Source organism: Paractinoplanes hotanensis (genome assembly GCF_023717965.1).
Lineage (GTDB): Bacteria > Actinomycetota > Actinomycetes > Mycobacteriales > Micromonosporaceae > Actinoplanes > Actinoplanes polyasparticus.
On record NZ_JAMQOL010000007.1, the window covers coordinates 1 to 57,133 of the forward strand.

Here is a 57,133-nt window from a genome sequence, read left to right on the forward strand (position 1 = left end):
GCTATGTCCTTCTTGCTGAGCATGTTCGCGGACAGCCCGTCACCAGTTACGTACCGAACTTCTGCCTACGCGCTTAGGCGTAACCAGCTACGAAACAGCCGCCTACGAGACGGCCGCCAGGGCCTTGTTGATGTTCAGCTCGGCGAGGTCGCGCATCCACTGCCCGCGGGGGAAATCGGTGTCGGCGATCCGCAGCGGGCCCTCGATCAGGCTGATCACCTGCGCGAACCGGCAGAGCTCCAGCCTCGCCGGGTCAAGATCTACAGGCGCCAGTTCCGCGTACGCCGCCTGGAAGCGCAACTGCAGGAAGGCGTGCTCCCACTCGGCGTCGAAGTAGGTCACACCCTCGATGTCGATCATCACCGGCTCGCCCGCGGCCGACATGAACACGTGGTCGGGCCCCAGCTCGCCGTGGATCAGCACGTACTCGCGCCGCTGCTCGACCCGCTCGCGCAGCCCTCGCAGATGGTCCTCGATCCTGGTGCGGGCGGTCGCCACCCGCTCGTCCCGGCGCACCACCGCCGCGAGGTGGGCCAGCGCACGGTCCAGGATCATCTCTTCGGGCGGCCTGTTCTGCGCCCTCAGCGCGGCGGGCCGCCCCCACTCGGGCCCGGCGGTGGTGTGCATCCGGCGCAGCGACCGCCCCAGCTCAGCCAGCGGCCTGCGGTCGTAGCCCATCCGCGTCTCGAGTGTCTCGCTGCCCACGTCCTCGACCAGCGCCCGGTCGCCGCCGGCGAACAACAGCTCGGGCACCCGCACACCGGCGCGCGCCAGCAGCGCCCGGTTCGTGACGAACAGCTCGGCCCCGGACGCATCGGTGAACGGATCGTCGGGCACGGTCTCGGAAGGCGGCCAGTAGTCCTCGGCCGCCGCCCACACATAGAGGACCACCGAGCGCCCGTCGTCGAGCCGGATCCGGTAGACGCCCTTCTTGGTTCCGCCGGTGAGCCGTTCCAGGCCCACCGCCCGCCGGTCGCCGCCCAGTTGCTCCGCCACCAGCTCGGTCACGTCATCGACCGTCAGAAAGGCACGCATGGCGAGCGATCCTGCCCACGCCGGCTGCCGTCCACAACCGATTAACAGCGCGAAGACACGGCGAAGCCCCGTTCCGGCCTAGCGGAACGGGGCTTCGACCGACTGTCAGGCGGGCGCCACCGCGCGTGTACGACGCATCGTCAGCACATACTCGACCAGCGAGATGAGGACGTTCTTCGTCGACTCACGGTTGCGCGCGTCGCAGCTCACCACGGGGACGTCACTCGAGATCGCCAGCGCGTCCCGAACGTCCTGGGCGTTGTGATACTGCATACCGTCGAAGCAGTTGATCGCGATCAGGTACGGAAGGCGACGGTGCTCGAAGAAGTCGATCGCGGCGAAGCAGTCGGCGAGACGCCGAGTGTCCACCATCACGACCGCACCGATCGCGCCCCGCACCAGCTCGTCCCACATGAACCAGAAACGCGTCTGGCCCGGTGTTCCGAACAGATAGAGAATCAGGTCGCGGTCGATGCTGATTCGGCCGAAGTCCATGGCGACAGTGGTCGTCATCTTCCCCGGGACCTGCCGGTTGTCGTCGACACCCACACCCGCCGAGGTCATGATGGCCTCGGTGGTGAGCGGGGTGATCTCCGAGACCGACCCGACCAGCGTCGTCTTACCGACGCCGAACCCGCCGGCGATAACAATCTTCGCCGACGTCACGCGCCCCGCAGAGGGACGGTGCGACATGTCAGAGCCTGCGAAGTCCACTCAGCACCCTTTCCAGCAGTTCCGTGCCTACCGCGTCGGTCTCGTCGTCCAGCGAGGTGGGCTCGTACACCGCGACAAGGCCATCGGTGGCCATGTCGGCGACGATCACTCGAGCCACACCGAGCGGCAGTTGCATGCGTGCGGCGATTTCGGCCAGCGACTGAACTCGGCCGCCGTCGCACATCTCCGCGATGTACTGATGCTCGCTTCCACCCTGTCCGCCGCGCATCATGCCAGATCGGCCACGAACGGTTGTCTCGACCAGCGCTTCCAGCGCTATCTCAAGCTTTGGTCGGGTCCGACCACGAGTCACGGCGTACGGCCTGACCAGCGCGCCGGTCGGCTCATCGCGTTCGGGCATCGTCACCGCTCACCCCTTCCTCGGACCCTAGAAGTGTCTCTTGTTGTCAACTCTTTGAACAGCGGCCGAAATAACCGGCAAGCTGCCCGTTCAGCCGAGGACTCACTCAGCCAAGAACCCCGGCCGCGGAACGCGGTGCGGGGGTGAGCGCCTCACCGACGCGGTCGACCAGAAGGGCCATCTCGTAGCCCACCTGCCCGACGTCGCAGCTGCGCGCCGCGAGCACCGCGAAGGACGAGCCGTCCGAGATGGACATCAGGAAGAGGAACCCGTTGTCCATTTCGACCACCGTCTGCAGCACGGCGCCACCCTCGAAGCACCGCGCGGCGCCCTGAGTGAGGCTCACCAGGCCGGAAGCGATGGCTGCCAGCTGATCAGCGCGGTCCCGGGGAAGGTCCCGTGAGGCCGCCAGGAGCAGACCGTCAGCGGAGACCGCGATCGCATGTGCGACGCCGGGAACGCGGTCGGCGAAGTTGGCCAGGAGCCAACCGAGATCCTGCGTAGATGTCATGCCTCATGCTCCTTGCCAGCCTGCGAGGACTGCTGCCCTCCCGGAGTCTCCTCCGGGTTGGTCGATTCTTTGGTGCGACCGCGCTGAACACCCCGGTGGTAGGCGGACAGCAGACCGCGGACACCTTCGGGGGTACGGCGCTGAACGGAAGTGTCGTTCCGGTCGACACCACCGGGGACGAGCTGCGCCATCGGAGTTCGCTTGGGCAGACCCGCTGTGGTCGTGGATTCGACCGCCACCTCGGACGCCGCCTGAGCGGCCTGCCAGCCCGTGTCGGCCGCGGTCTGCCACGGGCTCGTGGCGACACTGCCGTTCGGGCTGGAGCCGTTCGCGACGGCGCCGTTGGAGGCGCCGGCACCAACAGTAGCCGGGTCTCGGTCGCGTGACTCGGGTGAGACGGCCTGCTGCGGCACACCGACCGTCCGCGACGGCTCCCCGGTGGGGATCCGCTGCGAGCTGACCGGCTCGTCAAGTCCGTTGGTCGACGGTTTGGTGTCAGCCGGACGGGCAGTCGTGAACCAGGCCGACTCGAGCTCCCGGAAGATCGGGAGTTCCATCGTCTCGTCGGCGAACTGACCCTGGCCGTTGTCCCGCTGGCGGGCCGCGGCCTGCGCGGCCGCGATCTGGGCGGCGGCCGTGGCCTGAGCCTCGGCAGCCTGTGCGGTCGCGGCCTCGTGTGCCGCCTTGGCCGCCGCGGCCGCCCGCTGCGACTCCGACGGCAGGCCCGAGGTGTTCCCAGCGGAGACCGGCGTGGCCGGCGGAGCGGAGGACGGGATCGGCGCCGTCTGCGGGTTGGTCGGGCGCTCCACCTGCGGTCGCTGGTCGCCGCGCTGCTCCGGCCGGTAGCGCGGGAGCTCGGCGGTCATGTCGAGCGCGGCCGCCAGGCTCTCGGGCACGTGCGGAGCCGGGTTCTCGCGCTCGGGAGCGACCGGCGGCCAGGCCGGGGGCGCGGCCGCGGCCGGCGGCGCGGAGACCGGGGGTTCCGATCCGGGCGGCGACGACATCGGGCGGCCACCGTACGGCGGAGCCGAGGGCACCGGCGGAGCGGAGACCGGCGGGACGAACGGGGTGCGGCCCTGGTGTTCCGGGTTGGCCGGCAGCTGGCGCGGAATCGTCGCGCCGTAGCCCGTGGCGTCACCGTCGGGACGGCCCGGCTCACCGTTGCGGCGCTGCGGCAGTCCGTCGGGACCGGCGAAGCCCTGCGGCGACGGCTGTCCACCGGGACCGGACGGCAACGGCGGGATGGGCTCGTTGCTGCGCGGGCCGTAGAAGCCGTTGCTGCCGTTGCCGTTCCCGTTGCTGCCATTACTGCCGTTGAGCGAGCCGTTGGAACCGAAGCCGTTGCTCGGCGCGCCGGTCAGGTCGGACCACGCCGGCACCGAGTGCCCGTTGGTGCCCAGCATGCCGCCGGTGTTCATCGGCGGGTTGGGGTCGAACGGACGACCGGTGGGGTAGCTGCCGCTCGGGTAGCCACCGCGGCCGCTTTCGAGCGCGAGGGGCTCGGGCATGCCCGGGCGGCCCTGCTCGTCGTAGCCGGCGCCGACCTGGGGGCGGCCGCCGGTCGCGACGGCGTTCTGGTTGTGGCTGCCGGTGAGCACCGAGAGCGGCAGGCCGACCTCGGCCACCGTGCCCCGCTCGGTGTCGGCCGGGCGCAGCTCGACCTTGACGGCGTGGCGGTTGGCCAGCCGGGCGACCACGACCAGGCCCATCATGCGGGAGACGGCCACATCCACCATCGGCGGGCTGGCGAGCCGCTCGTTCAGCTCGCGCAGCTGCTCACGGCTGATGCCGATGCCGCGGTCTTCCACCGAGAGGAGAGCACCGTCGCCCAGCCGCCGGGCCTCGACGATGACCGTCGAGTTGGGCGGGGAGAAGGCGGTGGCGTTGTCGAACAGCTCGGCGACCAGGTGGACCATGTCGTTGACGGCGTGCGCTGCCACCTCGATGTCCCGGTCGATCATGCCGAACTCGATGCGCGTGTAGTGCTCGACCTCGGACTGAGCGGCGCGGAGCACGTCGATCAGGGCGGCCGGCTCGCGCTGCACACGGGTCGAGTCGGCACCGGCGAGAACCAGAAGGTTTTCGTCGTTACGGCGCATTCGGGTGGCCAGGTGGTCGAGCTGGAAGAGCTCGGCCAGACGGTCCGGGTCCTCCTCGCCGCGCTCCAGCCGGTCGAGGTGACCGATGAGCCGGTCGACCAGGATCTGGGAACGGCGGGCCAGGTTGACGAACATCGTCGCGACGGAGGCCCGCAGCGCGGCCTGCTCGGCCGCGGTGCGCACCGCCTCGAGGTGAACCGCGTTGAACGCCTCGGTCACCTGACCGAATTCATCGCGGCTGCGTACCGGAAGCGGCTCGGCGATCTGGTCGGCGAGCTGGGCCGGGGTGAGCGATGTGGACAGCTGCGGGTCGCGCAGCCGGCTCACCGCGTGGGGCAGACCGAACTGGGCGACCGAGAGCGCACCCTGTCGCAGCTCGCGCAGCGAACGGGCCATCGAGCGGGCGACCAGCCAGGCGAAGAGGATGGCGAGCAGCAGCATGCCGAGCAGGATGCTGGTCTCGAGGAAGACCCGCCGATTCACGTCGTTCCGCAGGTCGGTGGCCTCGGCGACGATGTCGGAGTCCATCTTGACCTCGACCTTGCGGAACTCCGCGCCGTACCCGGTCATCGCCTTTTCCCAGTTGGCGGTGTTGAACGGGATGTTGCGGGTATTCGCGCCCTGCAGGCTTCGCAGCGGCAGGGTGTAGTTGGTGGCGGCCTTACCGGCGGTGGAGTTGGTGATGGCCGAGAAGGCTGCGACATCCGAGTCCGAACCGACCGACTTGACGGTCGTGCCCGCCAGCTCGAAGCCGGTCTCGGCGAGAAGGAAATCACGCCGCAGCGGCTCGGTCAGCTGACGGGCGGCGATGATCTTGTGGCCGATGTCGCGCTGCTGGGCGATGAACTCCTTGGCCTGGGCGACGGCGGCGACCGAGCGCAGGTGGTCGCTCAGCTCGGTGTCGCTGGCCAGCTGGGCGGCCGCGTCACGCACGTCGAGCAGGTCGTCGATGAGCTTGGTGTAGCTGTCTTCGACGTCGGTGCCGGGGCGGTCGTTGGCGATCTGGCTGCGCTGCGCCGGCAGGTCTTCGAGGTTGCGATCGAGGCGCAGCAGGAGCGTGCTGACGTTCTCGGGGACCTCGTCGAGCGCGGCCTTCTGCTGGGCGTAGGGCACCTTGGCCGCGTCGACCTGGGCCGTCTCGGCGGTGTAGGCCTCTTTCGCCTTGACGAAGTCGGGACTCTTCTTGTCCTGGATCGTCGTGATCATCATGCCGTAGGCACGTTCGTTCTGCAGGTGGTCGACGAGACCGCCGGCCGCCTCCGACAGCACCGAAAGGGTGCGCGCACGCTCCGCGTTGTTGGCTTCCTCGATGTGGTCGACCAGGCCGCTGACGCCGACGATGATCGTCGCCAGGGTAGGCACCAACATGATCAGGCCAAGCTTCGACCAGATCGGCAGGTCTCGCAGCCGATCAGCCGGGCGACGGAGACGCGACATGACGCCGTTCGCCGTCTTGGGGCGCTTGCTCACGTCACCGTCCTCCTGTTTCGGGCCCCGGCACTCGGCTTGCCGGGCGCCGCACACGGCCGACTGCCGCGTCGGGCCCCCGAGATTCCATCACGACGAGTGTCAAAGAGAAAGGGCCGCCGGACACGGACCGGTTGTGTGACGCGATGTTGGTCCGCCGGAGCGGGGACGTCGCCGGTCAATATCACGGGATGTAGGGGGACCTTTTCTCAGCGTTACTCAGACCGATCGATCGGCGTGGGGGTTACACCGAACGAACGCGCCCGATCGTAGAGGATCGCGGCAGGAGAGACGATGGCGCGGTCGCGAACGATCGGCAAGGTGAGATGCCCGATTTTGCAATGTTTGTAGGGACCATTCTGGCCGAACGGACGATCAGTGCCGCCGAACCGCCAGTGTCGGTTGCCGCAGGGCGACCTGTAGCAGCTTCGTGGCGTCAGCCGAGCAGCTTCGCGTAGCCCGGCTTGATCACGTCATTGATGATCGCCAACCGCTCGTCGTACGGGATGAAGGCCGACTTCATCGCGTTGATGGTCAGCCACTGGAACTCGGGCCACCCCCAGCCGAAGGCCTCGGACAGCAGAGTCATCTCGCGGGACATCGATGTGCCGCTCATCAGGCGGTTGTCCGTATTGACGGTGACCCGGAAGCGCAGATCGCGCAGCAGGCCGATGGGGTGCTCGGCGATCGACGGCGCGGCGCCGGTCTGCACGTTGGACGACGGGCAGAGCTCGAGCGGGATGCGCTTGTCGCGGACGTACGCCGCCAGCCGGCCCAGCACGACGTCGCCGCCGGCCACCGTTCCGGTGATGTCGTCGACCAGTCGCACACCGTGCCCGAGCCGATCGGCGCCGCACCATTGGATGGCCTGCCAGATCGAGGGCAGCCCGAAGGCCTCGCCGGCGTGGATGGTGAAGTGGAAATTCTCACGCTGCAGGTATTCGAAGGCGTCCAGGTGGCGGGTGGGCGGGAACCCGGCCTCGGCCCCGGCGATGTCGAAGCCGACCACGCCCGCGTCGCGGTAACGCACCGACAGCTCGGCGATCTCCTGCGACCGGGCCGCGTGGCGCATCGCGGTCAGCAGCACGCCGATGCGGATCGGGGTGCCCTGGGCGGCCGCCTCGGCTGCGCCCTCGACGAAGCCGGCGTTCACCGCGTCGACCACCTCGTCGAGGGTCAGGCCGCGTTCGAGGTGCTGTTCGGGGGCGTAGCGGACCTCGGCGTAGACGACGCCGTCGGCGGCCAGGTCGAGCGCGCACTCCTTGGCGACCCGGTGCAGCCCTTCGACCGTCTGCATGACCGCGACCGTGTGGGCGAACGTCTCCAGGTAGCGTTCGAGCGAGCCGGAGTCGGCCGCCGCGACGAACCACTCGCCCAGCGCGGCCGGGTCGGTCGTGGGCAGCTGGTGACCCACGCGGTCGGCCAGTTCCACGATGGTGGCGGGCCGCAGCCCGCCGTCGAGGTGGTCGTGCAGCAGCGCCTTGGGCGCCGGAACGATGTCGGAGAAAGCGATGGCGGCCATCAGCCGAGCCTAGAGGCAGGGACCAATGATCGACGGAGCATTGCCGTACCTGCGATGCCCGGTTTGCCGGCAGCCGCTCGAGCGCGCCGGCCGGACGCTGCGATGCCCGCTGCGCCACAGCTTCGACATGGCGAAACAGGGCTACGCCGATCTGACCGCGGGCCGCATGCCGCACGTCGGCGACACCGCCGCGATGATCGCCGACCGCGACGCCTTCCTGACCGCCGGCCACTACGACTTCATCGCCGACGCGCTGGCCGCGGCGGCCACCCCAGGCTTCGTCGGCGACGCGCCTGCCGGGCCGGGTTTCGACGCCGACGCGGGGACCGAGCCGGGTTTCGTCGTCGATGCGGGCACCGGCACCGGCCACTACCTGTCCCGGGTGCTCGACGCGTTGCCCGACGCCACCGGCCTGGGTCTGGATGTCTCGAAACCGGCGCTGCGCCGGACCGCCCGGGCCCATCCGCGGGTGGCCGCCGTGCTGACTGATCTGTGGCGCCCGCTACCCATCGCGGACAGCGTGGCCGACGTCGTCCTCAACGTCTTCTCCCCCCGCAACGGCCCCGAGTTCCATCGCGTCCTGCGCCCGGACGGTCTGCTACTGGTCGTGACCCCGGAGCCGGATCACCTGCGGGAATTGATCGCCGCCCACCAGATGATCCAGGTCGACCCCGACAAGGCCGCCCGGGTCCAGGAGTCCCTGGGTGATCATTTCAAGTCCGGCACGCCGATCCCCCTGCGCCGCGAGATGACCTTGACCGCCGCCGAGACCCGCACGCTGATCGGCATGACCCCGAGTGCCCACCACGCCTCGGCCATCGAAGCCGCATCGGCCACCGTGACGGCCTCGGTGCTGATGACGCCGTATCGCCCGCTTTGAGCGCAACCGCTCACGCACGTCGCCGTGGCGCGGTGAGCGCTCCGGACGCGCCAGCGGCCGGCTCACCGCGTCGCGGCCCTCGGCGGGAGCAGCGATCCGCACCCACCACCCCGCCACGACATGGATCTTGATCTGAGTTCTTCATACCGAAAGATCGACCTCCTCCCATTCGGCGGGCTTGTCGTGATAGGGCCCGTGGAAGATCACTGCCCACTCCAGAGCCCACCGCCGCTGGCCGATGGCGTTGGCGTCGATCTCGCCCGGCAGGGTCAGCCCCACCCGCTCGGCCTCTTGAAAAGCCCAGTCCAGGCAGTAGTAGAGGTCCAGCAGAACCGCCGCCTCAACGGGGTCACGCGGTGACATCAGCGACCGCGAACGCCACTGCCCGAAAGTCTCTCCTGCCGGCAGATCCGGCATCTGCGACATCATCCGCCCCTCGGGCGGCGCGGTCGGGTCGAGATGCCGGCTCAGCCCGAGCAGCCAGGCCAGTGCGAACACCGCGTCGTGATGCAGCACGAACGACCGGTGGTCCCCCTTGGCGCCGATCACGAACTGCCATTCCGGCGGGGTGACCAGGTCGACCAGGCGCGATCCGAGCAGCCAGCTCATCGCCGCCTCGGTGGGCATGCCGAAGCAGCGGGCCACCACCACATGGAGCACCGCCGCGCGCGCCTCCAACTCGGCCGTGGGACGCAGCTCGACCGAGTCGCCCGGCTCCCACACCAGGGGGAAGCCGGGCGGCGGCAGCGGCAGCCCGAGCCGGGCCACCTCGTCGAAGCTGGCCTCCCGGACTGCGCGCGGGTCGGGTACTGCCTTCTGCATGGTGCGTCAGGCTATGCGGTCGAGCACCAGATTGGTAAGAGTAGGCCGTTCCGTACCGATGACGACCGCTTCGGCGGCAGTCGCGCGGGCCACCGGGATGCGGGCTGGATCGTCGGCACGCAGCTCGAGCAGCACGTCGCCGGCACGCACCGGGTCGCCCGGCTTGACCTTGAGGACCACCCCGGCGCCGGAACTGACCGGATCTTCCTTGCGGGCCCGTCCGGCGCCGAGCCGCCAGGCCGCCAGGCCGATGCCGTACGCGTCGACGCTGCTCACGACGCCGTCGGCGGCCGCCCGCAGCACCTCGGTCTCGCGCGCGACCGGCAACGGGGCCTCCGGGTCGCCGCCCTGGGCACGGATCATCGCGCGCCACGTGTCCATGGCCGCCCCCGACTCGAGCACCTTGGCCGGGTCGGCGTCGATGCCGGCCGCGGTGAGCATCTCGCGGGCCAGCGCCAGGGTCAGCTCGACCACGTCGGCCGGGCCCCCGCCGGCCAGCACCTCGACCGACTCGGTGACCTCGATCGCGTTGCCGACGGTCAGGCCGAGCGGGGTGCTCATGTCGGTCAGCAGCGCGATGGTGGTGACGCCGCTGTCCTGACCCAGGCGCACCATCGTGCCGGCCAGCTCACGGGCGCTGTCCAGGTCTTTCATGAAGGCGCCGGAGCCGACCTTGACGTCGAGCACCAGCGCGCCGGTGCCCTCGGCGATCTTCTTGCTCATGATCGAGCTGGCGATCAGCGGGATGGCCTCGACCGTCCCGGTGACGTCGCGCAGGGCGTACAGCTTGCGGTCGGCCGGGGCCAGCCCCTCGCCGGCCGCGCAGATGACCGCGCCCACGTCCTCCAGCTGCCGCTTGAAGTCGTCGTTGCTGATCGACGCCCGCCAGCCGGGGATCGACTCGAGCTTGTCCAGCGTGCCGCCGGTGTGGCCGAGCCCGCGGCCGGAGAGCTGGGGCACGGCCGCCCCGCAGGCTGCGACCAGCGGGGTCAGCGGCAACGTGATCTTGTCGCCGACACCGCCGGTGGAGTGCTTGTCGGCGGTGGGGCGGGTGATCGCGGAGAGGTCGAGCCGCTCCCCGCTGGCGATCATCGCGGCGGTCCAGCGGGCGATCTCGGCCGGCGTCATGCCGCGCAGCAGGATGGCCATGGCCAGGGCCGACATCTGCTCGTCGGCCACCGCCCCGCGGGTGTACGCGTCGACGACCCAGTCGATCTGGGCGTCACTCAGCGTGTGCCCGTCCCGCTTGGCCCGGATGACATCGACCGCGGCGAACTCACTCATCGCCGTCCTCCTTCCACGAAGCCGGGATGCCCTCGGGGGGCGCCCCGTCGCCGGCCCAGGCGAGCGATCCCTCGGCGTCCACGACCACGATCCGCGGGGTGCGGACCCGTCCCCACGCCACCGCCGCGCTCGCGCTCGGGAAGTTTGGTCCCTCCTCGAGCACGCCCTTCTCAGCGTCGCTCTCGGCCGGGCTGCCAGCGGACCGTTCCCAGTAGCCCGTCCAGACAGTCTCGCCGCCGGAGAGGTCGGGATGCACGAAAACGGTGCCCCGGCCGCGCCATTTGGCGAGCTCGGCCGGCACCTCGGGGGTCCTGGAGGCGCCGTTGACGCGCTCCAGGTCTTCGAAGCCGAACGCGTGCGGCAGCAGTTCGGCCAGCCGCAGCGGCCCGGTGTGCCACTCGACCAGCATCTCCGGGCCGCCGTTCTCCCACAGCAGCTGGCGGCAGCGGCCGCACGGCATCAGCGGGTTGCCGGTGGCGTCGACGCACGAGAACGCCACCAGCCGCCCGCCGCCGGTCATGTGCAGCTGGCTGACCAGTCCGCACTCCGCGCACAGCCCCACGCCGTAGGACGCGTTCTCCACGTTGCACCCGACGACCACCCGGCCGTCGTCCACCACCGCCGCCGCCCCGACCGGAAAGTCGGAGTACGGGGCGTACGCGTGCCGCATCGCTTCGATGGCGGCCGCGCGCAACCCAGCCCAGTCGATCTGCATGGTGCAGATTGTGCCTGACGTGCCCCGACGTCAGCTCTTGACGTAGGGCACACCGTCGGCCGCGGGCGCCCGCACCCGGCCCACCAGACCGGCCACCGCGATGATGGTCGCCAGGTAGGGCAGCATGTTGAGGAACTGGTTGGGCACCGGGCTGCCGACTGCGCTGAGGTAGTTGGCCAGCTTCTGGGCGAAGCCGAAGAACAGGGCCGCGCCCAGCGCTCCGAACGGAGTCCACCGTCCGAAGATCAGGGCCGCCAGCGCGATGAAGCCGGCGCCCGCCGTCATGTTCTTGTTGAAGGCCCCGGTCGAGACCAGCGTGAAGTACGCGCCACCGGCGCCCGCCACGACGCCGCCGAGCAGCACGTTCATGTAGCGCAGGCCGCGCACCCGGATGCCGACCGTGTCAGCCGCCGTGGGGTGCTCGCCGACCGCGCGGGTGCGCAGGCCCCAGCGGGTGCGGGTGAGGGCCAGGTGGATCACCACCACCAGCGCCAGCGCCAGCCAGACCAGCAGGTTGGTCTCGAACAGCACGGGGCCGATGACCGGGATGTCGGCCAGGCCGGGGATACGCCACTCGGGCAGCCGCGGCGGCGAGTTGTACTTGAGCGCGTCGGGCTGCATGAGCCGCTCGTACAGGAAACCGGTGACGCCCAGCGCGAGCAGGTTGAGCACGATGCCGACGACCACCTGGTCGACCAGGAAGCGGATGGCCAGCACGGCCAGCAGCGAGGCGATGATGACACCGCCCACGACCGCGCTGATCAGACCGGCCCAGACGCTGGTGGCCAGCGTGCCGACCAGGGCTGCACCGAACGCCCCCATCAGGAACTGGCCCTCGATGGCCACGTTGACCACGCCCGAGCGCTCGCAGAGCACGCCGGCCAGGGCGCCCAGGATCAGCGGCAGCGCGAGTTCCAGTGAGCCGCTGGCCGTGTCGACCAGCGGCAGGAACTTGCCGGCCACCTGCCAGCACAGGAACGAGAAGACGAAGGTCACGATGCCCAGGGTGAGCAGAGTGGTCTGCCAGCGCTTGGCCACCCCGGCCAGGAGGGCGGCGCCGGCGGCGATGGTGACGATGCCGAACAGGATGGCGCCGAACTGGCCGTTGATCGAGAGCGCGGCGCCCTCGGCGTCCTCGCTGAGGGTGAAGCGGGCGGTCGCCGAGTCGGCCACCGATCCGAAGATCACGGCCGCGATCAGGCCGATGACGACCAGGGCGGCGCCGAGCCGGCGCTGCCGGCTCCAGAACCTCTTGGGGGCGGTGGCCTCGGTCAGGTCTTCCACCGTTGCGGTCGACACGCCGCTCACCAACCCTTCGCCATGGACGTGCCGAGCCGCGCGGTGCGCGCATCGCGGAGCTGGAAGATCGACTTCACCAGGGCGGGGGCCGCGATGAAGATCACGATGAGGGCCTGCAGCACGGTGACCAGCTCGAGCGAGACACCCACGTCGACCTGCATCAGGTTGCCGCCCGCGCGCAGCCCGCCGTAGAGGATCGCGGCGAACAGCGTGCCCCACGGTTTGTTCCGGCCGAGCAGGGCCACCAGCAGGCCGTCGAAGCCGATGTTGCCGGCCACCTGGCCGGTCAGCCGGTCGGCCGTGCCGAGCACCTGCACCGCGCCGCCCAGGCCGGCCAGGCCACCGGCGACGACCATGAGCATGATGTACGTGCGGGCCACGCTCATGCCGGCGGTGCGGGCGGCCGGCGGGTTGACGCCCACGGCGCGCAGCTCGAAGCCGAACGACGAGCGGTTGATCAACCAGGCGACCCCGGCCGTGGCCAGCACCGCGAGCACGATGCCCAGGTGCACGCGCAGCGGCGCGGGCAGGCCGGGCAGCCCCGCGGTCGACTCGATCGTCTTGCTGACCGCATCGGTGCGGTCCGGGTCCTGGACGCCGTTCTGCAGGATCAGCCAGCCGAGGAAGAGCGTCGCCGTGTAGTTGAGCATGATCGTGGTGATCACCTCGTGGGCGCCGGTGCGGGCCTTGAGCAGGCCGGGCACGAAGCCCCAGAGCGCACCGCCGATCAACCCGGCGGCCAGCGCGACGATCAGGTGCAGGCCGGCCGGCAGTCCGATGGCGAACCCGGCCACCCCGGCGGTGACGCAGCCGATGACGGCCTGGCCCTGGGCGCCGATGTTGAACAGGCCGCCACGGAACGCGAGCGCCACCGACAGGCCGGTGAAGACCAGCGGGGCGGCGTAGGTGAGCGTCTCGGAGAGCGGGTTGAGCGCCGTCTTCCAGTCGCCGGTGCCGCTGAACCACGCCTGCACGGCGGCCGGGTCGAAGATCGCGCCCTTGAACAGGTCGGCGTACGCCCGGCTGACCAGATCCCAGCTGGCGTTGAGGGCGTCGCTCGGCCGGGCCGTGAAGTACGAGAACGTCGAGAGCACCGCGGAGTCGGACACGACGATCAGCACCGCGCCGATGACCAGCGCCAGGAAGATCGACAGCATCGTCACCGTGACGGTGTTGGCCGACCAGAGGTTGTGCAGGAAGAGACCGAAGAACGACTCCTCCTTCTCCTCCTTCTTCTTCTCCGGAGCCTTGGGCGCCTCGGGGGCTTCGGTGGTCACTCCGTGTCCTCTGCTTCTCGCGTCACGACGCCGGCCATGAGCAGGCCGATCTCCTCACGCGGCGTGTCCGGGGAGACGACGGCCAGGATCCGCCCGCGGTACATCACCGCGATGCGGTCGGCCAGGCCGACCACCTCGTCCAGCTCGCTCGAGACGACCAGCACGGCGGTGCCGGCGTCCCGCTCGTGGATGATCTGGTTGTGGATGAACTCGATCGAGCCGACGTCCACACCGCGGGTCGGCTGCGCGGCGACCAGCAGCTTGAGCGGGCGGGACATCTCGCGGGCGACCACGACCTTCTGCTGGTTGCCGCCGGAGAGCGTGCCGACCGTCGACTGGGGTGACGAGGTGCGGATGTCGAACTGGCTCACCCGTTCCCGGGCCGACTCGGCGATCGGCCCGGGGTTGAGCTTGAATCTGTTGCCGAACGGCGCCTGGTCGTAGATGTCGAGCACCAGGTTCTCGGCGACGGTGAAGTCCTTGACCACGCCGTCGAGGCTGCGGTCCTCGGGGACGTAGCCGACGCCCGCCCGCAGCACCTGCTTGGTGGTCCGGCCGGCGAGGTTCTTGTCCTCGAGCTCGATCGTGCCCGCGCGGGACTCCCGCAGGCCCATGATCGCCTCGACCAGCTCGGTCTGGCCGTTGCCCTGCACGCCCGCGATGCCCAGCACCTCGCCGGAGCGGACGACCAGGTCGACACGGTCGACGGCCCGCGTCCCGCGGTCGTCGTCGACGATCAGGCCGGAGACCTTGAGCACCTCGCGGCCGGGGTCGGACGGGGTCTTGGTGACCTCGAGGCTGACGTCGCGGCCCACCATGAGGGCGGCCAGCTCGTCGGCCGAGGTGTCGGGGGAGAACGAGCCTTTAGCCGGGTCAGGGGCGGTGGCGGGGTGGTTGGACGGGGCCACGGTGCGCCCGCGGCGGATCACCGTGATCCGGTCGGCGATGGCCTTGACCTCACGCAGCTTGTGCGTGATGAAGACGATCGACTTGCCGGTCTCGGCCAGCGACCGCATGACCGCCAGTAACTCGTCGGTCTCCTGCGGGGTGAGCACGGCCGTCGGCTCGTCGAGGATCAGCAGGTCGACCTCGCGGGTCAGGGCCTTGACGATCTCGACCCGCTGCTGCGAGCCGACCGGCAGGTTCTCGACCAGGGCGTCGGGATCGACCGGCAGGCCGTAGCGCTTCGAGGTCTCGAGCACGTCGCGCCGGCTGCGGCGGCGGTCGAGCCAGCCGAGCGGGCCGCCGCGCACCTCCTCGGCCCCGAGGGCGATGTTCTCGGCCACGGTGAAGACCGGTACCAGCATGAAGTGCTGGTGGACCATGCCGATGCCGGCCGCGATGGCGTCGCGGGGACTGCGGAAAACCTTGGGCTCCCCGTCCACCAGGATCTCGCCCTCGTCCGGCTGGAGCAGACCGTAGAGCTGGTTCATCAGCGTCGACTTGCCGGCGCCGTTCTCGCCCAGCAGGGCGTGCACCTCGCCGGGCTCGACCGTGATGTCGATGTGGTCGTTGGCCACCAGGTCGCCGAAGCGCTTAGTGATGCCGCGCAGTTCGAGTCTCAGCGGAATCTCCCGACTTCGGCTTCTTTGTGAGTTTTACCCGAGAACTGGAACCGCCGCTCGACCACGAGGAATTCTCGCGGTCGGGCGGCGGCCGGAATGCTACCCAGTGAATCGTCAGGCCGGAGCGCTGGGCGATTCAACCTTGATCGTGCCGGCGATGATGTCGTTCTTCAGCTTCTCGACCTCGTCCTTGAGACCCTGGTCGATCTTGCTGTCGAACTGGTTGTACGGCGCCAGCGAGACACCGTTGTTCTTGAGCGTGCCCAGGTAACCCGGGGTGGCGGTCAGCGGCTGACCGGTGGCGCCGGCGACGACCGCCGTCTCGACCGCGTCGGTGATGTTCTTGACCACGGTGGTCAGGAAGACCTCACAGTCCTGAGCCGCGCTCTTGCAGCCGTCCTGGTCGACCCAGACGATCGAGACCTTGCCGCTGGAGCCCTTGGCGACCTCGGCCGCACCGAGGCCGGTGCCACCGGCGACCGGCATGATCACGTCGGCCCCCTGGGCGACGAACGTGCTGGCCAGCGCCTTGCCCTTGGCCGGGCTGGCGAAGTCCTCGGCGAAGCTGCCGTTCTGCTTCGCCTTGTCCCAGCCGAGCACCTGGACATTCTTGCCCTTGGCCTTGTTGTACTCCGCGACGCCGTCGGCGAAACCGTCCATGAAGATGGTCACCGGCGGGATCTTGAGGCCGCCGAACGTGGCCACCTTGCCGCTCTTCGAGTAGCCCGCGGACAGGTAGCCGGCCAGGAAGGCCGCCTCCTGGGTGGCGAACTGCATCGGGTAGACGTTCGCGGCGCCCTGGATCGAGCTGTCGACGATGCCGAACTGCTGGCTCGTGTTCTGCGCCGCGACGGCCTTGGTGGAGTCACCCATGAGGCCACCGACCGACAGGATGAAGTTGCACTTCTGGGTCACGAAGCCGCGCAGGTTGGGCTCGTAGTCGGCCTCGGCGGTCGACGCGACGTACTTCGGGTCGACACCGGGCGCCTGAGCCTTGGCGGCCTGGAGTCCGGCCCACGCCGATGCGTTGAAGGACTTGTCGTCGATGCCCCCGGTGTCAGTCACCATGCAGGCCTTGTAGGCCGCGGCGGCGGCGCTCGAGCTGCCGCCGGCGGGGGTCTCGTCAGGCGCGTCGCTGCAGGCCGCGGCGGCGAGCGTCAGCCCACCTGCCGCGAGCAGCGCAACGAGCCGGTTCCCACGTACTGGGCGCAAGACGCCCTCCTTCCAACGCGCACCGACACTTGTCGGTGAGTCTTCACCGCGGGAGCGTAGCCGCAGGCCAGAGCGCGGGCGGCACTTTGGACCGGACTGTTGGCGCACCGTTATCTGCCCGCAACCGGGGAACACTTGAGGCGTCGCTTCTATCCGTTAGTGCGGCAAATCATCGGCCCGCGTGGTAATCAGACAGAAACCTTGCGGCCGGGTCACGACTTTCGCCAGGCTTTTACGCCGAGGACGCCCACCGTCGTGCCGATGAGCAGCGAGGCGCCGATCAGCACGGCATGGATCAGCAGGAACGACGTCGGCCGCCCCTCAGCGAAAGAGCGGTCGTCCTGCCAGATGGCCAGGCCGAACCGAGGCCAGATGACCCAGGTCCAGACCCCGACCGCCGTCAGAAAGACCGCCCACCGCCTAGAAATGACCATGCCGCAACTATTTCACCGGCTCGTCGAACCGCGCCGTGCTCCCGATCGGCTGGGAAATGACCATGCCGCGACTGTTGCTCAGGCCGTGGTCACCAGGCCGGGCCGGGCCGCGCTGGGCTGCGAGTCCGGCACCTTCTCCGACGCGAGCCCGCGGCGTCCGATCAGGGTCAGAAGCAGACCCCCGGCCGCGTACGCCGAGAGCAGGGCCACCGCGAAGCCGGCTCCCCCACCGTCGAAGTAGGCGACCGACCGCAGCAGCGACGCGCCCGCACCGATCGGCAGCCACTGGCCGATCTCGCCCCACGGCTGCGGCAGCAGTTCGGGTGCGGCCGGGATGCCGGCCAGCGCGTTGCCGACCAGGAACATGACCAGCGCGCCGAGAGCGAGCCCGCCCCGGTCGAGCACGGCCGCGAGCCCGGTCATCGCCGCCGCCACGGCCAGCGCGAACAGACCCAGCGCAGCCGCGACGGCGAGGTAACCGCCCGGCAGGATGCCCAGCCACTCCTGCTGCACCGCGGCAACCGAGAACCCGGCCAGGACGCCGTAGCTGAGGAGCGCGAGCAACCGGGCGGCGCGCTGCCGCACGAGCAGGAACACCAGGACGCCGGCGAGCAGGCTGGTGATGGCCAGCGGGAGGAACCCGCCCGCGAACCCGGCGCCGCGCGCGTCGTCGGGGTCGAGCGGCACGATGTCACGCACCGGCACCTGCGGGCCGAGCCGGGCCGCGGCCTCGGTGAGCAGCGCGGCCACGGTGGGCGAGGCGGCCGAGGCGATGTGCACCTCGGGGCCGGTCGGCGAGACGAGGATCGCCCCGTACACCGCACGGTCCTTGATGGCGGCGTCGGCGGCGGCCGCGTCGGCCACCGGGTGCACGTCGAAGGCGCCCGGACGCTCGGCCTCGAGCTGGGCGGCCAGTGCGGGTGGGCCGGCCACCGCGATGGGTAGGTCGCGGGGCGCGATGTTGGCCGCCGGAGCGGCGAAGAGCGGGACGAGGAGCGCCTGGACGGCCACCACGATCACCGCGATGAGCACGCCGAGGGCGAGAGCCTTGCGCTGCATGTTGCCTCCTAAAACGAATGATCGTTCTTTTAGAATCACAGCGTGCTCCGCACCTCCCGGCCGCGTCAAGAACGAGCGTTCGTTTTATGATGTGGGGCGTGCCACGTGTATCGGAAGACCATCTGACCGCCCGCCGCGAGCAGATCCTCGTCGCGGCCCGAGCCTGTTTCCTGCGCAAGGGGCTGCACAACACGTCGATGCAGGACCTCATCAAGGAGGCCGGGCTATCGGTCGGCGCCGTCTACCGCTACTTCAAGTCCAAGGACGAGATCATCGCCGCCATCGCCGGCGGTGTGGTGGGCGGCATCAGCCGGCGGATCGACGAGATCGCGACCCAGCAGTTGCCGCTGCTGGAATCGCTGTCGGTGCTCCTCGACGTGATCGACGAGCAGACCGGAGCCGACGGCGCGTTCCCGATCGCGCTGCAGGTGTGGGCCGAGTCGACAGTCGACCCGGCCATCCAGACGATCGTGTACGAGCGCTACACGGGGCTGCGGGCCAGTGTCCGGGTGCTCGTCGCGCAGGCCGCCGAGCGGGGCGAGCTGCCGCCCGGCGCCGACCTCGACGATGTCACCAGCGCCTTCTACGCGCTGATACCGGGTTACGGCTTGCAGCGGATGCTCATCGGAACACCGGACCGCGACGGCTTCCTGCGGGGCGTGCGGGCGCTCTACAACCGCTAGGCCGTGAGGCGGGCAGCTATCCGCGACCAGCCCTCGCGCACCTCGGCCTCGGTCGGTGGGCGGCCCGGACGTACGCGCCGGGTCTCGTACTCGTCGTCGGTCTCGACGTCGCCGGTGGGTTCTTCCAGGGCGGCACGGGCCAGGTCGATCTCGTCGCGGATGGATTCGGCGTCGGGGCGTGGCAGCAGCGGCTCGACGACGGCCATCAACTGCTCGTCGGCGACCACGGCCTGAGCCAGCGCCAAGGCATGCGCACGCTCGTAGGGGCCGCAGACCACCGGCTCCCAGTCCTCCTCGTCGCCGATCGATCCGATCGTGATGACCCAGGGGAGGTCGGCCACCGGCGAGCCGGTCGGCAGATCCAACGTCACGAGTGTGCCCACGGGCTCATCATTCCGGGCTGGTGTGCCGAATCCAGGTATTTTGCCCCACGGGGGCAGTTTTATCGTCTGCTGACAGGTCGATGACGCGCCCGTGCGGGCTGGTGGCCGCCCAGGCCGCTCCGAACAGCAGCAGCTGGTTGAAGACGTACAGGTAGACCAGCACGCCGACGGCCGAACCGACCAGGCCGTACGCGGGATTGCGTGTCACCAGGCCCACGAAGGACTTGCCCACCGTGTTCAGCAACGTGATGCCGATGCCGACCTGAAGCACCGGCGGGGCCATCCGCCGCACGGTCATGCGCAGCCGGGGCACCGCGGCCAGCAGCGCCGCCGCCAGAAGCATGTTGACGGCCACGGTGAGCAGCAGGCCGGCCGTCGAGCGGACGATGCCGTGGGCGATCCAGTCGAGCAACAGGTTCAGGCCGTACACGGCGAGCTGGGACATCGCCAGCAGCAGCAGGATGCCGAGCAGCACGAGCAGGTCGAGGGCCTGCCGGACGCCGATGTAGCCGGGCTGCTCGTTGAGCCGCCAGATCAGCCGCTGCGACGAGCGGATGGCCTCGACCCAGGCGATGCCGGTGAAGGTCAGGCCCAGGATGCCGACGATGCCGACCGTCCGGCCGCTGGCGAGGATCGCCCCGATGTCGAGGAAGGGCAGGTTGACCCGCAGGAAGTCGCGGACGATGTCGAACAGGTCCTGGTTGTTGGTGAGCAGGATGCCGAAGATCGAGTAGCCGATGAGCAGCAGCGCGAACACGGCGAAGAAGCCGTAGTAGGCGATCGCGGCGGCCAGGCGCCCGCCCTGCACGTCGATGTAGCGCACGACGGCCTGGCTCAGATGATCGAAGTACCGGGACCTGTGGCGTAGCCACATGACACGAGCCTCGGCCGCGTCGTAGGCCCGATCGATCGGATTCACGCGCCGACCGTAACCGAAGTCACGTCCTGCCGAGCGGATAGTCGCGCCGGCGTCGCCAGGGCCCCTCGCCACCGTGGGAGAACAGCGTGAACGCCGGCACTCCGAACTTGGCCGAGAAGCCGGCCAGGTCGTCGAACGCCGCGTCCAGCGCCTCGGCCGGCACGTCCTGGGCGATCGTCACGTGCGGATGGTAGGGGAAGCGCGAGCCGCGGTGGATGTCGCCGGAGCTCACGATCGCCTCGGCCAGCAGCTCGCACTCGCTGATGCCGGCCGCGAGCGTCACGAAGACCACCTCGGTGATCGGCCGGAAGGTGCCCGTGCCGCGCAGGTGGATGGTGAACGGCTGTTGCGCGGCGGCGACCGCGGCGAGGTGCTTCTCGATGCGCGGCAGCGCCTCGGTGGCGACCTCGGTCGGGCCGAGCAGCGTGACGTGGGCCGGGGTGTACGCCGCCTGCGGGTCGCCGGCGGCGGCCCGGCGCTGGGTGAGCTGCTCGCCCCAGGGCTCGGGGATGTCGATCGCGACGCCGATGCGCGTCAGTCCGTTTTCGAGCGGCGGCGGGGTGGTCGGATGGGGCGTCACCTCGGGGTCAGACGCCGCGGGCCGGGCTGAGGAAGCCGATGTTCCGGTACGCCTCGGCCAGCGTCACCGAAGCGACCGCGCGGGCCTTCTCGGCGCCGATCGCGAGCACCTTGTCGAGGTGGTCGGGGTCGTCCAGGTAGGCGCGGGTGCGCTCCTGGATCGGCTTGACGAAGTCGACCACGATCTCGGCCAGGTCTTTCTTGAGGTCGCCGTAGCCGCGGCCGTCGTACTGCTCGAGCAGCTCGTCTATGGTCCGCGTGGTCAGCGCGGCGTAGATGGTGAGCAGGTTGCTCACGCCGGGCTTGTTCTCCTCGTCGTAGAGGATCTCGCGGCCGGTGTCGGTGACCGCCGACTTGATCTTCTTGGCCGAACGGGCCGGGTCTTCCAGCAGCTCGATGATGCCGTTGGGCGAGGACGCCGACTTCGACATCTTGGCCGTCGGGTCCTGCAGGTCGGTGATCTTGGCCGTGTCCTTCAGGATGTAGGCCGAGGGGATCGTGAACGTGGGCCCGAAACGCGTGTTGTAGCGCTGGGCCAGGTCGCGGGTGAGCTCGAGGTGCTGCCGCTGGTCTTCGCCCACCGGCACCTGGTCGGCCTGGTAGAGCAGGATGTCGGCGGCCTGCAGGATCGGGTAGGTGAACAGGCCCACCGTCGTCGTGTCGGCCGCCTTGGCCGACTTGTCCTTGAACTGCACCATGCGGCCGGCCTCGCCGAAGCCGGTGATGCAGCTCAGCACCCAGCCCAGCTGGGCGTGCTCGGGCACGTGGGACTGGACGAACAGCGTGCACCGCTCGGGGTCGAGTCCGAGGGCCAGCAGCTGGGCGGCCGAGACGCGGGTGCGCTGGCGCAGGGCGGCCGGGTCGTGCCCCATGGTGATCGCGTGCAGGTCGACGACGCAGTAGTAGGCGTCGTGCGACTCCTGCATCGCCACCCAGTTGCGAACGGCGCCGAGATAGTTGCCGAGGTGGAACGAGTCGGCGGTCGGCTGAATGCCGGAAAGCACGCGGGGGCGGCGGGCGACATCGGACATGACGACCATTGTGTCAGCCGTCGGGAAGCCTTCGCGAACGACCCGTGGGGTCGGGCCGGATGTTTGAAGATGTTGACTTTTGAGCGAAGATGGTGGAACTATGAAGACCTAATCTGCGGAAGGGTAACGCCGTGAAACTGCTCGTCACGGGGGGCGCCGGCTATGTCGGCAGCGTCACCAGCCGGCTCCTGCTGGACGCCGGCCACCAGGTCACTGTCCTCGACAACCTGGTCACCGGCTTCCGCGAGGCGGTCGCGCCTGACGCCACCTTCGTCGAGGCCGACATCCGCGACGCCGCCCAGGTACTGACGCCCGGCTCCGGTTTCGACGCCGTGCTGCACTTCGCGGGCCTGATCGCGGCAGGCGAGTCGATGGTCAAGCCCGAGCTGTACTGGCACGACAACGTGGTGAAGTCGCTCGCCCTGCTCGACGCGGTGCGCGCCGCCGGGGTGCCGCGGTTCATCTTCTCCTCCACCGCCGCCGTCTACGGCAACCCGGTCGAGCTGCCGATCACCGAGTCCGCGGTCAAGGCCCCCACCAACACGTACGGGGCCACCAAGCTCACCTTCGACCACGCGCTCACCTCCGAGGCGTTCGCGCACAACCTGGCCGCGGTCTCGCTCCGCTACTTCAACGTCGCGGGAGCCTACATCTCGGGCGACCACGAGATCGGCGAGCGGCACGACCCCGAGACCCACCTGATCCCGATCGCCCTCCAGGTGGCCGCCGGCAAGCGCGAGAAGCTGCAGCTCTTCGGCGACGACTACCCCACGATCGACGGCACGTGTGTGCGCGACTACATCCACGTCGAAGACCTGGCCCGCGCCCACCTGCTCGCGCTCGACGCGGCCACGGCCGGCGAGCACCGCATCTACAACCTCGGCAACGGCAACGGCTTCTCCAACAAGCAGGTCGCCGAGGTGGCCCGCGAGGTCACCGGGACGGAGCTGCCGGTCGAGATCGCCCCGCGCCGCGACGGCGACCCGGCAACGCTGGTCGCCTCGTCCGAGCGGGCCCGCGAAGAGCTGGGCTGGGTGCCCGAGAAGAACACGCTCCAGGCCATGATCGGCGACGCCTGGACGTTCTACCGCAAGCACGTCGCATGATCGCCGACGACGCCGCCGAAGCGTTCCGCAAGGCCTACGGCGCCGAGCCCACGGGCCTGTGGGCCGCGCCCGGCCGGGTCAACCTGATCGGCGAGCACACCGACTACAACGAGGGTTTCGTGCTCCCGTTCGCCCTGCCGCAGCGCACGATCGCGGCGGTCGGCCCGGCCCCGGCCGGTGAGTGGACGGTGTGCTCGACCTTCGAGGACGAGCCGGTCAGCTTCGGGCACACCGAGCCCGGCGCGGTGACCGGCTGGGCGGCGTACGTGGCCGGGGTCGTCTGGTCGCTGGCCGACGCGGGCCACGAGGTGCCCGGCGCACGCATCGCCATCGCCTCCGAGGTGCCGCTCGGCTCGGGCCTGTCGTCGTCGGCCGCGCTCGAGTCCTCGGTGCTGACCGCGCTGATCGACCTCGGCGGCCTCGACGTGCCGCTCGAGCAGCGGCCGGCGATCGCCCAGCGGGCCGAGAACGTCTACGTCGGCGCCCCCACCGGCATCCTCGACCAGTCGGCGTCCATCCGCTGCGAACAGGGCCGGGCGCTGTTCCTCGACTGCCGGTCGTACGAGGTCGAGCAGATCCCGTTCGACCTGGCGGCCGCGGGCCTGGCCATCCTGGTCATCAACAGCAACGCCCCGCACCAGCACGTCGACGGGGAGTACGGCGCCCGCCGCGAGTCGTGCGAGGACGCGGCCCGCCTGCTGGGGGTACGCGCCCTGCGCGACGTCACCGGCGACCAGCTCGACGACGCGCTGACCCGTCTCGACGACGAGGTGATGCGCCGTCGCGTCCGGCACATCGTGACCGAGGACGACCGTGTGCTGGCCACGGTGAAGCTGCTGCACGCCGGCCAGGTGCGCGAGATCGGGCCGCTGCTGACCGCCTCGCACGTCTCGATGCGCGACGACTTCGAGATCACGGTGCGCCAGGTCGACCTCGCGGTCGAGACCGCCCTGCAGGCCGGCGCGTACGGCGCCCGGATGACCGGCGGCGGCTTCGGCGGGTGCGTGCTGGCTCTGATCGACTCGGACAAGGCGGCCGAGGTCACCGCGGCGGTCGAAGAGGCGTACGCCAAGGAAGGCTTCACACCCCCGACGGCCTGGACCGTCACGGCGGGACCGGGCGCGGGACGGCTTAACGTCATACTCACCGGGTAACCGGTGGGCATGACGACTTCACAGAACGAGGGCCGCGAGCAGGAACACGACGAGCCCACCACTCGCGACGACAAGTCCTAGCGCGGTACTGCTTGCGCCTCGACGGTCGGCCCCTTCACCACGGGCCGGCCGTCCACCCAGTCGACCCGGTCGAGCCAGAGCTGCCGGCCGGGTGCGACGCTGCCGATCGCACTGGGTGGCCAGGCGTGGTAGAGCAGCCACGACTCGCCGGCCGGGGTGGTGACCAGGAAGCCGTGTCCGGGGCCGGCCGCAGCCGGTGACGTGTGCAGGATCGGGTTCTCCGCGGCCTTGACGCACGGCCCGAGCGGGCCTTCGCAGGTGGCGTAGCCCAGGGCGTACTCCTGTTTGTCGAAGGCGTTGGCCGAATAGAACAGATAGAGCCTGCCGTCGTGGCGCACCATCTGCGGCGCCTCGATGACGTGTGCCTCCCAGCCGGCGTCGTTGACCAGCAGCCGCTTCGACTCACCGCTGATGGAGAGCCCGTCGTCGCTGAGGCGGGCGCCGTAGAGGTACGTCGGCTGCCCGATCGCGTTGCCGTCGTTCTTCCAGTAGAGCCAGCGCTGCCCCGACTCGTCGGTGAACGGGCTGGCGTCGATCGACCCGCCCTCGTCGGCCTGGCAGATCAGCGGCTGGTCGGAGTCGTCGACGAAGGGCCCCTCCGGCCCGGTCGCGACGGCGACGCCGATGCACTGGCGGCTGGTCGCCGTCGACCGGGCCGTGTAGTAGAGCAGATACCTGCCGCCCGGGGCGGCGATGACCTCGGGCGCCCAGGTGTTGCCGGGCTCGGCCCACTGGCCGACCTCGGGCAGCACGTCCCCGGCGGGCGTCCAGGTGACCAGGTCGGGCGAGGTCAGGAGCGGCACGTTGGCGGTGGGGCCGTTGGTTCCGTACGCGTACCAGGTCTCCCCCACGAGCAGCGCGCCCGGATCCGGGAAGTTGTCCGTGTGGACCGGATTGGTGAAAGTCACCGACTCCTCCTCGGGTTGCGGTTCGGCCGCTGCGGCACAGCCCCCAACGAGCAGTGCCGCAGCCAGCAGCGTCCGCCTCACCACTGGTAGAACCGCAGGTAATCAAACGTCGCTGTGACCGCCGGCTCGGCGCCGCCGTGCGCGACCAGACCGACCCGCGGGTTGCTGTCGGCGGGCAGCGTCCAGACCCCGCCCCACGTCCACCGCTTGCCGTCACGGCTGACGCCGGCCCGGTACTCGTGCTCGCCGTTGGCTGGGTCGACCCGGTGCGCGAGCCGCAGCCACGTCGTCGTGAGCCCCGGCGTGCCGGCGATGGTTCCACCGTACGAAAGCGCGTCCGCGTACGGCATCTCCTTGCCGAACTCGACCTGCCGGGTGTTCCAGATCGCCACCGCGCTGAGTCGCGCGAACAGGTCGTCGCCGGCGTAGGCGATGAGCCCGGCCTGCTGATAATTGCGCACGACGTCCTCGCCCAGCGGCAGCGTCAGCTTGGTCTCGGCGATCCACCGGCCGGAAGGGGGAGTCCGCAGCAGCACGCCCGCGCTGTTCGAGGCGCCGGTAAGGTCGGCGCCCTGCACCGGCCAGCTCAGCGCTCCCCCGTCGACGGTCGCCGCCGGATCCTGGCGAACCCAGCTCCAGCCCCGCAGCGCGCCGCTGAACTCATCGGAGGAGGAGGACAGCAGCCGCCCCGGCTTCGGCGTCGGGGCCGGACGCGCGTCGCGGGCGTCGGAGGCCCAGGCACCGCCGTTCACCGTCGGCCAGCCGCCGGGCCAGTCGAGCCGGTCGATCAGCATCGGGCGCTCGTTGATGCCGAACGGCTCGTCGAGGTAGGGGTCGTTGCGGTCGATGGCGTGGTAGACGAACCAATCCTGGCCGCGCTTGTCGGTGATCAGTCCGTTGTGGCCGGTGCCGACCCAGCGGTTGCCGTTGGGCGCGATCACCGGGGTGCCGCCGGCCCGGGACACGTCGAGCCGCAGCCCGTCGCGGTCGGTGAACGGCCCGAGCGGGCTCCGCGACCGGCCGACCGACACGGAATAGCCGGTGGTCGGGCCGGCGCAGCAGTTGGCGGACGACGCGAACAGGTAATAGAACCCGTTGCGCCGCACCACGTAAGCGCCCTCGAACTTGTTGTCGATGGCGACCTGCGTCGGCATGCCGGTGATCCGCAGTCCGTCCGCGGTGAGCTCGCTGACCCAGATGCCGCCGAAGTAGCTGCCGTAATACAGGTACTTCCTACCGTCCGGGGTCGTCAGCTGAGCCGGGTCGAAGGTCCACCACCAGCCGCCGCCGGGAGCCGCGCGCGGCGGAACCGCTGGTTCCGGCGCCCAGGTCCACGGGCCGGTCGGCTTCGGTGCGGTAGCCACGCCGATCGCCGAGGCGCCGGGGGCGGTGGTCGTCTCGGTCACGGTCGCGTAGAGCACCCACCGGTTGCCGATCTTGCGCACGTCGGGCGCCCACAGCGAGGCGTTCGCCGCCGCGTAGGGCGGCAGGTCGCCGAACGCGTCACCGACGTACTTCCAATTCTTGAGGTCGGTCGTGCGCGCGATGGGGATGCGGTGGGCGACCTTCTCGCCCTCACGCAGCGGGTCGGACGTGCCGAAGCCGTAGTGGAAGCCGTCGTCGCCCCGCACGATCACCGGGTCGGCGAACGTGTCGGCGAAGTCGGCCGAGATCGGGTTGCGCGGTCCGGGCGCGCTGCCGGCGTGTGCTGCCGACGCGGTCAGACCGACCAGAGTGATCGCCGCCGCGAGTGCGGCCGTCAGACGTCGCATGATCATCCTTTCAGGCCGGAACGGGAGACACCCTCGATCACGTAGCGCTGCGCCACCATGAACAGCAGCAGCACCGGGATGCTGGCCACGAGCGCACCCGCCATGATCACCGGGTAATTGATCGTGTACGCGCCCTGCAGGATGGCCAGGCCGGGCGGCAGGGTGAACTGCTCGGGGCTGAACAGCACGTAGACCGGCCAGATGAAGTCGTTCCAGTTGGTCAGGAAGCTGATCACCGCGAGCGTGGCCAGGGCCGGTTTGGACAGCGGCAGGACCACGCGGGTGAAGATCTGCCAGGAGTTGGCCCCCTCGAGCACGGCCGCCTCCTCCAGCTCCTTGGGCAGGCTCAGGAAGAACTGCCGCAGGAAGAAGACGCCGAACGCGCCGGCCGCCCCCGGAATGATCAGGGCCCACAACGTGTCGAGCATCCCGAACCGGTCGACGATCAGGAAGTTCGGGATGATCAGCACGAAGCTCGGGATGAACAGCGTCGCGATGATCATGCCGAAGATCAGCTTCTTGCCCCGGAACTCGAGCCGGGCCAGGGCGTAGGCCGCCATCGAAGCGACCGCCAGCACCAGCACGGCCTGGCCGGTAGCGGCCAGCACGCTGTTGAGGAACCAGCGCAGCACCGGCGTCTGGGAGTTGCCCAGCAGCGTGTCGAAGGCGCCCGTGGTGGGCTCCTCGGGCAGCACCGTGGGCGGCACCCGGGTGGCCTCGCCCGGCGTCTTGAACGCGGTGAGCAGCATCCACACGACGGGCGCGATGAAGACCAGGCTCAGTCCGATCAGGACGGTGTACCAGGCGATCGGGCGTACGCGTCTCATGATGCGTCCTTCTCCCGGAACATACGGAACACGATCAGGCTGACCACCAGCAGACACGCGGTCAGCAGGTAGCTCATCGCCGCGGCGCTGCCCATCTTGTAGTCGCTCAGGCCGACCTGGGCGATGTACATGATCGCCGTACGGGTCTCGGTGCCCGGCGCGCCCTGAGTGATCAGATAGGACTGCCCGAACATGTTGGCCGACACGAGGATCGTGTTCACCGTGACGAACAGCAGCACCGGGCGCAGACCGGGCAGCGTCACGTGCCGGAACTCGGCCCACTTGCCGCCGCCGTCGATCCGCGCTGCCTCGTACAGCTCCCGCGGGATGTCCTGCAGCCCGGCCAGGTAGATCACCGCGTTGAAGCCGAGCGTCCACCAGACCGTCACGCCGACGAGCGTGACCCAGGCCCAGGGCAGCGCCGTAGTCCACGGCGTGTCCCCCGGCAACCCGATCGCGCCCAGCACGGAGTTGACCACGCCCAGGTTGGGGTCGAGCACAAAACGCCAGAGCACACCGATCACGGCGACCCCGAGCACGTACGGCGCGAAGTAGACCGCCCGGAAGAAGGTGCGGCCCCGGAAGCTGCGGTTGAGCAGCAGCGCCAGCAGCAGCGGGATGATCAGCAGGAGCGGCACGCTGAACAACGTGAAGATGCCGGTGGCCGACAGGCTCTCCCACCAGAAGCTGTAGACCGCCGAGTCCGGGTCGAACAGCGCCTTGTAGTTGTCCAGCCCCACGAACGGCTTGCCCGGCAGCAGGTAGTCCCAGTCGTGCAGGCTGATCCACAGGCCGTAGACCGCCGGCGCCAGCACGAAGGTGGCGAACACGACGAAGTACGGCAACAGAAACAGGTACGCCGTGAGTGGTCCGGTCCGGCGCACCCGGCCGCCGGCGCCGGCCTCCCCAGCCTGCACCGGCGGCGTACGGGTGACTGCGGTCTCAGCTGCCATACTTCTTGGCGTTCTGCTCCAGGAGCTGGTTGGCCTTGGCGGCGCCGTCGGAGAGCGCCTTGGCCGGCTCCTTGCGTCCGAGGACAGCCTCGTTGATCGCCGTGACCATGGTGGCCATGACGTCGGCGATGCCCGGCTTCGGCGGCAGGAAGTGCAGGTAGTCGATCTGCGTGCCGATGGCCGCCTGCTCGGGCAGCGCCTTGAACTCGGCGCCGTTGCGGATCTCGGCACGGGCCGGCACCTGGCCGCCGCGGGCCCACTCGATCGAGTGCTGGCTGATCCAGTTGATGAAGACCTTGCCCGCGGTCAGCTTGTTGTCGTCCTTGGCCTTCTGCTTGAACTGCACGAACTGGTGAGAGCCGGCCCAGGCCGCCTTCTGCGTGCCGATCTGCGGCAGCGGCGCCACGCCCCACTCGAGGTTCTTGTCCTCCTTGAGCGTGTTGATGGTCCAGATGCCGTTCCAGTTGAACGCGTTCCTACCGTTGCGCAGGGCCACGATGTCGGCGTCCTGAGCCACGTTCTTGGGGCTGAAGCCGTTCTTGACGTGGTCCGTCATCCAGGTCAGCGCCTGCACGCCGGGCTGCTCGGCGAAGAGCGCCTTGGTGCCCTGGTCGTCGAAGAGATTGCCGCCGAACTGCCACAGCAGCGACTGGAACTGCATGCTGCCGGTGAACTCGAACGGGGTGACCCAGTCGCCCTGGATTCCCTTGGCCTTCATCGATTCCAGGGCCGCCTGGTACTCGTCGTTGTTCGTCGGCGGCTTCTCGGGGTCGAGACCGCCCTTCTCCATCACGGCCTTGTTGTAGAAGAAGCCGAGCGGGTGCACATCGAGCGGGATCGCGTAGCGGACATTGTTGTAGACCCCCGCGTTCCACACCGGCGGCGAGAAGTCCTCGGCCTTGAAGTTGAGCGCCTTGGCCAGGTCGTCCAGCGGCAGGACCACGCCGCGGGCGGCGTTGGTCGAGACGTGGTCGACGTGCATGACCCCGACGTCCGGACCGTTGCCGGTGGCGACGGCGGCCGGCGTCTTCTGGTAGTAGTCGGCCCACTGGTACGTGTTCATCGTGACCTTGATGTTCGGGTGCTCGGTGTTGAACTGGTCGACCAGCTTCTTCATGAACGGGCCGTCGCCACCGGTGAAGCCGTTCCAGAAGGCCAGAGTCACGTTCGGCCCGGTGTACGCGGTCGCGGCCGGTGCGGCGTTCTGCCCGCCACCGGTCACCTTCTCGTTCGGGCCGCTGTCGCCACAGGCGCTCAGGAGCACGGCGCCGCCGGCTCCTACGCCCAGGCCCATCAAATTACGGCGTGAAAGGTTCATTGGGACTCCTCGGGGGTGAGGCACAGCGCGTGCCAGGACACGGGCGGAAGGAGGATCTCGTCGCCGTCGCTCACCGCAAGCGAGGTGAGCTCGGGCTTTTCGGCGCTGAGGGTCAGGTGCTCCCGCAGGCGGTGACGCGGGAAGGCGCGCAGGTCCACGGTGAGCGGCACCGGCTCGGCCCCACGGTTGACCAGGAAGACGGTGAGGGCGCCGGACTCTTCGTCGTGAGTGGCCACGGCGTCGACGGACGGCACCGCACCGAAGCGGCCGGTGGTCATGTCCGGCGACGTGAGAGCGGGGCGCAGCACGGTTCCCCGCGCGAGCCGCGCGGTGTGCGCGAACGGGTGGAAGATTGTCTGCCGCCAGGCCTCGCCGCCGGCCCGGGTGCGGATCGGCGCGATCACGTTGACCAGCTGGGCCTGGGCGCCGACGGTGACCCGGTCGGCGTGCCGCAGCATGCTGATCAGCAGGTTGCCGACCACCACGGCGTCCGTGCCGTTGTAGTCGTCCTCGATCAGGGCCGGCAGCTCCTCGATCGCGCGGTCCTCGGGCTCGGTGAACCGGGACTGGTACCAGACGTTCCACTCGTCCAGCGACAGCTTGATCCGCTTCTGGCGGCGCAGTCTGGCGCGTACGTGGTCGGCCGTGGCCACGACGTTGTCGATGAACCCGTCGAGGTCGACCGCGGACGCCCGGAAGCTGGCCTCGTCGTGCTTCTCGGGGTCGTAGTAGGTGTGCAGCGAGATGTAGTCGACCTGGTCGTACGCGTGCTCGAGGACGGTGGCCTCCCACGCGGCGAAGGTCGGCATGTCCGAGTTGGAGCTGCCACAGGCGACCAGCTCGATGCTCGGGTCGACCCGGCGCATGGCGTGCCCGGCCCGCGCCGCGAGCCGCCCGTATTCGTCGGCGGTGAGGCTGCCGATCTGCCAGGGCCCGTCCATCTCGTTGCCGAGGCACCACAGCCGTACGTCGTGAGGTTGCGCGACGCCGTGCTTGCGGCGCAGGTCGGAGGCGGCCGTGCCCTCGGCGAGGTTGCAGTACTCGACCAGCTCGGCGGCCGCCTCGATGCCCCGGGTGCCCAGGTTGACGGCCATCATCGGCTCGACACCGGCCAGCGACGACCAGCGCATGAACTCGTTCAGTCCGAACGCGTTGCTCTCCAGCGCCCGCCAGGCCAGGTCGAGCCGGCGCGGGCGGTCGCCACGCGGGCCGACCCCGTCCTCCCAGCGGTAGCCGGAGACGAAGTTGCCGCCCGGATAGCGGACGGTGGTCACGCCTAGTTCCCGCACCAGGTCGAGCACGTCGCCGCGCAGACCATCGGCGTCGGCGGAGGGATGACCGGGTTCGAAGATGCCCGTGTAGACACATCGCCCCATGTGCTCGACGAACGAGCCGAAGAGCCGCCGGTCGACGGGGGCGATCGTGAAAGCCGGATCGAGGGTGAGCTGCGCCACTGCCATGCCCACTTTTTACAACGTTGCATTCATCGTTGTAAAGAGACCGCGGTAAAGATCCCGAAACGAATCGGAAACGACGTCAGCCGGACGTGCTCTCGCGGGCGACGAGCCGGTGATCCACTCGCAGCTCGCGCGGGGCTCCGGCCGCGGCCGGCCCGTCACTCAGGCGCTCAGCCAGCAGATCGACCGCGAGCTGGGCTATCCGGGGCGCGTCGGGCGCGACGGTGCTTAGCGTCGGCGTCGAGAACCGCCCGTCCTCGATGTCGTCGAACCCGATCAGCGCGACGTCGCCCGGCACCGAGACCCCGCGGGACAGCAGCGTCCGCATCGCCCCGAGGGCGAGCAGGTCGTTGAAGCAGAACACGGCGTCCGGCGGTGACTCCAGGTCGAACAGGCGGGCCATCGCGGCCGCCCCGTCGACCCGGTGGAAACCGTCCGCGGGCATCTCCAGCGCCGGATCGACCGGCAGCCCGGCCTCCGCCAGCGCGGCCCGGTAGCCGGCCAGACGCTGGTGGGCGGTCACCGCCGAGGGCCTGTCCTGCACACCGATGGCGGCGATCCGGCGCCGGCCCAGCGCGGTCAGATGCCGGGTCGCGTCGGCCGCGGCCGCGGTGTTGTCGATCGCGACGTGGTCGGCCGGCCCGTGCCAGACCCGCTCGCCCAGCAGCACCATCGGCGTGCCGTCGCGCAGCGCCAGCTCCTCACCGGCCAGGGCGAGCGGGCTGAAGATCAGGCCGTCGATCGCGTGCCGCCGCAACCCCTCGACCAGGTCGCGCTCGCGCTCGGCCTGCCCGTCGGTCTGGTCGATCAGCACCGTCCATGATCGACGCTCGGCGGCCTGCACGATCAGCCCGGCGATCTCGGCGAAATAGGGCGACTGGAGCTCGGGCACGGCCAGCGCGATGACACCGGAGCGGCCGCTGCGCAACTGGCGGGCGGCCATGTTGGGCACGTAGCCGAGGGCGTCGATCGCGGCCTGCACACGGGCACGCGTGGCCGGCGCCACGTGCACGTAACCATTGACGACGTTCGAGACCGTCTTGATCGACACACCGGCCCGCGCCGCGACGTCCTTGAGGCCTGCTGGCACGGAAAGGGACTATACAACGTTGCAGGACTTAAGTCCGATCACCCGGCGGAGCTAAGGGGCACCGCAGAGAGCGGCATGGGGGATTACCGTGGCGACATGTCCCTGAGCGCAGCGTGTCTGCCGGTGAAGGAGTCAGCAGTGAGCCTCGAGAGTGAGGTCGATGCATCGATCGTGCTGCTGACCGTGACCGGGCGGTGGGACCGCGCGCTGCGGCAACGGACCATCGAGCGGTTGCAGAAGTGCCTGGCCGAGCACCCGGAGGCGCTCATCGTCGACCTCACCGGTCTCGACGATCCGACCGGCGTCAGCGCGCCGACCTGGATGGCGGCGCGACGGACGGCCGAAGCGCTGGCGCCGTCCGTGCAGCTCGCCCTCTGCATCCCGCCCGAACTGCCGCTGGCCGACCGCATGCAGCGCCTGGGCTCTCGCAACTACCTGCCGATCTACGCCCGCGTGCGGCAGGCCCGGGTGGCGATCGCGAGCCGTCTGCCCCTGACCGAGCGCCTTACGCTCACCCTGGGCCCCCACCCGGAATCGCCCAGCCTGGCCCGCAACCTGATCAGCGACGCCTGCCTGGTCTGGGACAGGGTGGCGCTGTTGCATCCGAGCCGGTCGGTGATGTCCGAGTTGGTCAACAACGCGATCGAGCACGCCGGCACCGAGATGACGGTGGCGGTCAGCCTGCGGGGCGCCGGCATCCACCTCAGCGTGGCCGACGGCGTCGCCGAGTTGCCCCAGCCGCTCAAGATGACCCGGGTACGCCGCGGCCGGCCCCTCGACGAGCGGGGGCGCGGCCTGCAACTGGTCAGCGCGCTCGCGGTCGCCTGGGGCAGCCTGCCGACCCGTACGGGCAAGGTGGTCTGGGCGACGCTGCAACCGCCGCTGGAGGCGGAGCGACGGCAGCCGCGGAACGAGGCTCCGCGACTGCCGCCCAAGCAGCGTAACGAGGGCCCTACTGAGCCTCGATGATCATGCCGGCCGCCACCGTGCGGTTGGTGCTCTCGTCGATCAGGATGAAGCCACCGGTGGTGCGGTTGCGCCGGTACTCGTCGGCGAGCAACGGCACCGTCGTGCGCAGCCGCACCCGGCCGATCTCGTTGAGCTGAAGCTCGCCGGCCTGCTCGTCGCGGTGCAGGGTGTTGACGTCGAGCCGGTACTGCAGGCCGCGGACCACCGTGCGAGCCGAGCGGGTGGTGTGCTTGATGGCGTACTTGCCGCCGACCCGCAACGGGGCCGTCTCGTCCATCCAGCAGACCATCGCCTCGATGTCCTGGGCGACGGCCGGAGCGTTGTGCAGCCGGCAGATCATGTCGCCCCGCGAGATGTCGATCTCGTCGTTGAGCCGCACGGTGACCGACATGGGCGGGAACGCCTCGTCGACCGGGCCGTCGGCGGTGTCGATGGCGGCGATCGTGCTGGTCATGCCGGACGGCAGCACCAGCACCTCGTCGCCCGGCTTGAGCACGCCGGAAGCGACCTGGCCCGCGTAGCCGCGGTAGTCGGTCACGGTCGTCGACTGGGGACGGATCACGTACTGCACCGGGAACCGCACGTCGACCAGGTTGCGGTCGCTGGCGATGTGCACGTGCTCGAGGTGGTGCAGCAGCGACGGGCCGTCGTACCACGGGCTGTTCTCGCTGCGCGACGCGATGTTGTCGCCGTTCAGCGCGGACACCGGGATGATCGTCAGGTCGCCGATCTCGAGCTTGGCCGCGAACGAGGTGAACTCGTCGGCGATCTTGTCGTAGACCGCCTTGTCCCAGTCGACCAGGTCCATCTTGTTGATGCAGAGCACCAGGTGCGGCACGCGCAGCAGCGACGTCAGGAAGGCGTGCCGGCGCGACTGCTCGACCAGGCCCTTGCGCGCGTCGACCAGGATCAGCGCGAGGTCGGCGGTCGAGGCGCCGGTGACCATGTTCCGGGTGTACTGGATGTGACCCGGGGTGTCGGCGATGATGAACTTGCGCCGCGGGGTCGCGAAGTAGCGGTACGCCACGTCGATCGTGATGCCCTGCTCACGCTCGGCCCGCAGGCCGTCGGTGAGCAGCGCCAGGTTGGTGTATTCGTCACCGCGGGACGCGCTGGCCGCCTCGACCGCCTCGAGCTGGTCGGCGAAGATCGTCTTGGTGTCGTAGAGCAACCGGCCGATGAGGGTCGACTTGCCGTCGTCGACGCTGCCGGCGGTGGCGAACCGCAGCAGGTCCATGCGCGCGGCAGGCGCCGTCTCGGTCTCCAGGACGGCCTGGCTCATCAGAAGTAACCCTCTCGCTTGCGGTCTTCCATCGCGGCCTCGCTGACCTTGTCGTCACCGCGGGTGGCGCCCCGCTCGGTGATCCGGGTGGCGGCGACCTCGTCGATCACCTTGTCGACCGTGTCGGCCTCGGAGAGCACGGCGGCGGTCTGCGAGGCGTCGCCCACCGTGCGGTAGCGGACCCGGCGCACCTCGGAGGTCTCGCCGTCGCGGAGCCGGATGAACTCGTTGACCGCGTAGAACATCCCGCTGCGCTCGACGACCTCACGGTCGTGGGCGTAGTAGATGCTGGGCAGCGGGATCTGCTCCTTGGCGATGTAGTGCCAGACGTCCAGCTCGGTCCAGTTCGACAGGGGGAACACCCGGATCGACTCGCCCGGGTGATGCTTGCCGTTGTAGAGCCCCCACAACTCGGGCCGCTGGTTCTTCGGGTCCCACTGGCCGAACTCGTCGCGGAAGCTGAACATGCGCTCCTTGGCGCGTGCCTTCTCCTCGTCGCGGCGGGCGCCGCCGAAGAGCGCGTCGAAGCGGTACTTCTCGACCGCGGCCAGCAGCACCGGGGTCTGGATGCGGTTGCGGGTGCCGTCGGGCAGCTCGCGCACCAGGCCGGTGTCGATCGCCTCCTGCACGCTGGCGATCACCAGGTTGAGCCCGAGCATGGCGACCCGCTGGTCGCGGTATTCGAGCACCTCGGCGAAGTTGTGGCCGGTGTCGATGTGCATCACCGGGAACGGGATGCGCGCCGGCGTGAAGGCCTTCTCGGCCAGCCGGAGCATGACGATCGAGTCCTTGCCGCCGGAGAACAGCAGGACGGGACGCTCGAACTCGGCCATGACCTCGCGCATGACGAAGATGCTCTCGGCTTCGAGGGCATCCAGATGCGAGACGCGGTACGGCTTCGTCTGGCTCATCGGTGGCTCCCAGACATCGGATCTAGAGGATCAGTGGGGTTTGCGGCTGTGTTGCTAGTGAAGAACCGTCATTCTGACGGAAGGTGACGCTGCAACGCTGCAAGCAACCGAGGAGCGAGATCCTTACGGCACACCACCAGGTCCGGCAACTTAGGGTCGGCCCCGTTGTATTTCAGCTCAGATCCGTCGATTCGGCTAGCGTGCAGGCCCGTGGCCAACGCCACAGCGACCGGTGCGGCCGAGTCCCACTCGTACTGGCCGCCGGCGTGCACGTACGCGTCGGCCTCGCCGCTGATCACTGCGGCGATCTTCACGCCGGCCGATCCCATCGGCACCAGCTCGGCCCCGATGTCCTCGGCGAGGGCGGTGACGAAGGCCGGCGGCCGCGTGCGGCTGGCAGCGATCCGGATCGGACCGGCGGTCGCGTCGAGCGGCATCGGCGGATAGGCCGGGGAGTGGTCGGTGGCGATCGTGCGGTGCTGAGCCGGCATCGCGACCGCGCCCGCGGCCAGGCAGGACGGGCTCGAGCAGTCGGCGGTCCAGAGCGCCACGTGGACGGCCCAGTCGGTGCGGCCCTCTTCGGAGAACTCTCGGGTGCCGTCGAGCGGGTCGATGATCCAGACCCGCGAGGCACCCAGGCGCTCGGGGCGCACGGTGCTCTGCTCGCCCTCGCGCCAGGCGTCGCGCGCGTGGTCGTCCTCCTCGGAGAGGACAGCGTCGGCCGGGCGCCAGCGCGCCAGCTCGGCCCGCATCAGGTGGTGCGCGGCCTTGTCGCCGGCCGCCTTGAGGGCCTTGCCGTCGGCGTAGCCCATCTCTTCCCGTACCTGAAGCAGGGTCTGCCCCGCCTTGTCGGCCAGCCACCGGGCGAAGGCCGCGTCGATCACCGGCGGCGTGCCGCCGTCATTGCTCTCCCGCTGGGAGGTCACACGGGCCGACGTCTCTGTCCGCTCGCCCATCTGTTTGCAGCTCCCTCAAGCTCAGTACGCCCCGGACGAGCGCACCACTGCGGTCATGGTGCGTAACAGGATCACCAGATCCAAACTCAGCGTCCAGTTCTCCACATAGCGCAGGTCCAGCCGGACCGCTTCCTCCCACGGCAGATCCGAACGTCCGGATACCTGCCACAGGCCTGTCATGCCCGGCTTGACGGCGAGCCGGCGCCGCACGTCGTCGGCGTACGCCGCCACCTCGGAGGGCAGCGGCGGCCGCGGTCCGACCAGCGACATCTGCCCCAGCGCCACGTTCAGCAACTGCGGCAGCTCGTCGAGCGAGAAACGTCGCAGATAGCGCCCGACCCGGGTCACCCGCGGATCGTCACGCATTTTGAAGAGCACGCCGTCGTGCTCGTTCAGATGCCGCAACTCGGCCAGCCGCGCCTCGGCATCCACATACATGCTGCGGAACTTGAAGATGCGGAACAACCGGCCGTCGCGGCCGACCCGCACCTGTCGAAAGAGTACCGGCCCGCGCGAAGTGCAGCGCACACAGAGTGCGAGACCGAGCAGCAAGGGACCGAAGATCATCAATAGCGCGAGCGCCCCGATCCGGTCGAACACCTCCTTGACCAGCCTCGATCCGCCGTGCAGGCGCGGGTGCTCGACGTGCAGCATCGGCAGCCCGTCGAACGGCCGGATCGTCGTCCGGGCGCCCGCCACGTCGACCAGCGAGCTCGCCACCACCAGGTCGACCTCGTCGCGCTCGAGCCGCCAGGCCAGCCGCCGCAGCGCCGCGCCGTCGAGCTCGGGGCAGCTCAGCACCACCACCGTGTCCGCGTCGGCCTGCTCGACCGCGCCCGCCACATCCTCGAACGTGCCGTAGACGGCCAGCCCCTGCGGCCCGCTCACGCCCACGCCGTCGTGTCCCGGCGGCAGGCACGCGCCCACCACCTCGAGCCCGTGGTAACGCTCGCGCCGCAGCTGGCGGGACATGCCGATGACCGCGAGCTCGTGCCCGACCAGAATCACCCGGCGGAGACTCTCGCCCCGGGCCCGCGACAGATGTAGCCGCTTGCGCAACGCGAACCGCAGGACGACCGACGAGACGATCGCTGTCGGCAGGGCGGCCAGCACATAGCTGCGGGCCAGATCAAGATCCAGCGCGTACGACACCAGGGCCACGCCGGCGATCAGGCCGACCCCACCGCGAAGGACCCGCTGGTACTCGTCGGTGCCGACGAACAGGTACCGCCGCTCGTAGGCGCGCGAGACCGCCAGCACGGTCAGCAGCAGCGCCGGCAGCAGGAACGACAGCAGCACGTAGGCGCGGTTGTAGCTGGTCACCTCGTCGCCGAAGCGCAGTCCGAAGGTGACCGCGCCGGCCGCCGTGCCCGCCATCAGGTCGCACAGCACCAGCGAGCGCACGTACTGGCGTTCCCAGCGCTGCCGGCGCGACATGGCGGCGTGCCGGCCGGGAACTCGCAGGAAGGGCCGCGCGGCCGGGCGGGTCGCCGCCGACTTGCTGGGGCGCTCCGACCAGTGCCGGTCGACCGCCTGGTTGCGCGCGACGTCGGACTTGCCACCGGCCGACAGCGGCGGGGCGTTGTCGGACCGGCCGGGCGGCTGGTCGACCCGGTTGGGCGAGGTCGGCCGGGGGCGGGCCGGAGCGGTGACGCCGAGGTGCATCGTCGAGCCGGGTGACGAGGATCCGGCCGGTGGCGGGCTCAACGGCACGACCGAAGCGGGGATCTTCGTACGCATGGACCCGGTGTTGGCCGGCGGGTGGTTCGCCCACCCGTAACCCTCGGGCGGGTGCGCCGGTGGACGCACCGGCCGGATCGCCGGCAGCAGCACGGTTGGCTGGGACAGCACCGCCTCCTGCGCGGACAGCTTCTGCTGCACCCCGAACCTCCCCCAAACGCCGGTCGCTTTGCACCGATCCGGTGCATACGTCTGACCAACGGTCGGACAGTCGTGAGCGTCACGGGATCGGGAGACGGACAAAACCGCCCAAACGATCTAAACGTTTCGACCCCGCGGCATCAACCGCCGTGGTATTTGTTCTGCGCCCACTCCACGCCCTCGAGCACGATCGCCTCGACGACGTCGGCCGCCCGGTCGACCAGGAAGTCCAGCTCCTTGCGCTCGGCGCCGGAGAAGTCGGAGAGCACGTAGTCGGCCGGGTCCTGCCGCCCGGGCGGACGGCCGATCCCGAACCGCACCCGTGCGTACTCCTTGTCCGCCAACGACTTCGACATGGAGCGCAGACCGTTGTGGCCACCCTCACCACCGCCACGCTTGGCCCGTATCTGTCCGAACGGCACATCAAGCTCATCGTGCACGGCAATCACGTTCGACACAGGGACTTTGAAGAACTGGGCCAGCGACACCACGGGGGCGCCGGACAGGTTCATGTAGGTCAGCGGCTTCAGCAGGACGAGCTTGGGGCCGCCGAAACCCAACCGGCCCTCGGCCATCTCAGCCTGGGCACGCTTGGCCCGGCCGAACTTCGCGCCCACCCGGGACGCCAGCAGATCGGCCACCAGGAAGCCCACGTTGTGCCGGTTGCCGGCGTACTCCTTGCCCGGATTGCCGAGACCGACCACCAGCCACGGCGACTCGTCGCTCACTGACTTTCCCCTCCCCATCCCGGACACGACTGCGGGGAAAGTGCCTGTAGCGGCACTTTCCCCGGTCACTTGCTCATACGCCGACTAGGCGGGTCTTACTCCGCGGTCGCAGCCTCGGCGGTGTCGCCCTCGGTCGCCTCGCCGGTCTCGGCGGTGTCACCCTCGAGCTGCTCGGCGGTCTGCGCCTGCGAGATGACCGCGAGCACGAAGTCGGGCTCGACGGCCAACTCTGTGCCGCTCGGCAGGTTGACGTCACCCGCGGTGACCTGGGAACCCGCCTCGAGGCCCTCGATGGACACGTCGAAGCCGGACGGCAGGTGCATCGCCTCGGCGACCACGGCCAGCGTGTTCGACTCGTTGACGACCAGGGTGTTGCGAGCGGCCTCGCCGACCAGCGTCACGGGGACGTCGACCTGGACCTTCTCGCCACGCTTGACGATGATGAGGTCGACGTGCTCGTAGGTGTCCTTGATCGGGTCACGCTGGATGGCCTTGGGCAGGGCCAGCGTGGCGCCGGAGGCACCGACGATGTCGATCGTGAACACGGTGTTGAGACCACCGTGCCGGATGGCGGCGGCGAACTCACGGGCCGGCAGCGCGATGTGCACCGGCTTCTCGCCGTGGCCGTAAAGCACGGCGGGCACCAAACCGGCCCGGCGCGTGCGGCGGGCACCACCCTTGCCGAACTCGGTGCGGGGCTCGGCGCTGATCTTTACCTCGGACACGGGGAAACTCCTGAAACTCTTGGATCGGGCTGCGACGTAGTCGGCGTTGCTTGCCTTTGCGGTGGTGCAATTCGGCAGTGTGTCGGTGGCTGACGGCCGCCGTCGGTGCTGATGGCCGTCGTCGGCGCTGCCGGGCAAGGGGCGCGCGGGGCACAGGCCCGGAGCACCGCGTCGATCACGGTGCCCCCGAAAATGGCTGCGAACCTCAGCAGACCGCGGGGCACCCTCGCCGTGGCAACCGCACTATCTTACCTACTGCGCGAGCGTACGGATCAGCGGGTCCGCCGCGGTCCGGCACTCTGCGCGAACTTCACCCGCCCGATGCAACTTGCACGGCGAAAACTCTGGTGTATGCCCCCATAAACCCGGCAAAGTTCCTCACCCGCGCGACGCGTGAATCACGAAACCGCCTTTCGCGGGATTGCCGCCGCCGCGGATCGTCAGCTCAGCCCGCCGAACAGGGTCGTCACCGAGCCGTCGTCGAACACCTCGCGGATCGCGCGGGCCAGCAGGGGCGCGATCGACAGCACGGTGATCTTGTCGAGCCGCTTCTCGGGCGGCAGCGGCAGCGTGTTGGTCACCACCAGTTCGCTGATCCGGCTGTTCTTCAGCCGCTCGGTCGCCGGGTCGGACAGCAGCGCGTGGGTCGACGCCACGATCACGTCGGCCGCGCCCTCCTCCCACAGGATGTCGGACGCCTTGGTGATCGTGCCGCCGGTGTCGATCATGTCGTCGACGATCAGGCAGACCCGGCCCTCGACCTCGCCCACCACGCGGTTGGCCACCACCTGGTTGGGCTTCAACGGGTCGCGGGTCTTGTGGATGAACGCCAGCGGGCAGCCGCCCAGCCGGTCGGTCCACCGCTCCGCCACCCGCACCCGGCCCGAGTCGGGCGCGACCACGGTCAGCGGGCGGCCGGCGTACTTCTTCTCGACGTGCTCGGCCAGGATGTCCATCGCGAACAGGTGGTCGACCGGACCGTCGAAGAAGCCCTGGATCTGCGCGGTGTGCAGGTCGACCGTGAGGATCCGGTTGGCGCCGGCGGTCTTCAGCAGATCGGCCACCAGGCGGGCCGAGATCGGCTCGCGGCCGCGGTGCTTCTTGTCCTGCCGCGCGTACGGATAGAACGGCAGCACGACGGTGATCCGCTTGGCCGACCCGCGCTTGAGCGCGTCGATCATGATCAGGGTCTCCATGACCCAGCGGTTGACGCCCTCGGTCATCGACTGCACGACGAACGCGTCCGAGCCTCGCACCGAATCCTTGAAGCGGACGAAAATCTCACCGTTGGCGAACTCGTACGAGTCGGCGGGGGTCGGCGCGACGCCGAGCACCTGGCCGATCTCCTCGGCCAGCTCCGGGAAACCCCGACCGGAGAAAAGCATCAGAGACTTACGGTTCTCCGCGACGATGCTGCCCATCGGCTCGCTACTCCCGTTGGATCGAGGGGGTGGGGGATGTGATTCGAGTGAAGTATCCCCCGCGGCCACTTTCCCGCCACGTTCCGCGCCCGTGGCGTGGGATGCCTCACCCTCGCCGGATCATTCCAGCTCAGGGGCGGTCCACCCCGCGGCGTGGGCGCGTCGGATTCCCGTCAGTGGCGGGCCGTCCCCTCAGCTAACCGCACCGGGTGCGAATCCGCCTGTCACTCGGCCGTGCTGATCTCGCCGCCCGCGTCCTTCTCGGCGATCGCGCGCTCGGCCGCCGCGGCCGAGACCGTGCCGGCCCGGCGCCGGGTCACCCAGTTCTCCACGTTGCGCTGCGGCGCCCGGGTCACGCCCAGGCTGCCCGCCGGCACGTTCTTCTGGATCGCGCTGCCGGCCGCCACGTACGCCCCCGGCTCGATCTCGACCGGCGCGATGAGCACCGTGTCCGAGCCGACGAACGCGGCCTCGCCCACCGTGGTGTGGCTCTTGTTGACGCCGTCGTAGTTGGCGAAGATCGTGCCCGCCCCGATGTTGGCCTTCGCCCCGATCGTGGCGTCCCCCACGTACGACAGGTGGGGAACCTTCGCGCCCTCGCCCAGCTCGGCGTTCTTCGTCTCGACGAAGCCGCCCACCTTGGCCTTGCGGCCCAGGCGGGTGCCCGGCCGCAGGAAGGAGAACGGGCCCACAGTGGCCTCGGGGCCGATCTCGGCCCCGATCGAGTGGGTCCGCAGCACCACCGCGCCCGCGCCCACGGTGGTGTCGATCAGGGTCGTGTCCGGCCCGACGATCGCGCCCGCGCCCACGGTCGTCTCGCCCAGCAGCTGCGAATTCTGATCGATCTCGGCGTCCGGCTCGAGCCGCACGGTCACATCGATCCAGGTGGTGGCCGGGTCGAGGATCGAGACGCCGGCCCGCATCCAGGCCTCGTTCACCCGGTCGCGCAGCAGCGCCCGCAGGCTCGCCAGCTCGGCCCGGTCGTTGCAGCCCAGCGTCTCGTCGGCGTCCGGCGCCACGAAGACCCCGACCGGGTGACCCACCGAGGCCAGGATCCCGAACACGTCGGTCAGGTATTCCTCGCCCTGGTCGTTGTCGGTCGACAGCTTCGACAGCGCCTCCCGCAGCGACGCCACGTCGAAGGCGTAGATGCCGGCGTTGATCTCGCGGATCGCGCGCACCTCGGCCGAGGCGTCCCGCTCCTCGACGATCCGCTCCAGGTTGCCCGCGGCGTCGCGCACGATGCGGCCCAGCCCGGTCGGGTCGCCCACCTCGGCCGCCAGGACGGTCGCGCCGCGCGCGCCGGACTCGTGCGCCTCGATCAGGCTGCCCACCGTCTCGGCCCGCAGCAGCGGCACGTCGCCGTTGAGCACCACGACGGTGCCGGTCACCTCGGGCACGGCCTCGAGCGCGAGGCGTACGGCGTGACCGGTGCCGTTCTGCTGGGCCTGGAGCACCGGCGTGGCGGCCGGCGCGACCTCGGCCAGGTGGGCCTCGACCTGCTTGGCCTTGTGCCCGACGACCACGATCGTCCGCTCCGCCCCGGCCGCCGCCGAGGCGCTCAGCACGTGCCCGACCAGGGTGCGCCCGAGCAGCGGGTGCAGCACCTTGGGGGTGGCGGACTTCATCCGCTTGCCTTCACCGGCGGCGAGGACGACGACGGTACGAGGGGCCTGACTCACGCGGTACTCCTGTGCTCGCTGTAGTCATTGAGGAAGTGGCGGCGACAACTCAGCCGCGGAAGAGTGCTCCCGGAAGAGGATTCGAACCCCTATAAACGGCACCAAAAGCCGCGGTCCTACCATTAGACGATCCGGGACCAAATGGGACATTCACCCATCGGGCGATGTCCACCGGTCACATCTTAGCGGCACACCCTCGACCACACCCGCCCCCGGCAGCGCGGGACCGTCACGGGGCGATGGCCTCGGAGCGAACCTGACAGGATGGCCGGGTGACGGATCCGGGCGAAGGCGACGGCAAACAGCGGCGGGCGCGGCCGGCGGCGGCCCCCCGGGTTCGCATGTCGGCCGCCCAGCGGCGGGAGCAGTTGATCGCCATCGGCCGTCAGCTGTTCGCCGAGCGGGGCTACGACGCCACCAGCGTGGAAGAGGTCGCGTCGCGGGCCAAGGTCTCCAAGCCGGTCGTCTACGAGCATTTCGGCGGCAAGGAGGGCCTGTACGCGGTCGTCGTCGACCGTGAGGTGCGGGCGCTGCTCGACCGGATCGCCACGGCGCTGACCGCGGGCCACCCCCGGGAACTGCTCGAACAGGCCGCTCTGGCCCTGCTCGACTACATCGAGGAAGAGCCGCACGGATTCCGGGTGCTCGCGCGCGAATCGCCCGTGCTGTCGCCGGCGGGCACCTTCTCGAGCGTGATGAACGACGTGGCCCACCAGGTCGAGCACATCCTGGGCGCCGAGTTCAAGTCCCGCGGCCTCGACCCGAAGTTCGCCGAGCTCTACTCGCAGGCCCTGGTCGGCATGGTCGCGCTGGTCGGCCAGTGGTGGCGCGAGGCCCGCAAGCCCAAGAAGGAGATGGTGGCCGCCCACCTGGTCAACCTGGCGTGGAACGGCCTGTCCCACCTCGAGGTCAAACCAACCCTGCTGACCCGCAAGACCCGCTAGGCCGCTGATTCTAAGAAGCGGTGGCGCGGGTCCCGTGCGCGGACCGCGACTCGGCCTGGGCCGCTTCCGGGGTGCCGACCTTGCCGTAGAGGCCCGCCGTCAGCACGATCAGCCCGAGCACCGTGAGCACGATCACGTTGACCATCGAGACGTTGAAGACGTTGGCGTCGGTCTGGATCATCGCCATCATGACCATCGCGTAGCCGGCCAGCGCCCAGCCCAGCACCAGCGTGACCTGGTGATAGAGGTTGCGGCCGACCAGCACGACGGCTAGCAGCACCACGCCCAGCAGCAGCGTGAGCCACGCCGTGGCCGGATTGGTGCGCAGGCCGAGCACCCAGTCGGAGCCGCGGTGGAAGAACGGGTCCCCGGCCGTCACGCCGAGGCCGATGGCGCCGAAGAGCGTCAGGTAGACCCCGGCGAGGAAGGCCAGGAAGCGGAAGACGGGACGCAGGGGGTGGTTGAGGGGGTAGTGCGCCATCAGGCCGTACGGCCCTCACGCACCTGCCGCGGGGCGCCGACCTCGGACTGCGGCGCCACCTTGAGGTAGAGGCCGGCGGTGATCAGCATGAGACCCACGAGGTAGGTCACCACGACCGTCGCGATGGTGAAGCCGAAGAAATTGGCGTCGGTGCGGCTGGTGGCCAGCTCGTAGCTGCCGACGACCAGGATGCCCCAGCCCAGGTATTTGTTGGCCTCGACGTCGAGGTTGCGGCCGATCGCGGCGGTGGCCAGCACGATCGCGCCCAGGACGACGGCGAGGATCGACCACAGCACGTTGGTGCCCTGGCCGAGGACTCGGACGTCGCTGGCGCCGGTGAAGCTCTCGCCCGACGTCTGGATCAGACCGATGACGCCGAACACGACCAGGTAGGCGCCGGCGACGAAGCTCAGCGCGCGGTAGAGAGGCCGCAGCGGGTGGTTGACCGGGGTGTGCGCCATGGTGTCCGTCTCCAAGGTCAGATGTTGTACCCGCCGATTCTCGCGTATTGCCCCCGAGCGGCGCAGGCACACCCCCCGGATCAGCTTCCGGGCACCTGCTCGGCCAGCTCGAGCCAGGCCTCCTCGACCTCGGTGCGCTCCTGCTGGACCGCCTTCAGCTGGGCGTCGAACTCCATGATCTTGTCGTAGTCGCTGCCGTGCTGGGCCAGCTTCTCGTTGATCTTGACTACGCGTTCGTCGAGCTTGGCCAGCTGCCGCTCGAGCCGGGTCAGGTCCTTGCGGGCCTGGCGCAGGTCGCCCGCGGAGAGGCCACTCGCGGCCTCTTTCGGTACGCCGGGAGCTGTCAGCCCGCCGCCGCCGCCACCGCCACCGCCACCGCCGGCGCCCGCGGCCGTGCGGGCGAGGTATTCGTCGATGCCGCCGGGCAGGTGCACGAGCCGGCCGTCGCCGAACATGCCGTACGCCGTGTCGGTGACCCGTTCGACCAGGTAGCGGTCGTGGCTGGCGACGATCATCGTGCCCGGCCACGAGTCGAGCAGGTCTTCCAGCGCGGCCAGCGTGTCGGTGTCAAGGTCGTTGGTGGGCTCGTCGAGCAGCAGCACGTTGGGCTCGGTGGCGAGCAGGCGCAGCAGCTGCAACCGGCGCCGCTCGCCGCCGGACAGGTCGCTGACCGGAGTCCAGATGCGCTTGTCGGTGAAGCCGAAGACCTCGGCCAGCTGACCGGCCGAGAGCTCGCGGTCGCCCAGCTTGACCCGCTTGGCCACCTCTTCGACGGCCTCGAGCAGGCGCAGGTCGCCCGGCAGCTCCTTCAATTCCTGGGACAGGAACGCGGCGCGCACCGTCGAGCCGGTCACCAGACGACCGCCGTCGGGCTTGGTGACGCCGGCCAGCAGTCGCAGCAGCGTGGTCTTGCCGGCGCCGTTGGCGCCCAGGACGGCGAACCGGTCGCCCGGGCCGACCTGCCAGGTCAGCCCGTCGAGGATCCGCTTGGGCCCGGCGTCGAGCGTCACGTCCTCGAGGTCGTAGACCTGCTTGCCCAACCGCGAGGTGGCGAGCCGCTGCAGGCTGACCTTGTCGCGCACGGGCGGCACGTCGGCGATCAGCGCGTTGGCGGCGTCGATCCGGAACTGCGGCTTCGACGTACGCGCCGGTGGGCCCCGCCGCAGCCAGGCGATCTCTTTGCGCAGCAGGTTCTGGCGACGGGCCTCGACGGCGGCGGCGACCCGCTGACGTTCGACACGGGCCAGCGTCCAGGCCGCGTAGCCGCCCTCGTACGCGAGCACCTGCTGGTCGGCGACCTCCCAGGTAGCCGTGCAGACCGCGTCGAGGAACCAGCGGTCGTGGGTGACGACGATGAGAGCGCCCCGGCGGGACAGCAGGTAGTGCGCGAGCCAGTCGACACCGGCCACGTCGAGGTGGTTGGTGGGCTCGTCGAGAATCAGCAGGTCGCTCTCGCGGACGAGCAGCGCGGCCAGCGCGACCCGGCGGCGCTCGCCACCCGACATCGGGCCGACCGGAGTGTCGAGGCCCAGGTAGCCCATGCCGAGGCCCTCGAGGATGGCCCGCACGCCGGCGTCGCCGGCCCACTCGTGCTCAGCCCCCATGCCCTCGGACAGCCAGGCGGTGCCGAGCACGACGTCGCGCACGGTCGCCTCGGCGGCCAGGGTGAACGTCTGGGGCAGGCTGGCCACCCGCAGGTCGCGCCGGTGGGTGACCCGGCCGGAGTCGGGTTCCTCACTCTTGGCGAGCAGCCGGAGCAGCGTCGACTTGCCGGCGCCGTTGAGGCCGACGATGCCGATGCGGGCGTCGTCGTCGAGCCCGAGAGAAACGTCGGTGAGAAGCTGGCCGGCGGCGCCGTAACCCTTGCTCACCCGGTCAAGGTTGATGATGTTCGCCACGATGCTTCCTAGGTTACCCGCGCCCCCGGCATCGGACCGCGCGCGGTGACCGCGTCGCGGCACACCCCCGCGGCGTTGAGGCCGGCGGCGACCCGGCCCGCGTGGGCGGCGTCGGTAGCGAGGAACACGCAGGTCGGCCCCGACCCGGAGACCAGACCGGTGACCGCGCCGGCCTCGCTGCCCGCCTTGAGCACGTCGGCCAGTTCGGGCCGCAGCGCGAGCGCGGCCGGCTGAAGGTCGTTGCCGAGCGCGGCCCCGAGCACCTCGGGGTTGCGCTGGCGCAGCGCGGACATCAGCTCGTCGGCGTCGCCCAGCGCCTTCGGCGGCCAGGAGCCGTCGCGCAACTCGTCGAGTTTGCGGTAGACCTCGGGCGTCGACAGCCCGCCCTCGGCCACGGCCACCACCCAGTGCCACGTGGTGGGCCGGGCCAGGATCGGGCTGATCGCCTCGCCGTGCCCGGTGCCGAGCGCGGTGCCACCGTGCAGCAGGAACGGGATGTCGGAGCCGAGCGTGGCCCCGATCTCGGCCAGCTCTTCCCGGGCCAGGCCGGTGCCCCACAGCAGGTCGCAGGCGATCAGCGTGGCCGCCGCGTCGGCGCTGCCCCCGGCCAGGCCACCGGCGAGCGGGATGCTCTTACGCAGGTGCAGCCGCGCGTAGGCCGGCACCCGCGTGCGCGCCGCCAGGGCCTTGGCGGCCCGGATGATCAGGTTGGTCTCGTCGAGCGCGAGCGCCCCCGTGCCCTCGCCCTCCATCGTCAGCGTGAGCGTGTCGCCCGCGCGCGCGGTCAGCTCGTCGAACAGGCTGATCGCGTGGTAGACGGTGTTGAGCTCGTGGAAACCGTCGGCCCGCAGCGGCCCCACGCCCAGGTGCAGGTTGATCTTTGCCGGCACCCGCACCCGAACCGGCCCGTGATGCCGCCGCGGCTCGTCGTCATCCGGTCCCCAGGCCTCGGTCACGGAGTGATTTCCCGAATCGGGAGCTTGATGTCGAACGGCGCGCTCAGCGCCAGTTCGGTCTCCGAATCGGCGACCAGGGTGTAGCTGTCGCCGACCAGGTCGTAGGCGAAGACGTGAAGAGGTTCCTGCTCGATTCGCCAGTAATGCGGGATGCCCGCAGCGGCGTATTCGACGGGCTTCTCCAGCCGATCGCGCCTCTTTGTGCCAGGAGACACGACTTCGACGGCGAGAATTACCTTCTCAGCCTTGGAGTAATGACGTTTGCCCGCGACTTCGGCATCGACGAGGAGCACATCCGGCTCGAACGTGGTGTCCAGCGACAAGGCGACTCCAGTCGCCATGCTGGCGCGCAGGCCGTCCGGCGCGTGCTGGCGCAGCCAGAACCAGAGCAAACCTGCGATGTCCTGATGATCGTAGGTGGGGGAAGGAACCACGATCATGACTCCATCGCGAAGCTCGACGCGGGGGGCGTCATCGGGAAGGCCTAGGACGTCTTCCATGGTGTAGTCGGCCAAGCGCTGGCGAAGCGGGTTGGGCGACCACATGACATGACCGGCCGGTTCTGCGGTCATGAGTCCACCTCCTCGTGCTGCGCGTCGGACGGGCTGAGCTTACCGCCGGAGAGCGACAGTTTTGCTGCCCCGGCGATCGCGGCGAACTGGGCGACGGTCAGCGACTCGCCGCGGGCCTGAGGGCTCACCCCGGCCGCGACCAGCAGCTTCTCAGCCCGGTCGGCGCCACCGGCCCAACCGGCCAGCGCGGCCCGCAGGGTCTTGCGGCGCTGGGCGAAGGCAGCGTCGACCACGGCGAAGACATCCGTTCGATCGACACCGGGCGGGGCGGCGTGGCGGGTGAAGGCGACCAGACCCGAGTCCACATTGGGCACCGGCCAGAAGACGGCCGGCGGCACCTTGCCGGCCGCACGGGCCTGCGCGTACCAGGCCAATTTGACCGATGGGACCCCGTACACCTTGGATCCCGGACCGGCGACCAGCCGGTCGGCGACCTCTTTCTGCACCATCACCAGGCCGCCGCGCAGACTCGGCAGCTCGGCCAGCAGATGCAGCACCACCGGCACGGCCACGTTGTAGGGCAGGTTCGCCACCAGCATCGTGGGCGCCGGGTCGAAGTCGGCCCCACGCACGCGCATCGCGTCGGCGTTGTGCACGGTCAGATGGGCAGCCGTCACCGTCCCGGGCAGGGCGGCCGCCAGCCGGGGGTCGATCTCGACCGCGTGCACGTGCCGCACCGCGCCGACCAGGCCCAACGTCAGCGAGCCGAGCCCGGGACCGACCTCGAGCGCCACGTCGTCGGGGGTCAGACCGGCGGCCGCCACGATGCGGCGGATCGTGTTCGGGTCGTGCAGGAAGTTCTGGCCGAGCTTCTTCGTGGGGGCCACGCCGAGACGCGCCGCCAGTTCCCGGATCTCCGCCGGGCCGAGAAGTGCGTCAGCCATGGTCGGAAAGCCTAGTCGGGGTACGAACGAGCGCATGACGCAGTTGCTGGAGTTGCGGGCAACTGGGCGCCAGGGCCTGGTCGACGGCTGACGCCAGGACCGGAGCCCGGCAGAACCTAACGCCAGGGGCCGAAGACACGTTCGCCGTTGGCCGAGATGGCGGCGCACAGCTCGTCGAGGTCGTCGCCGCGGGTAGCGGCCAGCGCCCGCACGGTCAGCGGGATCAGGTACGACGCGTTGGGCCGCCCGCGGTGCGGCATGGGGGTCAGGTAAGGCGCGTCGGTCTCCACCATGATCTGCCCGGCCGGCGTGCGGGCCGCGGCCTCGCGCAGGTCGGCCGCGTTGGCGAAGGTGACCGTCCCCGCGAAACTCAGGTGGAACCCCCGGCGTACGCACTCGGCCGCGAACACCGCGTCACCCGAGAAGCAGTGCATGACCACCGTCTCGGGCGCGCCTTCGGAGTCGAGCACCCGCAGCACGTCCTCGTGCGCGTCCCGGTCGTGGATGATCAGCGCCTTGCCGTACCGCTTGGCGATCGCGATGTGCCCCCGGAAGCTCGCCTCCTGGGCGGCACGGCCCTCCTGGCCCGTACGGAAGGTGTCGAGGCCCGTCTCGCCGATGCCCCGCACGCGCGGCTGCTGGGCCAGCGCCTCGATCGCCCGCAGCGATTCGTCCAGGTCGGACAGCAATGGGGCCTCGTTCGGGTGCAACGCGACCGCGGCCAGCACCGACGGGTGGCGCGCGGCCAGTTCGGCGCCCCACCGCGAGGACGGCTCGTCCACGCCCACCTGCACGATCCGGTCCACTCCGGCCTTGGCTGCCGCGGTAAGCAGCGACTCGACCGGGTCGGCGGCCTCACCGCCGGGCACGCCGGCCTCCTGAATGGTCAGGTCCAGATGGGTGTGGCTGTCGAAGACGGGCACGGCCAGCGGCTCGGGCGGCGGGGGAAACTCGCCGGCCCGGCGGCGGGCCTTCTCGCGGCGGGATTCCGAAGGTGACGATGACATGTGAGACATTCTGCACTTCGACCTGGTGGACACCGGCTGTTCACCAGACATCCACCGCTGTTGACTACCTTGCGCCGGGTGACTGTGACCGGCGAGGACAGCGTCATGGAGGCCGATCCGCTCGAGCCCCCGCTCTCCGCACCGCTGAGGCGCGACCTCGGCTGGGCCCAGGTCCAGTCGATGAGCCAGTCGGCCAACTACCGCGACGATCCCGTCCTGCGCCAGATCCGGGCGACGGCGGCGGTCCGGCGCGGCACCCGCATGATCAAGGTGCTCTCGCCGGCGCAGGTCTCCGGGCATCTGGGCGGCTGGCTTCCGTACGGCTTCTGCTACCGCGCCTGCGACGTCGCCCATCTGAGCGACTCGCGCGACCTCGCCCTGCTCGGCACCGACGGCGTCACCGACTCCGAGGTGGCGTACGCCCTGCGCTGGCGGGCCGTCGACCCGCTCGACTACGAGGTGCCCGGCGGCCCGTCTCAGCCCGGCCTGGCCATGCTTCAGGCGCACAACCGGGTCGGCGCCATGATCCTGGGCACCGGCTTCACGCCCAGCAACTCCGAACTCATCCCGGAATACATCACAGCCGGGTTCGCCGACCTGCCGATCCCGGCCAACTCGCAGATCATCGCTCACCTGCCCGGCGGCGAGGAGGTCATCCTCTACACCTACCAGCCGGAGCAGAACGGCTGGTTGCGGCTGGCCGGCCCCCGCTGGCGGGGCCTGCTCGACAACCTGCCCGGCGTCAGCCCCGACCGCGAATACGTGCCCTGCACGACCACGGGCTCGGCCCGCCTGGTCGGCCAGATCAAGGGCAAGGAGTACGAGGCGGTCGCCGACCCGCCCGAGGAGTTCCGGGTGCGCGCTCTTACCCGGGCCGCCCGCTATCCGGTCTCGACGCTCAGCCGCCGGGCCGAGCAGGCTCTGTGGCGCGGCACGCCGTGCTGGGTGTTGCAGCGTGACGAGGCCTGGGCCCGGCTGCGGCTGGTGCGGCCGGACAACGATTCGCTGCAGCACACCGGAGCGCGCTGCTACGAGCGGGGCGTCTACGAGTCGTGGGCGCCGGTGGGTGAGCTGCTCGACCACCACATCGCCGATATTCCGTACGTGCTGTAGCCATCAACGCCGAAGCCGGCGTCACCCCGCGAGGGGTGACGCCGGCTTCGCTGTCTGCCAACCGGTCAGCTGATACGCCGGTCGTAGTTGCCGTTGCTTTCAGCGTTGAGGTTTCCGGCCCAGTCCATGACCACCACTCCGATGCTGAGCTGCCCCTTGGGCGGCGTGCTCTTGAGCGCGGCCGAGAACTTGCCGTTCGACGGCTTCACCGGAATGAAGCAGACGGAGATGTTGGTGCTTGCCGTGATAGTGATCCACTTCTTCTTCGACGGGGCGTAGCAGACCACCGTGTTGTTGCTCTTGCCGACGAAGGCGCCGATGATCACTTCCTTGACACCCGACCCGGTGTCCCCCACGGTGCCCTTGATCGACTTCCACGACTTGGCCTTGCCCGCGTTCGCCGGCGGAGTGACCTTGGCGGTCGGTCGCGCGGTGTCCGGCTTCAGCGTGACCTTGCCGACGACCTGCGGAGTGGCGGCGCCGTACTTGTTGTAGGCGGTCGCCTTCAGGATCTTCGTGCCCTTGGGGACCAGGTAGTTGTTCGGGGTGGCGTAGTAGTACCGCGTGATCTTCTGCTTCTTGGGCTTGGAGATCACCGTCGCCCGCCCGTCGCCCCAGGCCACCGTGATCTTGGTGGCGCCGGACGGCACGCTGAGCAGCTCCCAGACGAACTTCTGGCCGTGGAAGACCGACGTCCGGCTGAGCTTGTACCTCACCGACGACGGCACGACGGTCGGCCCGACCGACTTGACGACCTTCTTGTTGCCCGCGGCGTCGGTCAGCGTCAGCGTGATCGGCTTCTTGCCGGACGACTTGTACGTGTGGACCACGGTCTTGGCGCTCGTGCTCACGGTCGAGCTCGAGCCGTCACCCCAGGTGACCACGCGCTTGATCTGAGCGGCCGTACTCACGTTGTCCGCGATGCCGGTCAGGGTCAGCGTGACCGACTGGCCGGGGAAGATGCTCCACCGGTTCGGCGCGAACGTGCCCGACGGCGCGGTCTTGTCCGCGGGCGGCGGCGGAGTGGTGGTCGGCGGCGGCGGCGTCGTGACCGGCGGCGGCGTGTTCGGCGGCGGCGTGACCGGCGCGCTCGTCTCGGTCGGCGGCTCCGTCGTGGCGGGCGGCGGCGTTTCCGTGACCGGCGGCGTGGTGGCCGGCAGGTCCGTCGGAGGCGGCGTCGTTACGGGCGCCGTGGTGGCCGGCTCCGTACTGGGAGTGCTCGTCGACTCCGGCGCGCCGGGCGGCGGCGGTTCGGCGAGGGCCGGCGCGGCGAAGATGCCCCCGCCGACCAGGAACGCTCCACTGACGACGGCCGCGAGCAGCGGACGTGAGAGGCGAGACTTCAAGGAAATGCTCCTTCGAGGGGTTGAAACCGCACGAAGGGGACGCAGAGATACCACTCCGATAGAACGGAGCCGTATCGATGAAACGCTGGTGTTCCCCCGTGGAGCGCCGACGGTACCTGATCAACATCACGGGGATCAATCCCATAAACGGACCAGGCCCGTCCGCACCTTCGTGCGGACGGGCCCGGCGTCTGGCCGAGATCACCCTGCTAGACGAGCCAGCTCCTCCTCGATCACGGACGGCTCGAGCTTGCGGAACACCGGCTTCGGGGCGGCCAGCGGCGTGCCGGCCACCAGCGGCACCGATTCCCAGCGCGCGCCGATCGTGTAGTCGCCGGTGAGCACCGGGTAGGACGGGCCGCCGTCGAGGTCGTCGACCTGCTCGATGCTCGGCATCGGCGCGTGCACGCCCTCGCCGCCGAGCAGCTCGAAGACCTTCTGGGCGGAGTGCGGCAGGAACGGGGTCAGCAGCGTGTTGGCGTCGCTGACGACCTGGAGCGCGACCGCGAGGACAGTGCCCTGGCGAGGCTTCTGCTCCTCGGACTTGAGCTTCCAGGGCGCCTGGTCGGACAGGTATTTGTTGGCCTCGGCGACCACCTTCATGGCCTCGCCGATGGCCGCCTTCTGCCGGTGCTTGCCGATCAGCTCGCCGACCGTCGCGAAGCCCGTCCGGGCCACGGCCAGCAGGGCTTCGTCCTCCGGCGTGAGTTCACTCACGGCCGGGATGGCGCCGAAGTTCTTGGCGGCCAACGAGATCGACCGGTTGACCAGATTGCCCCAGCCCGCCACCAGTTCGTCGTTGTTGCGCCGGACGAACTCGGCCCAGGTGAAGTCGGTGTCGTTGGACTCGGGACCGGCGACCGCGATGAAGTAGCGCAGCGCGTCGGCGTCGTAGCGCTCCAGGAAGTCGCGCACGTAGATGACGACCCGGCGCGACGAGGAGAACTTCTTGCCCTCCATGGTCAGGAACTCGCTGGAGACCACCTCGGTGGGCAGGTTGAGCCGGCCCAGCTCGCCCGGGTCGCCGCCCTTGTCACCCTCGCCCGAGTAGCCGAGCAGCAGCGCCGGCCAGATCACCGAGTGGAAGACGATGTTGTCCTTGCCCATGAAGTAGTAGCCCAGGGCGTCCTTGCCGTCGCCGTCGGCCGACCACCACTTACGCCACGCCTCGGGCTCGCCGGAGCGGCGAGCCCACTCGATCGAGGCCGACAGGTAGCCGATGACCGCGTCGAACCACACGTAGATGCGCTTGTCGTTGCGGTCGCGCCAGCCGTCGAGCGGGATCGGCACGCCCCATTCGAGGTCGCGCGTGATCGCCCGCGGCTGCAGGTCGTCGAGCAGGTTGCGCGAGAACTTCAGGACGTTCGGCCGCCAGTTCTCGCGCTGGTCGAGCCAGTTGCCGATGGCCTCGGCGAAGGCCGGCAGGTCGAGGAAGAAGTGCTCGGTCTCGACGAACTCCGGGGTCTCGCCATTGATCTTGGAGCGGGGATTGATGAGCTGTTCGGGGTCGAGCTGGTTGCCGCAGTTGTCGCACTGGTCGCCGCGGGCGCTGTCGTAACCGCAGATGGGGCAGGTGCCCTCGATGTAGCGGTCGGGCAGGGTGCGCCCGGTCGACGGGGACCGCGCGCCCAGCGTCGTGCGCTTGACGATGTAGCCGTTGCGCTCGAGCGCGGTGAACAGCTCCTGCACCACGGCGTAGTGATTACGCGTGGTGGTGCGGGTGAACAGGTCGTAGCTCAGGCCCAGACCGTGCAGGTCTTCGACGATCACCCGGTTGTAGCGGTCGGCGAGCTCGCGCGCGGTCACCCCCTCGGCGTCGGCCTGCACCTGGATCGGCGTGCCGTGCTCGTCGGTGCCCGAGACCATGAGCACGTCGTGGCCGGCCATCCGCATGTACCGGCTGAAAACGTCGGAGGGCACCCCGAAGCCGGAGACATGACCGATGTGGCGCGGGCCGTTGGCGTAGGGCCAGGCGACCGCGGCGAGAACATGACTCATGAGGACTAAGAGTAGTGAGCGGCGGGGGCGGCGAGCGAACGGATTCGTTCTGCCCTCCGCGAGATCCGTATTTATCACGACACGCCCGATTCAAAACGCCGCACTCACCCGCCCGCGTAGTCCAATGGACCCGTGCCCGGAGACACGCCACAACCTGGGGAAACGCCTCGCAGCGAAGGCGACCCGTGGTCGTTCGCCGATCCCGACGCGGCCTGGTGGCGCGGCGAGACCGACCGCTCGGCCGGGGACCCGCTGCCCGCACCCGCCCGCCACCCCCGCCGACGGCCCGCCCAGGCCGCCGAACAGGCGGCCGGCGGCACCGGCGTGCTGCTCCCGCCCGAGTCCGTGCCCCGCACGGGCGCCGCAGCCGAGGCGCACGCCGCCGGAGCCCAGGACGTGGCCGAGGAGCTCGGCCCGGCCCGCGCCCCGCGCGCCGCCGCCGAGCCCCTGGCCGTGGCATTGCCGGCGGTCGAGCGCGACCACGACCGCCCCGACCCGCACCGGTACGACCCCCTGCGCCCCGCAGCGGGCCATGTAGCCCGGAAGTCACCCGAAACAGTGGCCGCCGACGCCCCGCCACCGGCGCCCCAGGCCGCACCGACGCCGCCGCCAACGTCCCAGACCTTAGTTGCACCGGCTGCCGCGTCCCAGAGCTCGGTGACACCGGCGGCCGCGTCCCAGCCCTTCGCGACGACGCCTGCCGCGTCCCAGACCCAGACCTCGGTCACGCCGCCTGCCACGTCTCAAGGCTCAGTAGCGCCGCTGGCCGCGTCTCACGGCTCAGTAACGCCGCCGGCCGCGTCTCAGGGCTCAGTAACGCCGCCGGCCACCGCGCGGACGACAGTCACGCCGCCACCCGCGCCGAAGGCCGCAGGCACGCAGCCACCCGCGCCTCAGACCGTGACGAAGCCGCCAACGCCGCAGGCCTCGACGACGCCGCCGGCGCCCCAGGCCTCAGCGACGACATCCGCGCCTCGGGCCTCGGCAACGCCGCCCACCGCGGAGGCCGCCGTCGTGCCATCACCGGTTTCGAAGGCCGCGGCCGTGCCGCCGCCCGCTCCGAAGCCCCCGGTCACCCCGGCTCCGAAGACCCCGGCCCCGAAGGCCACCGTCACCCCGCCGCCGGACGACGTGATGGTGCTGCCCGAGCCGAGCCTGCGCCACCGCCCGACCGTGCCCCTGGACCGCCCGATGCCCGCCCGGCCCCGTCAGGGCGGCCCGCGTCCCACCGAGCCGCTGCCCCCGCCGACCGGCTCGCCGGCCACCGACGCCCGCCTGGAACGTCTGGAGAACTCCCCGTTCTGGCGCGGAACCTCGACCGACGACACGATCGAGGTTCCGCCCGGCGAGGAACCCCCGCCCGCGCTGACCCGGCCCCGCCATCGGGGCACCGGACGAGCCGCCCGCAAGCGCACCGGCCGGCCGGTCTCGGCCCAAGTTTCGCTGGTGGCGCTGGGCCTGGTGGCGGCGTTTTTCGCCTGGGTCAGCGCCGAGCCCTTCTGGCTCGCGGTCGGCCACGGCGACCACGGGTACGCCACCACGACGCAGTGCACCGGCGACGGTGTCACCCAGCGCTGTGCCGGCCGGTTCGCCGACGCCGACGGCCGCTACACGATCACTCAGGTGCGCCTGCTCGGCGTGGAAGGGCAAGCGCGCCAGCCGGGCGCGGTCACTCCGGCCCGCATGGTCAGTCCGGACAGCCTCCAGGCGTACGTCGGAGGGACCGGCGCCCTGCTCCAGCTGCGCTGGATGCTCGGCTTCGCGCTCGTGCTGCTCTGCGGCTACGCCATCGCGGGGGTGACGAAGGCGCGGCGGCTCGACACCGCCAAGGCCCGCCGAGCCGCCGTGCTCCTCAGCCTGGCCGGCCCACTGGCGCTCCTGGCCGGCTTCCTGGCCGCCGCCTACTGACCGCCCCGCACAAACGGCAGCCGCCACCGACCCCGCCACACCAAACGGCAGCCGCCACCGACCCGCCGCGCGACCGGCAGCCGCCACTGACCATGTCGCGCGACCGGCAGCCGCCACTGACCACGGTGTGGCGGCCGGAGCTGCCTACTGGCCGTGCACCAGCGCGTACACCTCACGCTTGCGGATGCCGTATTCCTCGGCCACCGCCTGGATGGCGTCGCGCCGGGATGAACCGGCCGCCTCGCGCTCGGCCACCGCGGCTCGCAGGTCGTCGTCGGCCGGGCGCTCGGCCGGACGCGGCGGGGCGCCCCCGACCACCACGGTGATCTCGCCCCGCGGCTCCTCGCGGGTGGCCCAGGCGGTCAGCTCGGCCAGGGTGTCGCGCCGGATCTCCTCGTACGTCTTGGTGAGCTCGCGGCAGACCGCGGCCGGCCGCTCGTCGCCGAAGGTGGCCGCCGCGTCGGCCAGCATGCCCGTGATGCGGTGCGGCGCC

Annotated in this window: 52 protein-coding genes and 1 tRNA gene (1 of these 53 cut by a window edge); 8 read left to right on the plus strand and 45 right to left on the minus strand. The window is 70.1% G+C overall.

What is annotated here, in order from left to right; translation table 11 throughout:
• Positions 1-102 precede the first annotated feature (102 nt).
• The 6 genes from LXN57_RS05720 to LXN57_RS05745 form a co-directional block, all read right to left on the minus strand.
• Positions 103-1,035, minus strand: coding sequence for a phosphotransferase family protein (locus LXN57_RS05720; RefSeq protein ID WP_251796973.1), 933 nt, complete (start codon positions 1,033-1,035; stop codon positions 103-105).
• A gap of 105 nt (positions 1,036-1,140) precedes the next feature.
• Positions 1,141-1,728 (minus strand): GTP-binding protein, encoded by a 588-nt coding sequence (locus LXN57_RS05725; protein ID WP_250028343.1) that lies wholly within the window; start codon positions 1,726-1,728, stop codon positions 1,141-1,143.
• A 1-nt stretch (position 1,729) separates the two neighbouring features.
• A complete protein-coding gene (locus LXN57_RS05730) occupies positions 1,730-2,110 on the minus strand; it encodes a DUF742 domain-containing protein (protein ID WP_221375580.1) in 381 nt (126 codons plus the stop codon).
• A gap of 106 nt (positions 2,111-2,216) precedes the next feature.
• On the minus strand, positions 2,217-2,621 hold the full coding sequence (locus LXN57_RS05735) for a roadblock/LC7 domain-containing protein (protein ID WP_014447580.1): 405 nt from the start codon (positions 2,619-2,621) through the stop codon (positions 2,217-2,219).
• Positions 2,618-6,190 (minus strand): sensor histidine kinase, encoded by a 3,573-nt coding sequence (locus tag LXN57_RS05740; protein ID WP_251796974.1) that lies wholly within the window; start codon positions 6,188-6,190, stop codon positions 2,618-2,620. The genes LXN57_RS05735 and LXN57_RS05740 overlap by 4 nt, the downstream gene beginning before the upstream one ends.
• Before the next feature lie 433 nt (positions 6,191-6,623).
• A complete protein-coding gene (locus LXN57_RS05745) occupies positions 6,624-7,709 on the minus strand; it encodes an adenosine deaminase (RefSeq protein WP_251796975.1) in 1,086 nt (361 codons plus the stop codon).
• Positions 7,710-7,734: 25 nt separating this feature from the next.
• On the opposite strand from LXN57_RS05745, the gene LXN57_RS05750 reads away from it, so the two are divergent.
• Positions 7,735-8,589 carry a putative RNA methyltransferase gene (locus LXN57_RS05750; RefSeq protein WP_251796976.1) on the plus strand — a complete coding sequence of 285 codons (855 nt, stop codon included), beginning with the start codon at positions 7,735-7,737 and terminating at the stop codon, positions 8,587-8,589.
• A 141-nt stretch (positions 8,590-8,730) separates the two neighbouring features.
• Here the strand turns inward: LXN57_RS05750 and LXN57_RS05755 are convergent, their stop codons facing one another.
• The 9 genes from LXN57_RS05755 to LXN57_RS05795 form a co-directional block, all read right to left on the minus strand.
• Positions 8,731-9,411, minus strand: a complete 681-nt coding sequence (locus LXN57_RS05755) for a DUF4272 domain-containing protein (RefSeq protein WP_251796977.1) — start codon at positions 9,409-9,411, stop codon at positions 8,731-8,733.
• Between the two features lie 6 nt (positions 9,412-9,417).
• The gene (locus tag LXN57_RS05760) at positions 9,418-10,695 is read right to left on the minus strand and encodes a thymidine phosphorylase (protein WP_251796978.1); all 1,278 of its coding nucleotides are present in this window, start codon (positions 10,693-10,695) and stop codon (positions 9,418-9,420) included.
• Positions 10,688-11,410, minus strand: coding sequence for a cytidine deaminase (locus LXN57_RS05765; protein ID WP_251796979.1), 723 nt, complete (start codon positions 11,408-11,410; stop codon positions 10,688-10,690). Before LXN57_RS05765 ends, LXN57_RS05760 begins: the two co-directional genes overlap by 8 nt.
• 30 nt (positions 11,411-11,440) lie before the next feature.
• Positions 11,441-12,709 (minus strand): ABC transporter permease, encoded by a 1,269-nt coding sequence (locus LXN57_RS05770; protein WP_251796980.1) that lies wholly within the window; start codon positions 12,707-12,709, stop codon positions 11,441-11,443.
• 5 nt (positions 12,710-12,714) lie between these two features.
• Positions 12,715-13,986, minus strand: coding sequence for an ABC transporter permease (locus LXN57_RS05775; protein WP_438872834.1), 1,272 nt, complete (start codon positions 13,984-13,986; stop codon positions 12,715-12,717).
• Positions 13,983-15,506, minus strand: a complete 1,524-nt coding sequence (locus LXN57_RS05780; protein WP_308206595.1) for an ABC transporter ATP-binding protein — start codon at positions 15,504-15,506, stop codon at positions 13,983-13,985. The genes LXN57_RS05775 and LXN57_RS05780 overlap by 4 nt, the downstream gene beginning before the upstream one ends.
• 159 nt (positions 15,507-15,665) lie before the next feature.
• On the minus strand, positions 15,666-16,763 hold the full coding sequence (locus LXN57_RS05785; protein ID WP_251796981.1) for a BMP family lipoprotein: 1,098 nt from the start codon (positions 16,761-16,763) through the stop codon (positions 15,666-15,668).
• 212 nt (positions 16,764-16,975) lie between these two features.
• Positions 16,976-17,197, minus strand: coding sequence for an SCO4848 family membrane protein (locus tag LXN57_RS05790; RefSeq protein WP_251796982.1), 222 nt, complete (start codon positions 17,195-17,197; stop codon positions 16,976-16,978).
• 78 nt (positions 17,198-17,275) lie between these two features.
• Positions 17,276-18,256, minus strand: a complete 981-nt coding sequence (locus tag LXN57_RS05795) for a hypothetical protein (RefSeq protein ID WP_251796983.1) — start codon at positions 18,254-18,256, stop codon at positions 17,276-17,278.
• Positions 18,257-18,345: 89 nt separating this feature from the next.
• Here LXN57_RS05795 and LXN57_RS05800 point away from each other — a divergent pair, with 89 nt between their 5' ends.
• Entirely contained in the window at positions 18,346-18,939 is a 594-nt protein-coding gene (locus tag LXN57_RS05800) for a TetR/AcrR family transcriptional regulator (RefSeq protein ID WP_251797027.1), read from the plus strand.
• Here the strand turns inward: LXN57_RS05800 and LXN57_RS05805 are convergent.
• Genes LXN57_RS05805 through trpS form a run of 4 tightly spaced genes read right to left on the minus strand, consistent with a single transcriptional unit; the run spans position 18,936 to position 21,851 of the window.
• Positions 18,936-19,322, minus strand: a complete 387-nt coding sequence (locus LXN57_RS05805) for a hypothetical protein (RefSeq protein ID WP_251796984.1) — start codon at positions 19,320-19,322, stop codon at positions 18,936-18,938. The two genes, LXN57_RS05800 and LXN57_RS05805, sit on opposite strands and share 4 nt — an antisense overlap.
• Before the next feature lie 7 nt (positions 19,323-19,329).
• The gene (locus LXN57_RS05810) at positions 19,330-20,241 is read right to left on the minus strand and encodes a YihY/virulence factor BrkB family protein (protein ID WP_251796985.1); all 912 of its coding nucleotides are present in this window, start codon (positions 20,239-20,241) and stop codon (positions 19,330-19,332) included.
• A gap of 19 nt (positions 20,242-20,260) precedes the next feature.
• Positions 20,261-20,821, minus strand: a complete 561-nt coding sequence (locus LXN57_RS05815) for a 2'-5' RNA ligase family protein (RefSeq protein ID WP_251796986.1) — start codon at positions 20,819-20,821, stop codon at positions 20,261-20,263.
• Positions 20,822-20,828: 7 nt separating this feature from the next.
• On the minus strand, positions 20,829-21,851 hold the full coding sequence (gene trpS, locus LXN57_RS05820) for a tryptophan--tRNA ligase (RefSeq protein ID WP_251796987.1): 1,023 nt from the start codon (positions 21,849-21,851) through the stop codon (positions 20,829-20,831).
• A 131-nt stretch (positions 21,852-21,982) separates the two neighbouring features.
• On the opposite strand from trpS, the gene galE reads away from it, so the two are divergent.
• Both galE and galK read left to right on the plus strand, forming a co-directional pair.
• Positions 21,983-22,957 (plus strand): UDP-glucose 4-epimerase GalE, encoded by a 975-nt coding sequence (galE, locus tag LXN57_RS05825; RefSeq protein ID WP_251796988.1) that lies wholly within the window; start codon positions 21,983-21,985, stop codon positions 22,955-22,957.
• Positions 22,954-24,111 carry a galactokinase gene (galK, locus tag LXN57_RS05830; RefSeq protein ID WP_251796989.1) on the plus strand — a complete coding sequence of 386 codons (1,158 nt, stop codon included), beginning with the start codon at positions 22,954-22,956 and terminating at the stop codon, positions 24,109-24,111. Before galE ends, galK begins: the two co-directional genes overlap by 4 nt.
• Before the next feature lie 77 nt (positions 24,112-24,188).
• Here the strand turns inward: galK and LXN57_RS05835 are convergent, their stop codons facing one another.
• The 7 genes from LXN57_RS05835 to LXN57_RS05865 form a co-directional block, all read right to left on the minus strand.
• The gene (locus tag LXN57_RS05835) at positions 24,189-25,100 is read right to left on the minus strand and encodes a glycoside hydrolase family 43 protein (protein ID WP_251796990.1); all 912 of its coding nucleotides are present in this window, start codon (positions 25,098-25,100) and stop codon (positions 24,189-24,191) included.
• Between the two features lie 77 nt (positions 25,101-25,177).
• Positions 25,178-26,872 (minus strand): glycoside hydrolase family 43 protein, encoded by a 1,695-nt coding sequence (locus tag LXN57_RS05840; RefSeq protein WP_251796991.1) that lies wholly within the window; start codon positions 26,870-26,872, stop codon positions 25,178-25,180.
• Positions 26,873-26,874: 2 nt separating this feature from the next.
• Complete coding sequence (locus LXN57_RS05845; protein ID WP_251796992.1) at positions 26,875-27,699, minus strand: carbohydrate ABC transporter permease; 825 nt, start codon at positions 27,697-27,699, stop codon at positions 26,875-26,877.
• Positions 27,696-28,652, minus strand: a complete 957-nt coding sequence (locus LXN57_RS05850) for a carbohydrate ABC transporter permease (protein WP_251796993.1) — start codon at positions 28,650-28,652, stop codon at positions 27,696-27,698. The genes LXN57_RS05845 and LXN57_RS05850 overlap by 4 nt, the downstream gene beginning before the upstream one ends.
• Positions 28,642-29,970 (minus strand): ABC transporter substrate-binding protein, encoded by a 1,329-nt coding sequence (locus LXN57_RS05855; protein ID WP_251796994.1) that lies wholly within the window; start codon positions 29,968-29,970, stop codon positions 28,642-28,644. Before LXN57_RS05855 ends, LXN57_RS05850 begins: the two co-directional genes overlap by 11 nt.
• Positions 29,967-31,430: an arabinosylfuranosidase ArfA gene (arfA, locus tag LXN57_RS05860; RefSeq protein WP_251796995.1), complete on the minus strand. Its 1,464-nt coding sequence runs from the start codon at positions 31,428-31,430 to the stop codon at positions 29,967-29,969. Before arfA ends, LXN57_RS05855 begins: the two co-directional genes overlap by 4 nt.
• Before the next feature lie 76 nt (positions 31,431-31,506).
• Positions 31,507-32,517, minus strand: a complete 1,011-nt coding sequence (locus LXN57_RS05865) for a LacI family DNA-binding transcriptional regulator (RefSeq protein ID WP_251796996.1) — start codon at positions 32,515-32,517, stop codon at positions 31,507-31,509.
• A gap of 138 nt (positions 32,518-32,655) precedes the next feature.
• Between LXN57_RS05865 and LXN57_RS05870 the strand changes: the two genes are divergently transcribed.
• Positions 32,656-33,486 carry an ATP-binding protein gene (locus LXN57_RS05870; protein WP_251796997.1) on the plus strand — a complete coding sequence of 277 codons (831 nt, stop codon included), beginning with the start codon at positions 32,656-32,658 and terminating at the stop codon, positions 33,484-33,486.
• Here the strand turns inward: LXN57_RS05870 and cysN are convergent.
• From cysN to LXN57_RS05915, 9 genes are all read right to left on the minus strand, one after another.
• Positions 33,470-34,768, minus strand: a complete 1,299-nt coding sequence (gene cysN / locus LXN57_RS05875; protein WP_251796998.1) for a sulfate adenylyltransferase subunit CysN — start codon at positions 34,766-34,768, stop codon at positions 33,470-33,472. The genes LXN57_RS05870 and cysN overlap by 17 nt on opposite strands.
• Positions 34,768-35,679, minus strand: coding sequence for a sulfate adenylyltransferase subunit CysD (cysD, locus tag LXN57_RS05880; protein WP_251796999.1), 912 nt, complete (start codon positions 35,677-35,679; stop codon positions 34,768-34,770). The genes cysN and cysD overlap by 1 nt, the downstream gene beginning before the upstream one ends.
• A 68-nt stretch (positions 35,680-35,747) precedes the next feature.
• A complete protein-coding gene (locus LXN57_RS05885) occupies positions 35,748-36,635 on the minus strand; it encodes a 3'(2'),5'-bisphosphate nucleotidase CysQ (RefSeq protein ID WP_251797000.1) in 888 nt (295 codons plus the stop codon).
• A 21-nt stretch (positions 36,636-36,656) separates the two neighbouring features.
• Entirely contained in the window at positions 36,657-38,516 is a 1,860-nt protein-coding gene (locus LXN57_RS05890) for a sugar transferase (RefSeq protein ID WP_308206596.1), read from the minus strand.
• A gap of 140 nt (positions 38,517-38,656) precedes the next feature.
• On the minus strand, positions 38,657-39,244 hold the full coding sequence (gene pth, locus LXN57_RS05895) for an aminoacyl-tRNA hydrolase (RefSeq protein ID WP_251797001.1): 588 nt from the start codon (positions 39,242-39,244) through the stop codon (positions 38,657-38,659).
• A gap of 95 nt (positions 39,245-39,339) precedes the next feature.
• Complete coding sequence (locus LXN57_RS05900) at positions 39,340-39,969, minus strand: 50S ribosomal protein L25/general stress protein Ctc (protein ID WP_251797002.1); 630 nt, start codon at positions 39,967-39,969, stop codon at positions 39,340-39,342.
• A 440-nt stretch (positions 39,970-40,409) separates the two neighbouring features.
• Positions 40,410-41,390, minus strand: a complete 981-nt coding sequence (locus LXN57_RS05905) for a ribose-phosphate diphosphokinase (RefSeq protein WP_221375508.1) — start codon at positions 41,388-41,390, stop codon at positions 40,410-40,412.
• Positions 41,391-41,614: 224 nt separating this feature from the next.
• Complete coding sequence (gene glmU, locus LXN57_RS05910) at positions 41,615-43,072, minus strand: bifunctional UDP-N-acetylglucosamine diphosphorylase/glucosamine-1-phosphate N-acetyltransferase GlmU (protein ID WP_251797003.1); 1,458 nt, start codon at positions 43,070-43,072, stop codon at positions 41,615-41,617.
• Between the two features lie 66 nt (positions 43,073-43,138).
• Positions 43,139-43,209, minus strand: a tRNA-Gln gene (locus LXN57_RS05915).
• Between the two features lie 204 nt (positions 43,210-43,413).
• On the opposite strand from LXN57_RS05915, the gene LXN57_RS05920 reads away from it, so the two are divergent.
• Positions 43,414-44,016 carry a TetR/AcrR family transcriptional regulator gene (locus tag LXN57_RS05920; RefSeq protein ID WP_251797029.1) on the plus strand — a complete coding sequence of 201 codons (603 nt, stop codon included), beginning with the start codon at positions 43,414-43,416 and terminating at the stop codon, positions 44,014-44,016.
• Between the two features lie 10 nt (positions 44,017-44,026).
• Here the strand turns inward: LXN57_RS05920 and LXN57_RS05925 are convergent, their stop codons facing one another.
• The 7 genes from LXN57_RS05925 to LXN57_RS05955 all read right to left on the minus strand — a co-directional run bounded on the left by LXN57_RS05925 (position 44,027) and on the right by LXN57_RS05955 (position 50,284).
• The gene (locus LXN57_RS05925) at positions 44,027-44,497 is read right to left on the minus strand and encodes a DUF4383 domain-containing protein (protein ID WP_251797004.1); all 471 of its coding nucleotides are present in this window, start codon (positions 44,495-44,497) and stop codon (positions 44,027-44,029) included.
• Positions 44,497-44,958: a DUF4383 domain-containing protein gene (locus LXN57_RS05930; RefSeq protein ID WP_251797030.1), complete on the minus strand. Its 462-nt coding sequence runs from the start codon at positions 44,956-44,958 to the stop codon at positions 44,497-44,499. The genes LXN57_RS05925 and LXN57_RS05930 overlap by 1 nt, the downstream gene beginning before the upstream one ends.
• Before the next feature lie 80 nt (positions 44,959-45,038).
• Complete coding sequence (locus LXN57_RS05935; RefSeq protein ID WP_251797005.1) at positions 45,039-46,856, minus strand: ABC-F family ATP-binding cassette domain-containing protein; 1,818 nt, start codon at positions 46,854-46,856, stop codon at positions 45,039-45,041.
• A gap of 8 nt (positions 46,857-46,864) precedes the next feature.
• Positions 46,865-47,812 carry a 4-(cytidine 5'-diphospho)-2-C-methyl-D-erythritol kinase gene (locus LXN57_RS05940; protein ID WP_251797006.1) on the minus strand — a complete coding sequence of 316 codons (948 nt, stop codon included), beginning with the start codon at positions 47,810-47,812 and terminating at the stop codon, positions 46,865-46,867.
• A complete protein-coding gene (locus tag LXN57_RS05945) occupies positions 47,809-48,384 on the minus strand; it encodes a Uma2 family endonuclease (RefSeq protein WP_251797007.1) in 576 nt (191 codons plus the stop codon). The genes LXN57_RS05940 and LXN57_RS05945 overlap by 4 nt, the downstream gene beginning before the upstream one ends.
• Positions 48,381-49,268 (minus strand): 16S rRNA (adenine(1518)-N(6)/adenine(1519)-N(6))-dimethyltransferase RsmA, encoded by an 888-nt coding sequence (gene rsmA / locus LXN57_RS05950; protein ID WP_251797008.1) that lies wholly within the window; start codon positions 49,266-49,268, stop codon positions 48,381-48,383. The genes LXN57_RS05945 and rsmA overlap by 4 nt, the downstream gene beginning before the upstream one ends.
• A gap of 116 nt (positions 49,269-49,384) precedes the next feature.
• Entirely contained in the window at positions 49,385-50,284 is a 900-nt protein-coding gene (locus LXN57_RS05955; RefSeq protein ID WP_251797009.1) for a TatD family hydrolase, read from the minus strand.
• A gap of 69 nt (positions 50,285-50,353) precedes the next feature.
• Between LXN57_RS05955 and LXN57_RS05960 the strand changes: the two genes are divergently transcribed.
• The gene (locus LXN57_RS05960; protein WP_251797010.1) at positions 50,354-51,388 is read left to right on the plus strand and encodes a hypothetical protein; all 1,035 of its coding nucleotides are present in this window, start codon (positions 50,354-50,356) and stop codon (positions 51,386-51,388) included.
• Between the two features lie 65 nt (positions 51,389-51,453).
• On the opposite strand, the gene LXN57_RS05965 is transcribed toward LXN57_RS05960, so the two are convergent.
• Both LXN57_RS05965 and metG read right to left on the minus strand, forming a co-directional pair.
• Positions 51,454-52,734, minus strand: a complete 1,281-nt coding sequence (locus LXN57_RS05965; RefSeq protein ID WP_251797011.1) for a PKD domain-containing protein — start codon at positions 52,732-52,734, stop codon at positions 51,454-51,456.
• 201 nt (positions 52,735-52,935) lie between these two features.
• Complete coding sequence (metG, locus tag LXN57_RS05970; protein ID WP_251797012.1) at positions 52,936-54,732, minus strand: methionine--tRNA ligase; 1,797 nt, start codon at positions 54,730-54,732, stop codon at positions 52,936-52,938.
• Between the two features lie 132 nt (positions 54,733-54,864).
• On the opposite strand from metG, the gene LXN57_RS05975 reads away from it, so the two are divergent.
• Complete coding sequence (locus tag LXN57_RS05975) at positions 54,865-56,640, plus strand: hypothetical protein (protein ID WP_251797013.1); 1,776 nt, start codon at positions 54,865-54,867, stop codon at positions 56,638-56,640.
• Between the two features lie 144 nt (positions 56,641-56,784).
• Here LXN57_RS05975 and rsmI read toward each other — a convergent pair whose 3' ends face one another.
• On the minus strand, positions 56,785-57,133 hold the 3' portion of the coding sequence (rsmI, locus tag LXN57_RS05980; protein ID WP_251797014.1) for a 16S rRNA (cytidine(1402)-2'-O)-methyltransferase. It continues 500 nt past the right edge of the window; 349 of the gene's 849 nt are visible here — the last part of the coding sequence; the start codon falls outside the window, past its right edge; the stop codon is at positions 56,785-56,787.

Bases quoted from the DNA above. Each gene is read 5' to 3' on its own strand.
- LXN57_RS05760 (WP_251796978.1), bottom strand. From the start codon at position 10,695: ATGAGTGAGTTCGCCGCGGTCGATGTCATCCGGGCCAAGCGGGACGGG.
- LXN57_RS05885 (WP_251797000.1), bottom strand. From the start codon at position 36,635: ATGGGCGAGCGGACAGAGACGTCGGCCCGTGTGACCTCCCAGCGGGAG.
- LXN57_RS05840 (WP_251796991.1), bottom strand. From the start codon at position 26,872: ATGCGACGTCTGACGGCCGCACTCGCGGCGGCGATCACTCTGGTCGGT.
- LXN57_RS05850 (WP_251796993.1), bottom strand. From the start codon at position 28,652: ATGGCAGCTGAGACCGCAGTCACCCGTACGCCGCCGGTGCAGGCTGGG.
- cysD (WP_251796999.1), bottom strand. From the start codon at position 35,679: ATGAGCCAGACGAAGCCGTACCGCGTCTCGCATCTGGATGCCCTCGAA.
- LXN57_RS05730 (WP_221375580.1), bottom strand. From the start codon at position 2,110: ATGCCCGAACGCGATGAGCCGACCGGCGCGCTGGTCAGGCCGTACGCC.
- LXN57_RS05925 (WP_251797004.1), bottom strand. From the start codon at position 44,497: ATGGCGCACTACCCCCTCAACCACCCCCTGCGTCCCGTCTTCCGCTTC.
- arfA (WP_251796995.1), bottom strand. From the start codon at position 31,430: ATGGCAGTGGCGCAGCTCACCCTCGATCCGGCTTTCACGATCGCCCCC.
- LXN57_RS05945 (WP_251797007.1), bottom strand. From the start codon at position 48,384: ATGACCGCAGAACCGGCCGGTCATGTCATGTGGTCGCCCAACCCGCTT.
- LXN57_RS05795 (WP_251796983.1), bottom strand. From the start codon at position 18,256: ATGCAGCGCAAGGCTCTCGCCCTCGGCGTGCTCATCGCGGTGATCGTG.
- LXN57_RS05750 (WP_251796976.1), top strand. From the start codon at position 7,735: ATGATCGACGGAGCATTGCCGTACCTGCGATGCCCGGTTTGCCGGCAG.
- LXN57_RS05725 (WP_250028343.1), bottom strand. From the start codon at position 1,728: ATGTCGCACCGTCCCTCTGCGGGGCGCGTGACGTCGGCGAAGATTGTT.
- cysN (WP_251796998.1), bottom strand. From the start codon at position 34,768: ATGAGCCAGGCCGTCCTGGAGACCGAGACGGCGCCTGCCGCGCGCATG.
- metG (WP_251797012.1), bottom strand. From the start codon at position 54,732: ATGAGTCATGTTCTCGCCGCGGTCGCCTGGCCCTACGCCAACGGCCCG.
- LXN57_RS05845 (WP_251796992.1), bottom strand. From the start codon at position 27,699: ATGAGACGCGTACGCCCGATCGCCTGGTACACCGTCCTGATCGGACTG.
- LXN57_RS05800 (WP_251797027.1), top strand. From the start codon at position 18,346: ATGTGGGGCGTGCCACGTGTATCGGAAGACCATCTGACCGCCCGCCGC.
- LXN57_RS05765 (WP_251796979.1), bottom strand. From the start codon at position 11,410: ATGCAGATCGACTGGGCTGGGTTGCGCGCGGCCGCCATCGAAGCGATG.
- rsmA (WP_251797008.1), bottom strand. From the start codon at position 49,268: ATGGCTGACGCACTTCTCGGCCCGGCGGAGATCCGGGAACTGGCGGCG.
- LXN57_RS05735 (WP_014447580.1), bottom strand. From the start codon at position 2,621: ATGACATCTACGCAGGATCTCGGTTGGCTCCTGGCCAACTTCGCCGAC.
- LXN57_RS05745 (WP_251796975.1), bottom strand. From the start codon at position 7,709: ATGGCCGCCATCGCTTTCTCCGACATCGTTCCGGCGCCCAAGGCGCTG.
- LXN57_RS05905 (WP_221375508.1), bottom strand. From the start codon at position 41,390: ATGGGCAGCATCGTCGCGGAGAACCGTAAGTCTCTGATGCTTTTCTCC.
- LXN57_RS05955 (WP_251797009.1), bottom strand. From the start codon at position 50,284: ATGTCTCACATGTCATCGTCACCTTCGGAATCCCGCCGCGAGAAGGCC.
- LXN57_RS05930 (WP_251797030.1), bottom strand. From the start codon at position 44,958: ATGGCGCACACCCCGGTCAACCACCCGCTGCGGCCTCTCTACCGCGCG.
- LXN57_RS05790 (WP_251796982.1), bottom strand. From the start codon at position 17,197: ATGGTCATTTCTAGGCGGTGGGCGGTCTTTCTGACGGCGGTCGGGGTC.
- LXN57_RS05855 (WP_251796994.1), bottom strand. From the start codon at position 29,970: ATGAACCTTTCACGCCGTAATTTGATGGGCCTGGGCGTAGGAGCCGGC.
- galK (WP_251796989.1), top strand. From the start codon at position 22,954: ATGATCGCCGACGACGCCGCCGAAGCGTTCCGCAAGGCCTACGGCGCC.
- LXN57_RS05755 (WP_251796977.1), bottom strand. From the start codon at position 9,411: ATGCAGAAGGCAGTACCCGACCCGCGCGCAGTCCGGGAGGCCAGCTTC.
- LXN57_RS05920 (WP_251797029.1), top strand. From the start codon at position 43,414: ATGTCGGCCGCCCAGCGGCGGGAGCAGTTGATCGCCATCGGCCGTCAG.
- LXN57_RS05720 (WP_251796973.1), bottom strand. From the start codon at position 1,035: ATGCGTGCCTTTCTGACGGTCGATGACGTGACCGAGCTGGTGGCGGAG.
- trpS (WP_251796987.1), bottom strand. From the start codon at position 21,851: ATGTCCGATGTCGCCCGCCGCCCCCGCGTGCTTTCCGGCATTCAGCCG.